General features: G+C 74.9%; 52 protein-coding genes (2 of these 52 cut by a window edge). 24 read left to right on the top strand and 28 right to left on the bottom strand.

The window, feature by feature from the left end:
* The 3 genes from NFX44_RS28745 to NFX44_RS28735 all read right to left on the bottom strand — a co-directional run.
* On the bottom strand, positions 1-136 hold the start of the coding sequence (locus tag NFX44_RS28745) for a LuxR family transcriptional regulator (RefSeq protein WP_262286737.1). It extends 2555 nt beyond the left edge of the window; only the first 136 of its 2691 coding nucleotides appear in the window; its start codon is at positions 134-136; the stop codon falls past the left edge of the window.
* Positions 137-176: 40 nt separating this feature from the next.
* Complete coding sequence (locus tag NFX44_RS28740; RefSeq protein WP_262286743.1) at positions 177-815, bottom strand: TetR/AcrR family transcriptional regulator; 639 nt, start codon at positions 813-815, stop codon at positions 177-179.
* 87 nt (positions 816-902) lie between these two features.
* Positions 903-1841 (bottom strand): alpha/beta hydrolase, encoded by a 939-nt coding sequence (locus tag NFX44_RS28735; RefSeq protein ID WP_262286736.1) that lies wholly within the window; start codon positions 1839-1841, stop codon positions 903-905.
* Positions 1842-2000: 159 nt separating this feature from the next.
* Here NFX44_RS28735 and NFX44_RS28730 point away from each other — a divergent pair, with 159 nt between their 5' ends.
* Positions 2001-2606, top strand: a complete 606-nt coding sequence (locus NFX44_RS28730; protein WP_262286735.1) for a hypothetical protein — start codon at positions 2001-2003, stop codon at positions 2604-2606.
* A gap of 12 nt (positions 2607-2618) precedes the next feature.
* On the opposite strand, the gene NFX44_RS28725 is transcribed toward NFX44_RS28730, so the two are convergent.
* The 5 genes from NFX44_RS28725 to NFX44_RS28705 form a co-directional block, all read right to left on the bottom strand.
* Positions 2619-3782 (bottom strand): glycoside hydrolase family 26 protein, encoded by a 1164-nt coding sequence (locus tag NFX44_RS28725; protein ID WP_262286734.1) that lies wholly within the window; start codon positions 3780-3782, stop codon positions 2619-2621.
* Between the two features lie 75 nt (positions 3783-3857).
* Positions 3858-4991 (bottom strand): glycoside hydrolase family 26 protein, encoded by a 1134-nt coding sequence (locus NFX44_RS28720; RefSeq protein WP_262286733.1) that lies wholly within the window; start codon positions 4989-4991, stop codon positions 3858-3860.
* A 2-nt stretch (positions 4992-4993) separates the two neighbouring features.
* The gene (locus tag NFX44_RS28715) at positions 4994-6100 is read right to left on the bottom strand and encodes a glycoside hydrolase family 26 protein (protein WP_262286732.1); all 1107 of its coding nucleotides are present in this window, start codon (positions 6098-6100) and stop codon (positions 4994-4996) included.
* Positions 6097-7929, bottom strand: coding sequence for a glycosyltransferase family 2 protein (locus NFX44_RS28710; protein WP_262286731.1), 1833 nt, complete (start codon positions 7927-7929; stop codon positions 6097-6099). The genes NFX44_RS28715 and NFX44_RS28710 overlap by 4 nt, the downstream gene beginning before the upstream one ends.
* A gap of 148 nt (positions 7930-8077) precedes the next feature.
* On the bottom strand, positions 8078-9550 hold the full coding sequence (locus NFX44_RS28705; protein ID WP_262286730.1) for a glycosyltransferase family 39 protein: 1473 nt from the start codon (positions 9548-9550) through the stop codon (positions 8078-8080).
* A 375-nt stretch (positions 9551-9925) separates the two neighbouring features.
* Here NFX44_RS28705 and NFX44_RS28700 point away from each other — a divergent pair, with 375 nt between their 5' ends.
* Positions 9926-11092, top strand: coding sequence for an alcohol dehydrogenase catalytic domain-containing protein (locus NFX44_RS28700; RefSeq protein WP_262286729.1), 1167 nt, complete (start codon positions 9926-9928; stop codon positions 11090-11092).
* A 52-nt stretch (positions 11093-11144) separates the two neighbouring features.
* On the opposite strand, the gene NFX44_RS28695 is transcribed toward NFX44_RS28700, so the two are convergent.
* Positions 11145-11516, bottom strand: coding sequence for a hypothetical protein (locus tag NFX44_RS28695; protein WP_262286728.1), 372 nt, complete (start codon positions 11514-11516; stop codon positions 11145-11147).
* 66 nt (positions 11517-11582) lie between these two features.
* On the opposite strand from NFX44_RS28695, the gene NFX44_RS28690 reads away from it, so the two are divergent.
* The 5 genes from NFX44_RS28690 to NFX44_RS28670 all read left to right on the top strand — a co-directional run bounded on the left by NFX44_RS28690 (position 11583) and on the right by NFX44_RS28670 (position 15923).
* Positions 11583-12239, top strand: coding sequence for a hypothetical protein (locus NFX44_RS28690; RefSeq protein WP_262286727.1), 657 nt, complete (start codon positions 11583-11585; stop codon positions 12237-12239).
* Positions 12236-12466, top strand: coding sequence for a hypothetical protein (locus tag NFX44_RS28685; RefSeq protein WP_262286726.1), 231 nt, complete (start codon positions 12236-12238; stop codon positions 12464-12466). Before NFX44_RS28690 ends, NFX44_RS28685 begins: the two co-directional genes overlap by 4 nt.
* A 111-nt stretch (positions 12467-12577) precedes the next feature.
* A complete protein-coding gene (locus NFX44_RS28680) occupies positions 12578-13225 on the top strand; it encodes a TetR family transcriptional regulator (protein ID WP_262286725.1) in 648 nt (215 codons plus the stop codon).
* Positions 13226-13233: 8 nt separating this feature from the next.
* The gene (locus tag NFX44_RS28675; RefSeq protein ID WP_262286724.1) at positions 13234-14820 is read left to right on the top strand and encodes an MDR family MFS transporter; all 1587 of its coding nucleotides are present in this window, start codon (positions 13234-13236) and stop codon (positions 14818-14820) included.
* 77 nt (positions 14821-14897) lie between these two features.
* Positions 14898-15923, top strand: coding sequence for a tetratricopeptide repeat protein (locus NFX44_RS28670; protein ID WP_262286723.1), 1026 nt, complete (start codon positions 14898-14900; stop codon positions 15921-15923).
* 4 nt (positions 15924-15927) lie between these two features.
* On the opposite strand, the gene NFX44_RS28665 is transcribed toward NFX44_RS28670, so the two are convergent.
* Together NFX44_RS28665 and NFX44_RS28660 are read right to left on the bottom strand one after the other, a co-directional pair.
* Positions 15928-16875, bottom strand: coding sequence for a hypothetical protein (locus NFX44_RS28665; RefSeq protein WP_262286722.1), 948 nt, complete (start codon positions 16873-16875; stop codon positions 15928-15930).
* Positions 16872-17252, bottom strand: coding sequence for a hypothetical protein (locus NFX44_RS28660; protein WP_262286721.1), 381 nt, complete (start codon positions 17250-17252; stop codon positions 16872-16874). Before NFX44_RS28660 ends, NFX44_RS28665 begins: the two co-directional genes overlap by 4 nt.
* 160 nt (positions 17253-17412) lie before the next feature.
* Here NFX44_RS28660 and NFX44_RS28655 point away from each other — a divergent pair, with 160 nt between their 5' ends.
* Positions 17413-21180 (top strand): CHAT domain-containing protein, encoded by a 3768-nt coding sequence (locus tag NFX44_RS28655; RefSeq protein ID WP_262286720.1) that lies wholly within the window; start codon positions 17413-17415, stop codon positions 21178-21180.
* Positions 21181-21201: 21 nt separating this feature from the next.
* Here the strand turns inward: NFX44_RS28655 and NFX44_RS28650 are convergent, their stop codons facing one another.
* From NFX44_RS28650 to abc-f, 3 genes are all read right to left on the bottom strand, one after another.
* Positions 21202-22743: a long-chain fatty acid--CoA ligase gene (locus NFX44_RS28650; RefSeq protein WP_262286719.1), complete on the bottom strand. Its 1542-nt coding sequence runs from the start codon at positions 22741-22743 to the stop codon at positions 21202-21204.
* Positions 22744-22851: 108 nt separating this feature from the next.
* Complete coding sequence (locus NFX44_RS28645) at positions 22852-24000, bottom strand: acyl-CoA dehydrogenase family protein (RefSeq protein ID WP_262286718.1); 1149 nt, start codon at positions 23998-24000, stop codon at positions 22852-22854.
* A gap of 43 nt (positions 24001-24043) precedes the next feature.
* Complete coding sequence (abc-f, locus tag NFX44_RS28640; RefSeq protein ID WP_262286717.1) at positions 24044-25681, bottom strand: ribosomal protection-like ABC-F family protein; 1638 nt, start codon at positions 25679-25681, stop codon at positions 24044-24046.
* A gap of 271 nt (positions 25682-25952) precedes the next feature.
* Here abc-f and NFX44_RS28635 point away from each other — a divergent pair, with 271 nt between their 5' ends.
* Positions 25953-27296 (top strand): glycoside hydrolase family 18 protein, encoded by a 1344-nt coding sequence (locus NFX44_RS28635; protein ID WP_262286716.1) that lies wholly within the window; start codon positions 25953-25955, stop codon positions 27294-27296.
* A gap of 178 nt (positions 27297-27474) precedes the next feature.
* On the top strand, positions 27475-28362 hold the full coding sequence (locus NFX44_RS28630; RefSeq protein WP_262286715.1) for an META domain-containing protein: 888 nt from the start codon (positions 27475-27477) through the stop codon (positions 28360-28362).
* Positions 28363-28390: 28 nt separating this feature from the next.
* On the opposite strand, the gene NFX44_RS28625 is transcribed toward NFX44_RS28630, so the two are convergent.
* Positions 28391-28942 (bottom strand): DUF5872 domain-containing protein, encoded by a 552-nt coding sequence (locus NFX44_RS28625; RefSeq protein ID WP_262286714.1) that lies wholly within the window; start codon positions 28940-28942, stop codon positions 28391-28393.
* Between the two features lie 84 nt (positions 28943-29026).
* Between NFX44_RS28625 and NFX44_RS28620 the strand changes: the two genes are divergently transcribed.
* Positions 29027-29821: a class I SAM-dependent methyltransferase gene (locus tag NFX44_RS28620; protein WP_262286713.1), complete on the top strand. Its 795-nt coding sequence runs from the start codon at positions 29027-29029 to the stop codon at positions 29819-29821.
* A 39-nt stretch (positions 29822-29860) separates the two neighbouring features.
* Here the strand turns inward: NFX44_RS28620 and NFX44_RS28615 are convergent, their stop codons facing one another.
* Positions 29861-30445 (bottom strand): ABATE domain-containing protein, encoded by a 585-nt coding sequence (locus NFX44_RS28615; protein WP_262286712.1) that lies wholly within the window; start codon positions 30443-30445, stop codon positions 29861-29863.
* Between the two features lie 128 nt (positions 30446-30573).
* Here NFX44_RS28615 and NFX44_RS28610 point away from each other — a divergent pair, with 128 nt between their 5' ends.
* From NFX44_RS28610 to NFX44_RS28585, 6 genes are all read left to right on the top strand, one after another.
* Complete coding sequence (locus tag NFX44_RS28610) at positions 30574-31584, top strand: LacI family DNA-binding transcriptional regulator (RefSeq protein WP_262286711.1); 1011 nt, start codon at positions 30574-30576, stop codon at positions 31582-31584.
* A gap of 135 nt (positions 31585-31719) precedes the next feature.
* Entirely contained in the window at positions 31720-32163 is a 444-nt protein-coding gene (locus tag NFX44_RS28605; RefSeq protein ID WP_262286710.1) for a YbaB/EbfC family nucleoid-associated protein, read from the top strand.
* Positions 32160-32486 (top strand): type VII secretion target, encoded by a 327-nt coding sequence (locus tag NFX44_RS28600; RefSeq protein ID WP_262286709.1) that lies wholly within the window; start codon positions 32160-32162, stop codon positions 32484-32486. The genes NFX44_RS28605 and NFX44_RS28600 overlap by 4 nt, the downstream gene beginning before the upstream one ends.
* Positions 32483-33184, top strand: coding sequence for a WXG100 family type VII secretion target (locus tag NFX44_RS28595; protein ID WP_262286708.1), 702 nt, complete (start codon positions 32483-32485; stop codon positions 33182-33184). The genes NFX44_RS28600 and NFX44_RS28595 overlap by 4 nt, the downstream gene beginning before the upstream one ends.
* A gap of 11 nt (positions 33185-33195) precedes the next feature.
* Complete coding sequence (locus tag NFX44_RS28590; protein ID WP_262286707.1) at positions 33196-34050, top strand: hypothetical protein; 855 nt, start codon at positions 33196-33198, stop codon at positions 34048-34050.
* Positions 34051-34083: 33 nt separating this feature from the next.
* Entirely contained in the window at positions 34084-34773 is a 690-nt protein-coding gene (locus NFX44_RS28585) for a hypothetical protein (RefSeq protein WP_262286706.1), read from the top strand.
* Here NFX44_RS28585 and NFX44_RS28580 read toward each other — a convergent pair.
* Positions 34763-35656 carry a hypothetical protein gene (locus tag NFX44_RS28580; protein WP_262286705.1) on the bottom strand — a complete coding sequence of 298 codons (894 nt, stop codon included), beginning with the start codon at positions 35654-35656 and terminating at the stop codon, positions 34763-34765. The genes NFX44_RS28585 and NFX44_RS28580 overlap by 11 nt on opposite strands.
* Positions 35657-35769: 113 nt before the next feature.
* Here NFX44_RS28580 and NFX44_RS28575 point away from each other — a divergent pair, with 113 nt between their 5' ends.
* Positions 35770-36219, top strand: coding sequence for a VOC family protein (locus NFX44_RS28575; protein WP_262286704.1), 450 nt, complete (start codon positions 35770-35772; stop codon positions 36217-36219).
* 39 nt (positions 36220-36258) lie between these two features.
* Here NFX44_RS28575 and NFX44_RS28570 read toward each other — a convergent pair whose 3' ends face one another.
* Together NFX44_RS28570 and NFX44_RS28565 are read right to left on the bottom strand one after the other, a co-directional pair.
* Positions 36259-37221 carry an N-acetylmuramoyl-L-alanine amidase gene (locus tag NFX44_RS28570; RefSeq protein ID WP_262286703.1) on the bottom strand — a complete coding sequence of 321 codons (963 nt, stop codon included), beginning with the start codon at positions 37219-37221 and terminating at the stop codon, positions 36259-36261.
* Positions 37221-37385 carry a hypothetical protein gene (locus tag NFX44_RS28565; RefSeq protein WP_262286702.1) on the bottom strand — a complete coding sequence of 55 codons (165 nt, stop codon included), beginning with the start codon at positions 37383-37385 and terminating at the stop codon, positions 37221-37223. Before NFX44_RS28565 ends, NFX44_RS28570 begins: the two co-directional genes overlap by 1 nt.
* 182 nt (positions 37386-37567) lie before the next feature.
* Here NFX44_RS28565 and NFX44_RS28560 point away from each other — a divergent pair, with 182 nt between their 5' ends.
* Positions 37568-39142, top strand: a complete 1575-nt coding sequence (locus NFX44_RS28560) for an FMN-binding glutamate synthase family protein (RefSeq protein WP_262286701.1) — start codon at positions 37568-37570, stop codon at positions 39140-39142.
* 10 nt (positions 39143-39152) lie between these two features.
* Here the strand turns inward: NFX44_RS28560 and NFX44_RS28555 are convergent, their stop codons facing one another.
* The gene (locus NFX44_RS28555) at positions 39153-39770 is read right to left on the bottom strand and encodes a VOC family protein (protein ID WP_262286700.1); all 618 of its coding nucleotides are present in this window, start codon (positions 39768-39770) and stop codon (positions 39153-39155) included.
* 212 nt (positions 39771-39982) lie between these two features.
* Between NFX44_RS28555 and NFX44_RS28550 the strand changes: the two genes are divergently transcribed.
* Positions 39983-42217 (top strand): hypothetical protein, encoded by a 2235-nt coding sequence (locus NFX44_RS28550; RefSeq protein WP_262286699.1) that lies wholly within the window; start codon positions 39983-39985, stop codon positions 42215-42217.
* Between the two features lie 40 nt (positions 42218-42257).
* On the opposite strand, the gene NFX44_RS28545 is transcribed toward NFX44_RS28550, so the two are convergent.
* On the bottom strand, positions 42258-43250 hold the full coding sequence (locus tag NFX44_RS28545) for a YafY family protein (RefSeq protein WP_262286698.1): 993 nt from the start codon (positions 43248-43250) through the stop codon (positions 42258-42260).
* Positions 43251-43350: 100 nt separating this feature from the next.
* On the opposite strand from NFX44_RS28545, the gene NFX44_RS28540 reads away from it, so the two are divergent.
* On the top strand, positions 43351-43812 hold the full coding sequence (locus tag NFX44_RS28540) for a VOC family protein (RefSeq protein WP_262286697.1): 462 nt from the start codon (positions 43351-43353) through the stop codon (positions 43810-43812).
* A gap of 22 nt (positions 43813-43834) precedes the next feature.
* Here NFX44_RS28540 and NFX44_RS28535 read toward each other — a convergent pair whose 3' ends face one another.
* The 6 genes from NFX44_RS28535 to NFX44_RS28510 form a co-directional block, all read right to left on the bottom strand.
* On the bottom strand, positions 43835-44446 hold the full coding sequence (locus tag NFX44_RS28535) for a dihydrofolate reductase family protein (protein WP_262286696.1): 612 nt from the start codon (positions 44444-44446) through the stop codon (positions 43835-43837).
* A 95-nt stretch (positions 44447-44541) separates the two neighbouring features.
* Positions 44542-45132, bottom strand: a complete 591-nt coding sequence (locus tag NFX44_RS28530; RefSeq protein WP_262286695.1) for an NADPH-dependent FMN reductase — start codon at positions 45130-45132, stop codon at positions 44542-44544.
* Between the two features lie 130 nt (positions 45133-45262).
* A complete protein-coding gene (locus NFX44_RS28525) occupies positions 45263-45706 on the bottom strand; it encodes an SRPBCC domain-containing protein (protein WP_262286694.1) in 444 nt (147 codons plus the stop codon).
* Positions 45707-45729: 23 nt separating this feature from the next.
* A complete protein-coding gene (locus NFX44_RS28520) occupies positions 45730-46080 on the bottom strand; it encodes a metalloregulator ArsR/SmtB family transcription factor (RefSeq protein WP_262286693.1) in 351 nt (116 codons plus the stop codon).
* Positions 46077-46538 (bottom strand): SRPBCC family protein, encoded by a 462-nt coding sequence (locus NFX44_RS28515; RefSeq protein WP_262286692.1) that lies wholly within the window; start codon positions 46536-46538, stop codon positions 46077-46079. The genes NFX44_RS28520 and NFX44_RS28515 overlap by 4 nt, the downstream gene beginning before the upstream one ends.
* Before the next feature lie 81 nt (positions 46539-46619).
* Positions 46620-49412, bottom strand: a complete 2793-nt coding sequence (locus NFX44_RS28510) for a LuxR C-terminal-related transcriptional regulator (protein ID WP_262286691.1) — start codon at positions 49410-49412, stop codon at positions 46620-46622.
* Positions 49413-49543: 131 nt separating this feature from the next.
* Between NFX44_RS28510 and NFX44_RS28505 the strand changes: the two genes are divergently transcribed.
* The 3 genes from NFX44_RS28505 to NFX44_RS28495 all read left to right on the top strand — a co-directional run bounded on the left by NFX44_RS28505 (position 49544) and on the right by NFX44_RS28495 (position 56351).
* Positions 49544-50833, top strand: coding sequence for an MFS transporter (locus NFX44_RS28505; RefSeq protein ID WP_262286690.1), 1290 nt, complete (start codon positions 49544-49546; stop codon positions 50831-50833).
* A complete protein-coding gene (locus tag NFX44_RS28500; protein WP_262286689.1) occupies positions 50830-53943 on the top strand; it encodes a hypothetical protein in 3114 nt (1037 codons plus the stop codon). Before NFX44_RS28505 ends, NFX44_RS28500 begins: the two co-directional genes overlap by 4 nt.
* 164 nt (positions 53944-54107) lie before the next feature.
* On the top strand, positions 54108-56351 hold the full coding sequence (locus NFX44_RS28495) for a hypothetical protein (protein ID WP_262286688.1): 2244 nt from the start codon (positions 54108-54110) through the stop codon (positions 56349-56351).
* Between the two features lie 13 nt (positions 56352-56364).
* On the opposite strand, the gene NFX44_RS28490 is transcribed toward NFX44_RS28495, so the two are convergent.
* On the bottom strand, positions 56365-56746 hold the 3' portion of the coding sequence (locus NFX44_RS28490) for an SDR family oxidoreductase (RefSeq protein WP_262286687.1). It continues 359 nt past the right edge of the window; 382 of the gene's 741 nt are visible here — the last part of the coding sequence; its start codon lies beyond the right edge, outside the window; the stop codon is at positions 56365-56367.

The raw sequence follows: 56746 nt of genomic DNA, 5'->3' as shown, positions 1-56746 counted from the left end.
CACCGGCGTTCCGCCGGGCGTACGCCAGCAGGGCGCTGCGGCCCGAGCCGGGCTCGCCGTGGAACAGCAGCGTGCCGCCGGCCGCCCGGTCGAGCAGGCCACGCACGGCCTGGCACTCGTCGTCGCGACCCCGCAAGGTTATTTGCACTCTGAATGCAGTAACCATGCATCCAGTTTCACCTATCGGTAACCAGTCGGAAAAGACTTTGTCCCTCGGGATCCGCCAGCAGCGCCGCCACGGTGCGGGCCATCACCGCCCGGGCCGGGCCCACACCGAGCCCCAGCCCGTCGCGCAGCATCGACCAGGTCGACCACATGCTGGCCGCCACCAGGGCGTGCACGAGCTGCTCCCGCCCCGGACCGGCCCGGTCCAGCTCGGCGGCGAACAGCTGCTCGACCTCGTCGCGGACCCGGTCGATGTGCTTGCGGCGGTTGCGGTGCAGCTGCGGGGAGAGCGGCTCGCGCAACTGCGCCGCCCGGGCGGACGGCGCGATGAGATGCAGCAACCGGGCCCGCTGCCGGCAGTAGGCCTCGACCCGCTTCGCCAGCGGCAGCGCCGGGGAGATCGGCCGCCAGGCGGCGTCCTGGCGGCGCAGCAGCTCCTCGCCGCTGGCTTCGAACAGCGTCTCCATGTCCTTGAAGTTGGTCCACAGCGTGCGCGGCGAGACACCGGCCCGCTCGGCGATCCGGTCGCCCGTCGGGCGCAGGTCACCTTCGGCGATGAGGGCGAGGTGGGCCTCGACGATGGCGGCCCGGGTGCGGGTGGCCCGCGCGGCCCGTCCGTCGACCCGGCCCGGGGAACCGGTGCCGCCCATCCCGCCCGCCTCCTCCACGCTGGCCGAGTCTAGGGCCGCCCCGCACGGCGGGGCGGCCGCCGTGGCGGCCGCCCCGGTTGGCGAGGCTCAGGAGCTGGGGCAGGTGTTCCGGTACTCCTCGATGGCCAGTCCGCTCGGGCCCGGGCAGAGGAACTGCTCGTAGCGGGTGTCGTTGTCCACGAAGCGCTTCAGCCAGGCCACCGTCTGCTTGGCCATCGGCGTGTTCACCGTCTGCGGGAAGAAGTGACTCGCCCCGTTCAACTCCAGGTACGCCTTCTCGGACGACGCCGGGATGCTGTTGTAGAAGGGCTCCGAGTGGGTGGCGACCGGCGCCACGGTGTCGCTCTCCCCACCGACGATGAGCGTCGGCACCGTCACCCCGGACCAGGTCTTGTCCAGGTTCCACGGGGCCAGCGGGACGGCGGCCTGCAGGGACGGCCGGGCGGCGGCGGCTTCCAGGGTGCCGCCCCCGCCCATCGAGTGCCCGGCCACGGCGAGCCGGCTGGCGTCGATCCGGCTCCGGACCGTGCTGCGCTGGACCAGGTAGTCCAGCGCGGCCAGGAGCTGGCGACCACGGCTGTCCGGCTGGTCGTAGAGGGTGTTGGTCTCGATGCCGATGACCACGAAGCCGTGCGAGGCGATCCGCGGTCCGAGCCAGCTGAGGCTCGACCAGGTGGCCGTGAAGCCGGGCGAGATGGCGATGGCGCCGAAGGTGCCCTCGCTGGTGCTGGTCGGGTAGTAGACGACCCCGCCGCCGAAGCCGGTGACGCTCAGCGAGGAGACGTTGTAGGACGAGGTGGCGAAGGGACCGCGGCTGGCCTCCAGGATGGCGCTGGTCGGCGCGGGGCCGCGCTCGTAGGGGTTGTCGGCGGCCTGCGCGCCGGCGGGGACGGCCAGGGCGCCGCCGAGGGCCAGGACGGCCGCCGCGGCGAGCCGGCCCAGGGCGTGGAGGCGGGTACGGGGACGGGGGGTGGTGGCTGATCGCACGTCGGTCGCTCCTAGTCGGGTAGGGAGATCCATCGACATGCGTCAGTATTGGAGCGCTCCCCCGGCCACCGCATCGGCGAAATCACCGGTCGTCGCGCGCCGAGCCACGGCCGCCCCGGGTGATCGCCGGCCGCGGCCAGGTGTGCCGCCCCCGTTTCCGGGAATGGCAGGCCGGCCGGCGAGGGCGACGGAGGTCAGGTGGGCAACGGGAGGCAGGAGCAGGGTGAGCCCGGGACGGGAGCCGCCGATCCGCGGCGCCCGGCCGGGGAGGGCGACGGCCTGCACCACAGCGGCCCGACCATGTCCGACCCGGACGTGGTCCTGCAGATCCCCCACCTGCTTGTGGACGACATCTGCGCCGAGGTCGACGACCTGGACGCCCACGTGTCCCTTCGCGCCCGGCTGGGCGGCCTGCTCCAGCTCGACGTCGGCGCGCAGGCCCGGCTGGGCACAGTCCGGATCGACATCCGGGGCGTGACCACCGAGGCGACGCTGGAGGTCCGGCTCGACGAGCTGAACGGCATCCTCGACCGCGCGTTGAGCACCATCGACCGCAACCCGCAGATCATCGAGGCCGTGGTCCGGACCGCCGACGCCACGGCCGCCGGGGTGGGCCCGCCCGTGCCGCCGCCGCCCGAACCGCCGCCCCGGCGGCCGGCCGACGCGCCGGGCGGGTCGGCCGGCTCTCCGGGGCGTACGCCGTGGCGGCGGATGAAGAAGCTCGCCAGGGACGGCCGGCCACTGCGGCGGGCCGCGGCGCGGTTGCTTCCCGGCACGGGACCGGAGCCGGGAAGCAACGGATGACCGGCCGGCGGCCTACCCGTCGAGGTCGGTACGTGGGACCAGTTCCGGCGACCAGCGGACGTCGTAGCGGGGCGCGGCGACCGACTGGGCGAAGGCCGCCGACGCGGCGCGGGAGCTGACGATCCGCCAGTCCATCTCCTTGTCCACCTCGAACCAGATGAGGCCGATCACGTCCCGGTGCTTCGGCAGCGCCCGGAAGGTCTCCCGGATCCAGTCGGCCTTTCGCCCCCCGGCGTCGGAGGCGCCGGTCTCGGTGACGACCAGCGGCCGCCGGCTGAAGGTGCGGATCTCGGCGATGGTGGGGCCGAAGATGGCGTCGAAGGACGAGTACCGCGACCAGGCCCCGGTGCCGTAGTAACCGGTGGCGCCCACCCAGTCGACGTAGTCGTCGCCGGGGTAGAGCTGGGCGAGGTTCCCGGTCGTCTTGTTCCACCGGGCGTTCGGGCTCCACACCCAGATCACGTTGGTGGCGCCGGCCCGCTCGAAGATGTCGTGCACGTGGCGCCAGGCCTCGACGTACTCGCCGGGCCGGTTGCCGTTGGCCTTCTCGCCCCACGGGTACCAGTCGCCGTTCATCTCGTGGGCGAACCGGATGGCGACCGGGTAGCCGAGCGACTTGACGCCCTCGGCCCAGGAGCGGAGGTAGCCGTCGAACTCGCCGCCCGCGATCCGCGACAGGCGGTAGCGCGGCTGGGTTGCGCGCACCCGGTCGATCTGGCGGGCGGTCAGCTTCCGCTGCTTGCGGGCCGCCTGGTCCACGCGGTAGTCCCAGGGTTCCCAGCCGAGCATGGGCAGCATGCCGCGGACCTTGATCCGGTCGAACAGCCCTCGGTCGAAGGTGCCGGACGCCCAGCCCACGCCGAAGAGCATCACCTGCGGCTGGCGCCGCGCGGCCGCGGCGAAGCGGTCCACCGCCGCGAAGTCGTACGGGCCCTTGTCGGTCATCACGCCGATGAAGGCCTTGCCGGCCGGCGGGAAGAGTTCCGGGGCCAGTTGGAGTGGTGGGCTGGCGGCACCGGCCGGCACCACCGCGCCCGATCCGGCGGGCGCCGGCGGGCGTGGCGCGGCGCCCTCCCCACCCCCGCTCACGGTGGTCGGCGCCAGGGCAAGGGCGTAGGCCAGCAGCAGCGCGGCGATCACCAGCACGAGGAGCCGGGGCCTGGTCAGCCGTGCCACGTCACCACCCTCTCCACCGCCACCCGCTCGAACGTCGAGCCAGTTTATGTCGCTTATTGCTTTATGTCCGGATAACTAGTCCTCCAGCTTGGTGCGCGGGACCATCCCGGGCGTCCAGCCGAACCGGTAGCGCGGGTCGGCGACCGCCGTGGCGAAGGCCTGCGCCACGGCCGGCGAGCTGACGATGCGCCAGTCCAACTCCTTGTCCACCTCGAACCAGATGAGACCGAGGATGTCCCGGTGACGCGGCAGGGACCGGAACGCGTCCGCGATCCACTCGGCCTTGCGCCCCGTGGCGTCCGAGGCGCCGGTCTCGGTGATGACGAACGGCTTCCTGCTGAACGCGCGGATCTCGGTCAGGGTCGGGCCGAAAATCGAATCGAAGGACCGGTAATCCGTGTAGGCCCCGATGCCGTAGTAGCCCGTGACACCCACCCAGTCGACGTAGTCGTCGCCCGGATACAACCCGGCGAGCTTCGGGAGCGAGTCGTCCCAGCTGGCGTTCGGGCTCCACACCCAGGTCACGTTGGTCACCCCCGCCGCGCGGAAGAGCTCGTGCACGTGCCGCCACGCCTGGACGTACTCGCCCGGGCGGTTGTCGTTGGTCGCCTCGGCCCACGGATACCAGTCACCGTTCATCTCGTGTGCCAACCGGATGGCCACCGGGTAGCCGAGGGACCTGATCCCTTCGGCCCAGGACCGCAGGTAGGGGTCGAAGTCCCCGGCCGTGATGCGGGACAACCGGTAGGCGGGTTGGTGGGACCGGATCTCGTCGATCTCCCGGGTCGGCAGCTTCTTCTCGCGGGCCGCCCGGTCCACCCGGTGGTCCCACGGCTCCCAGCCCAGCATCGGCAGCATGCCCCGGCTGCTGATCCGGTCGAAGAGCGCCCGGTCGAACGGGTCGACGTTCCACGACGCGCTGAAGAGCAGCACCTGCGGCCGGTGTTCCGCGGCCGCCGTGAACGAGTCCACCGCCGCGAAGTCGTGGGGTCCCTTGTCGGTCATGACGCCGACGAACGCCTTGCCGGCCGGCGGGAACGGGTCCGCCGCCGGCCGGGGCGGGGACTCCGGCTCGGCCTTCGCGGGCCGGTCCGACCGGCCGTCCTCCCGGCCCCCGGACAGGGCGGTCGGCGCCACGCCGACCGCGTAGGTCAGCAGCAGCGCACCGGCCAGTGCCAGCACGACGCGCGCCGCGGTCAGCCTCCGCACCGCTAGTCCTTCGTGCGCGGACGCATGTCGGGCGACCAGGTGACCTGGTAGCGAGGGGCAGCGACCGCGCCGGCGAAGGCCGTGGAGACGGCCGGGGAACTGACGATGCGCCAGTCGAGTTCCTTGTTCACCTCGAACCAGATCAGGCCGATGATGAACGGGTACCGGGGCAGGGTCCGGAAGGCCTCCGTGATCCATTCGGCCTTGCGCCCGATGTGGTCGGACGCGCCGGTCTCGGTAATGACCATCGGCTTGCTGCTGACGGCGCGGAGCTCGGTGATGGTCTTTCCGAAGACCCCGTCGAAGGAGAGGTACGGCGCGTAGTCGTACTTGCCGTAGTAGCCCGTGACGCCCACCCAGTCCACGTAGTCGTCGCCCGGGTAGTAGGTGGAGATCGCGGGGGTCAGGTCGGTGTACCGGACGTTCGCGCTCCACACCCAGGTGACGTTCGTGGCCCCGACGGCCCGGAACACGTCGTGCACGTGGCGCCAGGCCTTCACGTAGTCACCGGGCCGGTTGCCGTTGACCAGCTCGCACCACGGGTACCAGTAGCCGTTCATCTCGTGGGCGAAACGGAGGGCGACCGGGTAGCCGAGCGCCTTGATCCCCTCCGCCCAGGACCGCACGTAGCTGTCGAACTCTCCCCCGGCGATCCAGGACAACCGGTAGCTGGGCTGGTCGGACCGGACCCGGTCGATCTCCTGGGCGGTCAGCTTCTGCTGCCGGGCCCGTTCGTCCAGCCGGTAGTCCCACGGTTCCCAGCCCAGCATCGGCATCATGCCGCGGTCGCGGATCCGGTCGAACAGCGTCCGGTCGAAGGTGGCGGACGCCCAGCCCTCACTGAAGAGCATGACCTGCGGCCGTCGCCCGGCGGCCGCCGTGAACCGGTCCACCGGCGCGAAGTCGTGGGGGCCCTTGTCGGTCATGACGCCGATGAACGTCCGGCCCGCCGGCGGAAAGGGTTCCCGGGGTCGGGGCGCCTTGGCCTCGGCCGTCACCGCCCGGCCCCGGCCGTCCGAGCCGGTGGTGGGCGCGATGGCGAAGGCGTACGTCAGCAGCAGCGCGCCGGTCAGCACCAGGACGATCCGGGGGAAGGTGAATCTGATCATCGCAGGGCCCCCTCGGCCGCGACCCGGGACCGCGGCGGATGGACCTCCTCGGCCTCCGCGCGGCCGGGAGCGGGCACGACCACCTCGTCGTCCTGCTCGCCGGCGGCCCGCAGGTTCGACGCGAGCGCGATCAGTGGCGGGCCGAGACCGGTCAGCAGGGTCAGGACGGGCCACACCCGCAGCAGGGGCGAGCTGTTGCCCAGCACGAAGCTCGCACCGAGCAGACCGGCCGAGACGGCCGCCCAGCAGAGGTGCAGCCGGAACGTGCGGAACGACTCGATGGTGCGCAGCCGCCCCTTGGCCGTCACCACGAACCCGAGTTTGCGGCGCAGCAGCGCGGTGAACCCGGCGGCCACGTAGACCGGCCCGGCGAACAGCGCCAGCGCCATGCCGGCCATGCCGATCTCCTCCTGCTCGTGCGGGGCGATGTTGAACCGGCGCAGCCAGAGCCACAGCAGGAACCAGGTGCCGAACGTCGAGCCCCAGAGCACCGACCACACGGTGACGTCGAGCTGCGCCGAACCGACCCCGGTGAGCAGGTACAGCGCGGTGGCGAGGTTGCCGAGCAGCAGGCTGACCGCGACGCTCGGGTAGTAGAACTGGAGCAGGCGGTACTGCCAGCGGCGCCGTGACGGCAGCTCGCGCGGTGCGCGCAGTTCGCGCCGGACGAGGATCTCGCAGATGCCGGCCGCCCAGCGCTTCTGCTGGTTGAAGTAGTCCGCCCACGAGGTCGGGCCCTCGCCGATGGCCACCACGTCGGGCGTGTAGACGCCCTTCCACTTGTTGCCCGTCTCCGGATTGGTCGCGGCGTGGATGCGGATGCTGGTGAGGTGATCCTCGATGATGGAGTCCTGGTAACCGCCGATGGTCCGCCAGGCCGCCGGCCGGTAGAAGTGGCCCGTGCCGGTGAGCAGCGGCGCGTCCAGCCCGTTGCCGCCGCGGGCGATGAGGCCGTTGTAGAGGTACTGCTGGACGGAGGCGCCGTGCGCGACGAAGTTCTGGTGCATGTTGCCGTACACCTGCGGGGTCACCACGAAGGCGACGTCCGGGTCACGGAAGTAGCCGAGGGTGCGTTCGAGGAAGTTGGGCAGCGGCACGTGGTCGGGGTCGACGTTGGCCACCACGTCGTAGCGGCCCTCGTGTTCGGCCCGCCAGGAGTTGTGGTTGCCGGACTTGGTCCGGGCCCGGAACTCGCCGCCGGGCTGGTTGTACTCCGGCCGGCCCTTGCGGCTGAAGTGGTGGACGCCGAGCCGCACGGCCATCTCCTTGACCGCCGGGTCGTCCCCCTCGTCGAGGATCCACACGTCGACCTGTCCGCAGTAGACGATTTCCCGCAGGCGCCGCAGCGTCCGCTCCGCCACGTCGAGCGGCTCCTTGCTGGGCACGATCGTGGTGAGCAGGGCCACCCGGAGACCGACCGGAGGGTCGACCGGCACCGGGTCCCGGGCGTGGAACGCGAACACCCACACCACCACGTTCTGCGCCAGGCGGATCAACTCGACGCCGACGACCACGCAGAAGCCCAGCCGGGCCGCGATGGTCTGCCAGCCGCCGGACCCCACCATGCCGGCGCCGGGCACGTGCTGGGGCAGCAGCAGCCAGCCGACGAACAGCAGGCCGGCCGCGCTGTTGACCAGCACGAGCAGGGTCAGCACCAGCCGCGCCGCGGGCGAGGCGACGTGCCGGAACTCCACCGCCGCCCCCGCGTGTCGGGGCGCGACCAGCGGCCCGGCGGTGGCGCCGCACCGGGCGTACGCCAGGCGGGCCCGGATGTTCAGCAGCCGGCGGTCCGGTCCCTTCCGGGCCGGCGGTCCGGCCGGGGCGATCACGGGTGGACGGTTGCCGGAGGTGCCCGGCGTTCTGGCCCGGGACGGGCGTGTATCAGCGGCGATTGCCACGTTTCCCCCATGGTGATCTCGCCACGAACCCGACAGAGGCCGTTCCTGAGCGGGCAGTGGGATTGAAAGTGTTGATCGGTCAGAGGGCGGCGCGGTCGTCCACCAGGAGGGCCAGCGTGAACCCGGCCGAGTGCCAGACCTGCGCCACCTGGTATCCGCTGCGCAGCAACCGCTCGGTGGCGCCGCCGACGGGCGGCACGGGATCCGTGCGGTCGCCGGGGCGGATCACCCACAGTCGCCGGACGCCCCACAGGCAACCGGCACACTCGTGCGGCGGCGCCGCGGTGAACAGGTCCGTCGGCCGCCGCTCGGCGGGAAGGTAGCGGGCCACCAGGGTTCGCGCGTCCGCGTCCCCGTAGACCACGCCGTCACCGGGCAGCCGCCGGGCGCCGACGATCTCGGCGACGTCGCGGGTGGCCTGCCCGTGCCCGCCGGGCGCGCGGACGGCCGCCTGGGCCGGCGCGGCGATCAGGGCCAGCGCCGCCAGCGCCACCACCCACCAGCGGGCGCGCACCCGGGACAGGGCGGCCGCGGCCAGGATGGCCCAGGCCGGCAGCGTGAAGAGCAGGTTCGCCGGTGACCAGACCGGCGTCTCCCGCGCGAGGAGCAGCAGGCCGAGCGGCGGCAGCACCGCCCACGCGGTGCAGACCGCCGCGGCGCGCCGCAGCGGGAGACTGAACAGCGCCAGGCCGAGCATCACGGCACCCAGCGCGGCGACGCCGAACAGCTCCCGGGGTGTCGCGGCGAGGGCCGCCAGGTCGGGCCGGGCCGCCGGCGCGACCTGCCCGCCGGACCGTACCCCGGTCCAGAGCAGCGCGGCGGCGGGGAGCGCGCCGAGGACGGCGGCGGCCAGCCACCGGCCGGCCGTCCCGCGCCGGAACGCGAGCACGATCCAGCCGTGGCCCACGAGCAGCAGGAGCGCCATCGCGTGGCACAGGCCCAGCAGGGCCACCGCGGCGGCGTACGGGGCGAGGCGGCGCAGGCTCGGGCGGTCCAGGGCGGGCAGCAGGAACCAGGTGGCGAGCACCGCGGCGACCAGGGCCAGCGCGTACGGCTGGGCCTCCTGGGCGTACCGGGTGACGCTGGGCAGCAGCGCGAAGATCACCCCGGCCAGGACCCCGGTGCGCGGCGCGAACATCCGCGCGGCCAGTGCACCGACGAGCGCGGCGGCCGCCGCCGCGGCGAGCACGGACGGTACGCGCAGCGCGAGGTCGGTGGTGCCGAAGGCCGCCGCCCAGGCGCGCATCAGCAGGTGGTACGGCACGAGCGTGACGTCGCCGCCGGGCAGCCCGTCCGGCCAGGGAGAGGTGGCGGCCCGCCAGGTCGCCAGCTCGGCCAGGCGCAGGCCGGAAGCGCCGGCCCCCAGGACGCCGAGCGCGCCGGCCAGCAGCGCGGGCAGCAGCCAGGCGGCGAACCGCCACCGGGAGGTGTCGGCCGGTGGACGGTGCCCGCCGGCCCGGGAACCGACCGCACGGTCCTCGCCCCACGGGTCCTCGATTCGGATCTCCCCCGACCCGAGCCGGGGCAGGACCATGGTGTCCGCGTCCATCATCGTGACTCACGCATCCCTGTGGGTGCCGGCGACCTGGTTCCAGCCGTGCCCGGGCGACGCCGGATCGGCGTGCTCGCGACGGTGCCGCCGCGTGGCGCGGCCGGCACCGGGAGTCCCGGGTCGAGGACTGGATGACACCGAGGAGCTTAATGACCCAGTCCGACATAACGCTCATATACGACGAACCGGACCACCCGATACCCCGGACGGGGGAGGCCCCCGGCGTGGCGTCCGCCGTGCCCCGGTACAGGGAGGCGGGAGCTGCTTCGAACCGCCGCCCGACCGAGGTTTTCATGCGAGCATCGGTCCGGATGGACCACGGCGACGACCCGGCCGCTCCCGCCGGCCACGCGCCCGGGACGCCCGGGGGGCGACGTGAAGGCACTGGTCTGGCGGGGCGTCAACCAGCTGGCCGTGACCCAGGTCCCCGACCCGGAGCTGCGCAACGAGCAGGACGCGATCGTCCGGGTCCGCAGGAGCGCCACCTGCGGCGCCGACCTGCACCTGCTCGGCGGTCACCTCCCGCTGCTGCGCCGCGGCGACGTGCTGGGGCACGAGTTCCTCGGCGAGGTGGTCGAGGTCGGGCCGCGGGTGCGCCGGCACCGGGTGGGCGACCGGGTGGTGGTCTGCTCCGTCGTCTCCTGCGGCCGGTGCGGGCCGTGCCGGCGGCGGCAGTTCTCCCTGTGCGACAACGGCGGCACCGGTCCGGCCCTCGGCGGGCAGGCGGGGGGCCCGTCCCCCGGCGGCTGCTACGGCTCCTCGCCCGCCCTCGGCGGGTTCGCCGGCAGCCACGCCGAGTACGTCCGGGTCCCGTACGCCGACCGGGGCGCCTTCACCGTGCCGGACGGGGTCACCGACGAGCGGGCGCTGTTCGCCTCCGACGCCGCCCCCAGCGGCTGGATGGCCGCCCACCTGGCCGGCGTCCGGCCCGGGGACGTGGTCGCGGTGTGGGGCGCCGGCGCGGCCGGTCAGCTGGCGGCGCGGGCCGCCGCGCTGCTGGGCGCGGAGCGGGTCGTCGTGATCGACCGCCTGGCCGACCGGCTCCGGATGGCCGAGCGGCACGTCGGCGTCGAAACCCTCGACCACGGGACCCAGGACGTCGGCGGGGAGCTGCGGGAGCTCAGCGGCGGGCGGGGCCCGGACGTGTGCATCGACGCGGCCGGCGCGGCGGCGCCCGGTGGCGGGTGGCGCGGCCGGCTCGGACAGCGGTTCCGGCCGGCGCCGGACCGGGCCGTCGCGGCCCGCGAGGCCGTCCACCACTGCCGCAAGGGCGGCAGCGTCTTCCTGCTCGGGACGTATCCCGGCGCCGTCGACCGGTTCCCGCTCGACACCGTGCTGGCCAAGGGCCTGAACCTGCGCGGCGCGCGGCAGCACGGCCACCGGTACATCCCCATGCTGCTGGACCGGATGGCACGTGGCGAGCTGGTCACCGAACACCTCGCCACCCACACGATGCCGCTCGACCGGGCGCCGCTCGGCTACGACACGTTCCGCAACCGGCTCGACGGCTGCGTCCGCGCCGTCTTCGCGCCCGAACCGTGATCTACCGGCCGGCGCCGGAGTCGATTCCGGGGGCCGGAACCCGGCGGCGCGGTCAGGTGAGCGGTGACGGGGACTCGGCGCCGGGCACCAGCAGCCGGGGCCGCCCGGTCCCGTCGGCGGGCACCGCCCACACGTCGGGGCGGCCGTCGTCCCCGCGCAGCGTGTAGGCCAGCGTCGCGTCGTCCAGCCACGCCGCCTGGTCGTCCACACTGGCCGGCTCGGTGGTGGCGCGCACCCGCAGGGTGGCCAGATCCAGCACCGACAGCCGCCAGCCCCGGGCCGGGTCGGCGTCGATCGCCCGCTTGAACGCGATCCGCCGGCCGTCCGGGGACAGCGACGGGCACTCGACGTTCTCGGCGAGCGTCGTGACGGTACGGGCGGCCAGGTCACCCCGGACGAGGTACCGCTTCCCACCGGTGGACATGGTCGCGTAGAAGGTCCGGTCGTCGGCGGCGAAGGTGACGCCCCAGTAGTTGACGTCCGCGCTGCGGTGGGGCCGGCCGTCGCGGATGCCACGCTCGGCTCGATCGGCGCGGTGGGCAGCGACGGCTGGTACGAGGTCGACGTGACCTCCCGCGTCACCGGCAACGGCACGTACAGCTTCGGCGCGACCTCGACCAGCAGCGACGGCGCGTACTACGACTCGCGGGAGAGCGGCGCCGACGCGCCGCAACTGGTGATCACGACCGGGACCACGACGCCGCCGGCCTCCGGCGACCCGGTCCTGGTCGGCGTGGGCGACACCGCCAACTCCGGCTCCGGCGACAGCGCGACCGCCGCCCTGCTGGACGGCATCTCCGGCACGGTCTTCACCACCGGCGACAACGTCTACGACAACGGCACGGCCGCGGAGTTCACCAGCTGGTACGAGCCCACCTGGGGCCGGCACAGGGCGCGTACCCGCCCGTCGCCGGGCAACCACGACTACAACACCTCGGGCGCCGCGCCGTACTACAGCTACTTCGGCGCGCAGGCCGGCCCGAGCGGTCGTGGCTACTACTCCTACGACCTGGGCAACTGGCACATCGTGTCGTTGAACTCGAACATCGCGATGTCCGCCGGGTCGGCGCAGGAGCAGTGGCTGCGGGCGGACCCGACGGCCAGCACGGGGGCCACAACCACGTCTACGAGCGGTTCGGGCCGATGAACCCGAACGGTGGCGCCGACTCCGCCCGGGGTCTGCGCAGCTTCGTCGCCGGAATGGGCGAGGCCAGCCACTACAGCTTCGGCACCATCCAGCCCAACAGTGAGGCGCGCAACGCCTCGGCGTACGGCCTGCTGAAGTTCACCCTGCACTCCGGCGGTTACGACTGGCAGTTCGTGCCGGTCGCCGGGCAGACGTACCGCGACAGCGGCAGCGGTGCCTGCCACTGACACCCGCTCGACCGGGCCGGCCGTGGCAGTCGCCACGGCCGGCCTGTCGTTCGGCTCACTTCAGTCTCAGAAAGTTTGCAGAGCGTGCAAGATCGCCGGTAGGGTCGCGCGGTGACCCCGGACAGCCCTCCCGCCGACGGCGGCCTCCGCGACCGCAAGAAGCGGCGGACCCGCACCGCGCTGGCCACCGCGGCGCTGCGCCTGGTCGCCGAGCACGGTCTCGACCAGGTGACCGTCGAGGAGATCAGCGCGGCGGCGGACGTCTCCTCCCGGACCTTCTTCAACTACTTCCCGAGCAAGGACGACGCGCTCGTCGGCGACCAGGCGGCGCTCAACGCCCGGTTCGTGGCGCGGATCGCCGAGGTGCCGCCGGAGGTGCCCGCCCTCGCCGCGATCCGAACGGCGCTCGGCGAGGTGATCGAGGAGTTGCAGGAGGACCGCGAGCTGTGGTTGCTCCGGATGGACGTGGTCATGCGGAACCCCGCCCTGCTCCCCCGCCTGGTCGCGGCGGGCGCCGAGGCGGAGCTGTCGATGACCGAGGTCGTCGCCGCCCGGGTGGGCGTACCCGCCGACCACGGGTTCCCGGCCCTGCTCACCTCCGTCACCGGCGCCGCGTTCCGCACCGCCGCGCTCCGCTGGGCCGCCACCGCCGGCGCCCGGTCCCTCGCCGACCTGGTCGACGAGGCGTTCGACACCCTCGCCGCCGGCCTGCCGGATCCCGGCACGCCGGAGCCCCACCCGTACCGCACTCCGAGCTGAGGAACCGCATGTCCGCACCCACCGCGCCCGCCGACGCCGCCGAGGTCGGCCCGGCCCGCATGTCCCGCCGTGACGTACTCCAGGCCCTTTCCGGCCTCATGGTGGGCATGTTCGTGTCGATCCTGGCGTCCACGGTCGTGGCGAACGCGCTGCCGCGCATCATCGCCGACCTGCACGGCAGCCAGACCGTCTACACCTGGATCGTCACCACCGAACTGCTGGCCATGACGGCGACCGTGCCGATCTGGGGCAAGCTGGCCGATCTCTACAGCAAGAAGCTGCTCATCCAGTCGTCCCTGGGCCTCTTCGTGATCGGCTCGCTGATCGCCGGTCTCACCCCGAACGTCGAGGTGCTGCTGCTCAGCCGGATCGTGCAGGGCGTCGGCGCCGGCGGCATGACGGCGCTGGCCACCATCGTGATGGCCGCCATGATCCCGCCGCGCGAACTCGGCCGGTACGCGGGCATCTTCGGCGCCGTCTTCGGCGTCGGCACCATCGCCGGACCGCTCATCGGCGGCGTCCTGGTCGACACCTCCTGGCTCGGCTGGCGCTGGTGCTTCCTGATCGGCGTTCCGTTCACCCTTCTGTCGATCTTCCTGCTCCAGCGGACGCTGCACCTGCCGGTCGTCCGCCGCAAGGTGCGGATCGACTGGCTGGGCGCGGCCCTCATCACGACGGGCGTCTCGCTGCTGCTGGTCTGGTCGTCGCTGGCCGGGCACAAGTTCGCCTGGGCCTCGGGCTGGACGGCCCTCATGGTCGCCGGCGGCGTCGCGGTGCTGGCCGTGGCCGTGTTCGTCGAGTCGCGTGCCGCCGAGCCGATCGTGCCGCTGGACATCTTCCGCAACCGGACGGTCTCGCTGGCCACCGTGGCCAGCGTCCTGGTCGGCGTGGCGATGTTCGGCGGCACCGTCTTCCTGTCGCAGTACTTCCAGATCTCCCTGGGCAAGTCGCCGACCGTGGCCGGCCTCATGAGCCTGCCGATGATCTTCGGCCTGCTGGTGTCCTCGACGGTCGCCGGACAGCTCATCACCCGGTACGGGCGCTGGAAGATCTTCCTGGTCGCCGGCGCCGCCGTCATGACGGCCGGCATGCTGCTGCTCGGCACCATCGGCGCGGGCACCGGCGTCGTCGTGGTCTCGATCTACATGGCGGTGCTCGGCATCGGCGTCGGCATGCTGATGCAGAACCTGGTGCTCGCCGCCCAGAACGACGTGCCCGCCAACGAACTGGGCGCGGCAACCTCCGTGCTGACCTTCTTCCGCAGCATGGGTGGCGCCATCGGGGTCAGCGCCCTCGGCGCCGTCCTGGCCAACCGGGTGACCACCCTGATGACCGAGCGCCTGGGCCCGGCCGCGGCCGGCGGCGGCTCCTCCGCCGCCGTGCCGGACCTCTCCACGCTGCCCGAGCCGCTGCTGCGGATCGTGCAGGACGTCTACGGCACGGCCACCGCCGAGCTGTTCCTGGTCGGCGCGCCGCTGGCCCTGCTCGCGATGGTCGTGGTGCTCTTCATCAGGGAGAAGCCGCTGCACACGTTGAGCGGCGACGAGCGGCGGGCACAGGAGGAGGCGGCGCAGGCCGCGGCCCTCACCCACTGACGGGCGGTCCGACCGCGTCCGCGCAGCCACCGGTTCCCGGGGCTGCGCGGACCGGCGCCGGATGGAAGGATGACCGCGTGTCATCGCTCGCGATACCCCACGTGACCTTCCTCGGTGGACATCCGCGACACACGGGCGAGACGAGCGGGCTGACCGCCGTCCTCGACCGCTCCGGCATCGACCTGCGGCGGCCGATCCGGCGGTTCCTCCGCCTGCCCTGGCCCACCCTCCGCGGCCTGGACATCCACACCCCGAGCCTGCTCGCCATGGCGCTCGACGGTCACGGCCTGCGGTCCGGCGGCGTCCACCTGGACCTGCACCTGGACCAGGGGGTGTGCCGGTTGCACGTCGAGGGCACGCCGGCGGCGGAGCTGCGGGACCGGCTCGCGGCGTGGGCGGCGGAGGAGGCGGGGCCGCCCGAGCCGCTGCCCGCCACTACCCCACCGCCGCCGCGCCAGGTGCGCGGTCCGGCCGACGTGGCCCGGGTGTCGCTCGACATCTGGCGGGCCGCCGGCGTCGGCCGGGAGTCCGTCCCCGACCGGAACACCCTGGCCTACCGGCTCAGCGTGGCCGAGGACCACCGCCTCTGCGGCCGGTTCACCGAGGCCCTCGCCCTGCTCGAACCCCTGGCCGCCGGGGCGGCGACGGCGTTCGGGCCGCTCGACACCGACGCCCTGACCGTCCGCAACGCGCTCGGTCAGGCCTACCTGGCCGCCGGAGAGGTCGACGACGGCCTGGACGTGCTGCGGGAGGCGGTGACGGCCGCCGAGCACGGGCAGGGCGCCGACGCCGAGCTCACCCTCGTCATCCGCAACAACCTGGCGGTCGGCTACCAGCAGGCCGGCCAGTACGCGCAGGCCATCGAGCTGCACGAACAGAACATCCGGCACAGCGAGCGCAAGCACGGGCAGCGCGGCCGCCAGACGGTGGGCCGGCGCAACAACCTGGCCGCCACCCTGGCGCTGGCCGGCTACCGGCGGCGGGCGATCGGGCTCTACTGGGAGATCCTCGACGCGCTGCCGGCCGACGCCCGCGACGACACCCTGGCGGTCACCGCCCGGCAGAACCTCGCCATCCTGCACAACCCGTCCTGGCGACCGTGACCGCTCAGGGCAGGGGCGACGACACCTCGGCCGAGCCGGCCCGGCGGGCGCGTGGCACCACGTCGTCCTTGCGGACGATGGCGGTGACCTGCTCACCGATCTCGCGGGTGAGCCGATCCGGGCACGGCAGTCCGAGCTGGATCGCCAGGTCCCGCCCGTACAGGTCGACGGCGGCCTCGGCCAGCTCGGCGTAGACCGCCACGGCCAGGCGGGCCCGGTAGCGCGCGGTGGGCAGGGCCACCAGACCCACCACCAGGGCCGGCCACCAGAACGCCCCGAGGGCGGCGTACAGCAGGCCCCAGCCGACCAGCCGGGCCGCCGCGCCGCACCGGTCCCGCGCGGCCGCCAGCTCGCCCCGCGCCTCGTCCGGCAGCACCAGCCACAGGCGCGGCCAGCCGCTGGCCAGGTCGATGCCGTAGCCGCGGTGCACCCGGAGGTCGGTCGCGTGCAGCCGGTCGCCGATCCAGGTGGGCCGCGCCGGCTCCACGAGGCAGATCGCCGACCGGCGGGCGATGGCCCGGCGGGTGCGGTCGCGCAGCGCGGTGTCGCCGGGATCGGTGAGCAGCGCGCGTTCCGCGGCCAGCACGGCGGCGTCCGCCCGCTCCCAGCGGCGGTGGCGCCGGGCGGCCAGCCGGCCCAGCACCGGCCCGGAGCCGGTCCGGCTCCACGTCCAGGAGACGAGCGCGCCCACCGCCTGCGCGACGAGCCCGGCCGCCGCCGCGCCGAGCAGGAACGCGACCGCCCCGATCAGCAGACCCGCTCCCGATCCACCGGCCGGCCCGGCGGCCAGCCCGTCCCACCAGGCCGCCAGGGCCGGCCGGTCCAGCGCGTGCCGCTGGCCCAGCACCCCGGCCAGGACGACCGCGGCGGCGAACAGCGCGCCGGGCAGCAGCAGCGCCGCCGTCCACCGCGTCACCAGCTGCTTGCCCAGCTCGGCCAGGAGGGCGTTCACAACACGATCCGGCGCTGCCCGAACGGCGCGCCGGTCAGCCCGCACACCGGCCGGTCGCCGTCACCCTCGGGGACCGCGCGGGGACACGGCAGCGGGCTCGGGCAGCCCCAGGCGACGACTGTGGGATGCCCGCCCCCGCCGAGCCACGCCTCGAACCCGCGTACGCCGGTGGTCAGCCCGTCGATGCCGTGCCGGGCGAAGGCGTCGTCGAGGCGGTCGAGGTCCTCCTCCAGGTGGTGGTCCAGGCGGCCCTGGGCGACGGCCTCGGCGATCCGGTCCAGCACGCCGGCGGCGCCGTACCGCTCGGCATGCCGGCGCAACTGCTCACCGACGGCCTGGCGGCACAGTCGGGCCACGCGCTCCGCGACGAGTTCCAAGGCTGCTCCCCGGGCACCGGTTGGCTTCCGCCGCCACCCTATCGACCCGGGGACGCCGCCACCGTCCCCACAGGTGTGTCGCGGACGCACTTTCGCCGTCCGCCCGGGGCGGGCAGGATGGGCACCGGAGATCGCAGGCCGACGCGGGGATCGAGTGGCGATGTCGAGACGGACCACCAGTGCCGCCGTACAGCGGGTGGCGGCGGTGCTCGCCGAATACGAGCGCACGGGTGACCCGTCCGTCCTCACCGGACCGGACCTGTGGGCCGACGCGCAGCTCCTCGCCGCCGCGGCCGGTGACCGCGGCGCCGGTCGGGCGGCGGCGCGGGAGCTGGCCCGCCTCCACTGGTACCGCTACCTCGACCAGCCCGGGCTGGACGGCGTGCGGGAGCGCCGGGCGGCCGTCGTGCTGTTCCGGCAGGGGTGCCGCGACGACCCGGACGGCGTGCCGGAGCCGATCCGGGACGAGCAGCCGGAGGCCGGCCGGCCCGATGCGCCGCGCCTGTCCGACGTCCTGCTCAGCCCGCAGCAGGCCGACCGGGTCGCGGGGCTGCGGCAGCGGCACCGGGAGGGTTCCGGCAAGGCCCTGCGGATGCTCGTCACGCTCTACCGGGAATGGTTGCCGCAGCTGGCCCGCGACCGCGACGCGTCCGCCGGCCTGCTCCGTGCCGCGCTGCTGACCGACCTCGCCGAGGCGCTGGCGACGCTGGCCGAGGACGGCGGGGACGCCCGGACCTACGACGAGGCGCTGGACGCCCTGACGCGGGCCCTGGAGGCCACCTCGGCGCGGGACCCGCACCGGCTGCACCGGCTGCTCCGCCGCGGCCACCTGTTCACGCTCTACTTCGACCGGGGCGCCGGCCCGCGGGCCCTGGAGCTGGCCGTGGGCGACTACCGCCGGGCCGCGCAGCTCGCGTGGGGGCGCCAGCCCACCGACCCGCGGGTGGTGTCGTGGCTCGGCGCGGCGCTGTGCCGGCTGAACGACGTTCCGGAGCACGCGTCGGTGGAACTCCTGCTGGAGGCGACCGCCGCCTGGCGCGACGCCGTGCTCACCACGCCGCCGGACCAGCCGGGGGCGGCGCCGGCGCTGGAGCGGCTGAACACCGTCGTCAACCTGCTGGTCCGCGAGATCGACGCCGACCTGGCCAGCACGATCGTCACCGCGGCGGACCAGCCGGAGGTGCTCGACCGGCTGCTGTGGCGGGCCGAGGAGACGGCCGATCGGGTCGCGGCGGACGCCGCACCGGCGGCCCTGGCCGAGCGGTACGAGGCGGCCGTCGTGCTGGCCGCCGCGGTGCCCGGCTTCCATCCGGGGCGGCCGCGGGCCCTGTTCCTGCTCGGCGAGGCGGAGCTGGCCCGCTGGGAACACGGCGGCGAGCTGGAGAGCGCGGGGCGGGCGGCGTCCTGGGCGCAGCTCGCCCTGGACGCCGCCGGGCCGGCGCACCCGTTGCGCCGGGAGGCCCTCAACCTGCTGGCGGCCGCGACGTCCCGGGCGGGGGTGCACGGGCAGGTCGAGCACCTGGTCGAGGTCGCCGTCTCCGCCGCGCGCGCGGCACTGGACCTGGCCGACGGGCAGCCGGACGCACGCCCGCAGCAGCTCGCGGTCCTCGCCGGCACCCTGTCCGACGCCGGCTGGCTCGCCAAGGATCCGGAGCTGCTGGACGAGGCGCTGCGCCACCAGCGGGAGGCGCTGGAGCAGACGCCCGCGCAGCACGAGGCGTACCCGCTGCGGCTGATGCGGCTCGCCGACATCCTGTCCCGCCGGGCGGCGCTGGTACCCGACGACACCCTCCTCGCCGAGGCCGTCGACGTCAGCCGGCGGGCGGCCGAGGCGCTGCCCGCTGACGACCCCCGACGGGTCGGCTTCCTGTACAACCACGCGAGCAGCCTGGCCCAGCTCTCGGCGCGCCGGGCCGACGAGGCCGGCCTGCTGGCGGCCGAACGCACGTTCCGCGACGCGCTCGCCCTGCTGCCGCCGGAGCACCCGGACCAGCCCCGCATCGGCAGCTCGATAGCGGACACCCGGTACCAGCGGTACCTGGTGACCGGTGACCGCGACGTGCTGGCCGACGCCGTGCGGCTGGCCCGGCAGGCGGTGGCGCAGACCGCGACCGGGCACCACTGGTGGGCGCTGCGGGCCGGGCTCCTGGCCCGGTCCGCGGCCGCGCTGGCCCGGACGGGCGGCCCGGACGCCGACGAGGCGAGGACCGAGGCCATCGCCACGTACGCCGCCATCGCCGCGTCGTCCGTGGTGGACGCGGAGACCGCGATCGACGCGGAACGCCAGCAGGCCGAGCTGGCCCGGGAGGCCGGTGACCCGGCGGCCCGGCTGGCCGCCCTGGAGCGGGCGGTGCGGCAGCTGCCCGCCTCGGTCGACCGGTCGGCGTCCGGGCACCGCCGGCTCGGCACGGTCGCGGCGCTCGGCGGGGTGGCCACCGAGGCCGCCGTCGCGGCGATCGCGGCCGGCGACGCCGACGGCGCCGTCGAACTCCTGGAACGCGGCCGGGGCCTGCTGTTCCACGAGGCCCTGGGGATTCGCGGCGGCCGCGTGGAACTGCGCGCGGTCGACGCCCGGCTCGCCACGGAACTCGACCGGATCGACCGGAAGCTGGCCGAGGCGGACGCCTACACGCAGATCCGGAAGTTCACCATCGAGGTGCAGCGCCGGACCGCGTCCGGCGAGGTGCTGGCCAGCTCCACCACGGACTGGGACCCCCGACCGGTCTGGCTCGCCCAGACCCGGCAGCTCGCCGCCGAACGGGACCGGGTGGTCGAGCGGATCCGGCGGCTGCCGGGGTTCGCCGACTTCCTCCGGCCGCCGTCGATGCCGCTGCTGCGCCAGCGGCTGGCCGGGATGCCGGTCGCCGTCGTCACCACCCACGGCGACCGGGGCGACGCCCTGCTCGTCCCGGCGGACCCGGAGCGGCCCGTGCGGCCGGTGCGCCTGCCCGACCTGCGCGCGGCCACGGTCCGGCGGCACGTCGCGAGCTGGTACGCGGCGGTGGCCGACGCGACCGACCCGGCCGTGCCGTTCGACCGGCGCGCCGCCGCCCAGGAGGAGCTGCACGGCATCCTGGCCTGGTTGTGGGACACCGTCGCCGGGCCGGTGCTCGACCTCCTGGCCCCGGCCGACGGGCCGCCGCCGCGGCTCTGGTGGTGCCCGGTCGGCCCGCTGGCCCGGCTCCCGCTGCACGCGGCCGGTCACCACCGCGAGCCGGGCGGCCGGCGTACCGTCCTCGACCGTGCGGTGTCGTCCTGGACGCCGACGCTGACGGCCCTGGCCCACGCCGGGGCGGACCGGCCGCCACGGCCGACGGGCGCCACGGCCGCGGTCGTCGGCGTGCCGACCGCGCGGGACCTGCCGGCGCTGTCCCAGGTACGCGCGGAGGTCGAGCAGGTCGCCCGGCTGCTGCCCGGCTCCACGGTGCTGGCCGGGACCGAGGTGGCGCCCGACGCGGTCGAGGACGCGCTGCGGGAGCACCCGATCGCGCACTTCGCCTGCCACGCCGAGGCCGACACGCGGGTCGTGTCGATGCTGACCGGCGGGCTGCGCCTCGGCGGCGGGCGTTCGCTCAGCCCGCACATGGTGGGCGCCTACCACCTGGAGCGGGCCGAGCTGGCCTTCCTGTCGGCGTGCGGCTCCGCCGCGACGCACCCCCGGTCGACCGACGAACCGCTGCACCTGGCGGCGGCCTTCCAGCTCGCCGGCTTCCGGGGGGTGATCGGCACGACCTGGCGGACCCCGGACAGCGCGCGGGTCGCCGCGGCGTTCTACTCCGGCCTGACCGAGGGCGGCACCCGCCCGCCGGACACCGCGGCGGCGGCCCGGGTGCTCGCCGAGACGGTACGGGCCGTCCGCGACGAGTTCCCGGCGACGCCGACCCGGTGGGCCGGCCATCTCCACGTCGGACTGAACCGGCCGCTGTGAGCACCCCGACGCCGGTGGCGGTCAGTCCACCGGCGGCGCGACCGTGCGGCGCAGCTCCCGCTTGAGCACCTTGTGGCTCGGCCCGATCGGCAGCGCGTCGACGTAGCGGACCTGGCGCGGGTACTTGTGACGGCCCAGGTGCGCGCGGGACCAGTCGATCAGCTCCTGCTCGGTCGGCAGGCCGGGTCCGGCCGGGTCGGCCACCACCACCGCGCAGACCTCCTCGCCGTGCCGTGGGTCGGGCACGCCGATCACGGCCACCTGGCCGACGGCGGGGTGGCGGGCCAGGACCTCCTCGACCTCGCGCGGGTAGACGTTGAAGCCGCCCCGGATGATCAGGTCCTTCTTGCGGTCCACGATGGTGATGAAGCCGTCGGCGTCCTTGCGCCCCAGGTCGCCGCTGCGGAACCAGCCGTCGACCACCGCCTCCGCGGTCGCCTCGGGCCGCCCGAGGTAGCCGGCGAAGACGTTGTGCCCGCGGATGACGATCTCGCCGAGCTCGCCGGTCGGCAGCAGCTCGATCCGGTCGTCGAGGTCGGCGCGGGCGATCTCCACCTCGACGCCCCAGACCGGGTGCCCGATGGTGCCGGGGCGGGTGCCGAAGTGCGGTTGGTTGGTGGTCGCCGTCGGCGAGGTCTCGGAGAGCCCGTACCCCTCGAAGATCGTGGTGTGGAAGGCGGCGTGGAACCGTTCCAGCACGGCCACCGGCAGCGACGCCCCGCCGGAGACGCACAGCCGCAGCCGGGGCAGGGTGGCCCGGTCCCGGGCGGCGTCGAGCAGCGCCACGTACATGGTGGGCACGCCGTGGAAGACGTTCACCTTCTCGGCCAGCATGAGGTCGATGGCCGCCGGCCCGCTGAACCGGCTCAGCAGCACCAGGGTCCCGCCGACGCGGAAGGTGCCGTTCATCGCCACGGTCTGGCCGAAGCTGTGGAACAGCGGCAGGCAGCCGAGCACCACGTCGGTGTGGCGCGCGTCGTTGGCGTCGAAGACGTTGACGGTCGCGTTCATGACCAGGTTGAGGTGGGTGAGCAGCGCGCCCTTGGGCACGCCGGTGGTGCCGCTGGTGTAGAGCACCACGGCGGTGTCCTCCGCCTGGCGGGTGAGGTACGACGGCAGCGCCGGCAGCGGCTCGCTCACCTCCTCCAACCGGGACACGCCCGTGCCGCCCGGCCCGACGGTCACCAGCGGGACGCCCGCCGCCGCGGCGGCCGCGGCGCCCAGGGCCAGCTGCGAGCCGTGGCAGACCAGCAGCTTCGCGCCGCTGTCGCGGAGCACGTGCACCGCCTCGTCCACGGTCAGCAGCAGGTGCACCGGCACGAGCACCGCGCCGGCGGCCAGGGCGCCGAAGTAGACCCGGGGGAAATCGACCACGTTCGGGGCCAGCAGGGCCACCGGGTCGCCCGGGGCGACGCCCAGCTCCCGCAGGCCGGCGGCGTACCCGCGGGCCTGCCGCCACAGCTCGGCGTAGCTGACCCGGGTGTCGCCGTCGACCACGGCCACGGTGTCCGGGTGCCGCCGGGCCGCCTCGGCCAGCACCATGGCCAGCGACAGCGCGGTCACCGGGCCGCGCTCCGGAGCGGGCGGCCGCTCGCCGCGGCCGGCTTCTCGATGCGGGCGTTGCTCCTCATGCCGGATGCCCTCCCGGGGATCGTCGGGTTCGTCCTGTGGTCAGAAGGCGTTGACGCCGGTGAGCGCGCGCCCGATGAGCAGTTGCTGGATCTGGCTGGTGCCCTCGTAGAGGGTCATGACACGGGCGTCCCGCAGGTACTTGCCGGCCGGGAACTCGTCGATGTAGCCGTACCCGCCGAAGACCTGCACGGCGTTGTTGGCGGCCCGCACGGCGGCCTCGCTGGCGAACAGCTTGGCCATCGACGCCTCGGTGGCGAACGGCTCGCCGCGGTCGACGAGGTCGGCCACCCGCCACACGAGCAGCCGGGCGGCGGCGGTGTCGACGGCTATGCCGGCGATGAGCTGCTGCACGAGCTGGTGCCCGGCGATGGGCTTGCCGAACTGGCTGCGCTGCCCGGCGTAGCCGACCGCGGCGTCCAGGCAGCCCTGCGCGATGCCGACGCAGCCGGCGGCCACCGACATCCGGCCCTTGGCCAGGGTGGACAGGGCGAGCCGGAAGCCGCCGCCCTCCGGGCCGAGGCGCGCCGAGTCGGGCACCCGGACGGCGTCGAACCCGAGTTCACCGGTGGCCTGCCCGCGCAGGCCGAGCTTGCCGTGGATCGGCCGGCGGGTGAGCCCCGGGGCCCCGGTGGGCACCAGGAACGCGCTGATGCCCCGGTGCCCCGGGCCGCCGGTCCGGGCGAAGACCAGTGCCACGTCGGCCGTGGTGCCGTTGGTGATGAACGTCTTCGTGCCGCTGATCAGCCAGTCGCCGCCGTCGCGGACCGCGCGGGTGCGCAGCGCGGCCGCGTCCGAGCCGCTGTCCGGTTCGGTGAGCGCGAAGCAGCCCAGTGCCGCGCCGGAGCAGAGCCGGGGCAGCCACTCCTCCTTCTGGTCGGCCGACCCGTGCGCGGCGACGGACTTGGCCACCAGTCCGAGCGACACCGAGACGATGCCCCGGACGGCGGAGTCGCCCCGGCCGAGCTCCTCCAGCACCAGGCAGTAGGTGAGGTAGTCGCCGCCGGACCCGCCGTCCTCCTCGGGGACGGTGAGCCCCAGGAAGCCGAGTCGCCCCAGCTTCCCCACGATGTCGGCGTCCACCTCCTCCCGCCGGTCCCAGGCCGCCGCGTGCGGCGCCACCTCCCGGTCGACGAACTCGGCGGCGAGCCGGCGAGCCGCCACCTGCTCGGCGGAGAGCTGAAGGTCCATCGGCTTAAACTAGCGGCGCAAGTTTAAGTCCGTCCAGACCCGCTCAGGTCGGATCCGGTGCCGGCACCTCCCGGAGCCCGCCGGCGTCGAGCCGGAGCCACCGCCGCACGCCGATCTCGGCGAGGAACCGCTCGTCGTGGCTCACCACCACGAACGCTCCCCGGTACGCGCCCAGGGCGTTCTCCAACTGGCCCGCGCTCACCAGGTCGAGGTTGTTCGTCGGCTCGTCCAGCAGCAGCAGGTGAGGTGCCGGCTGTGCGTACAGGACACAGGCGAGGGTCGCCCGCAGGCGTTCGCCGCCGGAGAGCACGCCGGCCGGCAGGTGGGCCCGCGCGCCGCGGAAGAGGAACCGGGCGAGCAGGTTCATCCGCTCGGCCGTGGGCCGGTCCGGGGCGTACGCGGCGAAGTTCTCCGCCACGGTGCGGTCCGGGTCGAGCAGGTCCAGCCGCTGCGACAGGTACGCGACCCGGCCCTCGCCCCGGCGCACCTGCCCGCCCTCCGGGTCGAGATCCCCCTGGAGCAGTCGCAGCAGGGTGGACTTGCCGGCGCCGTTGGGCCCGGTCAGGGCGATCCGCTCGGGCCCCCGGATGGTGAGGTCCACCCCGTCCCCGGTGAAGACGGCCCGCCCGTCGTGGTGGACCTGCATCCGCTCCCCCGCCACGAGGGTCCGGCCGGCCGGGACGGTGGTCTCCGGCAGGTCCAGGGTCAGTGTCTGGTCCTCCCGCAGCGCCGCACTGGCCTCGTCGAGCCGGGACTGGGCCTCGCTCACCCGGTTGGCGTGCGTCTGGCGGGACCGGCCGGCCGACTCCTGGGCGCTGCGCTTGAGCCCACCGGCGACGATCCGGGCCAGGCCGGCGTTGTCGAGGTTGCGGGCGGCGTTGCCGGCGCGCCGTTCGGCCCGCTCCCGCGCCTGCTGCATCTCCCGCTTCTCCCGCTTCACCTCCTGCTCGGCGCCGCGCACGGTGCGCTCGGCCGCCTCCCGGGCCGCCCGGGCGGCCTCCTCGTACGCGGTGAAGTTCCCGCCGAACAGGCGCACCTCCCCGCGGTCCAGTTCGGCGATGCGGTCCATCCGGTCCAGCAGGGCCCGGTCGTGGCTGACCAGCAGCAGGCAGCCGGACCACTCCTGGAGCACCGCGTACAGGCGGTGCCGCGCGTCGAGGTCGAGGTTGTTCGTCGGCTCGTCGAGCAGCAGCACGTCGGGGCGGCGGAGCAGTTGCGCGGCCAGGCCGAGGGAGACGACCTGCCCGCCGCTGAGGGTGGCCAGCCGCCGGTCGAGCGCGACGTCCCCGAGACCCAGCCGGTCGAGTTCGGCCCTGCTGCGCTCCTCCACGTCCCAGTCGTCGCCGACGGTGGTGAAGTGCTCCTCGGCGGCGTCACCGGACTCGATGGCGTGCAGCGCCCGGAGCACCGCGTCGACCCCGAGCACCTGGGCCACGGTCAGGTCGCCGGCCAGGGGCAGGTTCTGCGGCAGGTAGCCAAGCACGCCGTCCACCGTCACGGCGCCGCCGGTGGGGGTGAGGTCGCCGGCGATCAGCCGCAGCAGGGTGGTCTTGCCGGCGCCGTTCGGCGCGACGAGGCCGGTGCGGCCGGGCGGCACGGTGAAGGACAGGTCCTGGAAGACCGGGGTGTCGTCCGGCCAGGAAAAGGAAAGGTTGGTGCACACGACACAGGTGTCGGACATTGAGAAGACCCTCGGGGTTTTGAGCCGGGCAGGGCACGGCCGCCCGGATGACGAGACGGGGATGCGACGAGGTGGGCCGGGATCACCCGGAGATGTCGTCGTCGCCCGTCATGTCTGTCTCCTTCGAGTCGGCGCGCGGTCTCTCGGTGCACGCACCCACCAGCCTAGCAACTCCGCGCGGCGCTCTTGACCTCGAATGGCGACCGGCTTAGCTTCATCGATCAGAAAGGTCTCTTAACTAATCCCGCTCCGTCCCCCCGTGGGAGTGCCGATGCGACCGTTCCGTCACCGCCGCCTCACCGCCCTCGTCGCCCTGTCGACCCTGCTGGTCACCGCCGCACCACCGAGCGCCGCGAGCGCGGCCGACGCCGCGACCCGCCGGACCGGATACCACCGGGTCGGCTACTTCACCCAGTGGGGCATCTACGGCCGGGCCTTCCCGGTCAAGAAGCTCGACACCTCCGGGGCGGCCAGCCGCCTCACCCACGTCAACTACGCGTTCGGCAACATCAGCGCCGACGGGCGTTGCTACGTGGACGGCGGGCCGGGCGAGGGGGACGCCTGGGCCGACTACCAGCGCACCGTCCCGGCGGAGGAGAGCGTCGACGGCGTCGCCGACGCCTGGGGCGAACCGCTCAACGGCAACTTCGGCCAGCTGGCCAAGCTCAAGGCCCGGCACCCCGGCCTGAAGGTGCTGATCTCGCTGGGCGGCTGGAGCTGGTCGACGTACCTCTCCGACGCCGCCCGCACCGACGCCTCCCGCCGGGCGTTCGTCGCCTCCTGCATCGACCTCTACCTCAAGGGGAACCTGCCGGTCCTGGACGGCGGCAGCGGCGGCCCGGGCGCGGCCGCCGGCGTCTTCGACGGCGTCGACCTGGACTGGGAGTGGCCGAACTGGCCCGGCGAACCGGGCAACGTGGTCCGCCCCGAGGACCGGGAGAACTTCACGAGGCTGCTCGCCGAGTTCCGCCGGCAGCTCGACGCGTACGGGCGGCAGGCCCACAAGCACTACGCGCTGACCGCGTTCCTGCCGGCCAACCCGGCCACCATGGACGCCGGGTACGAGGGCCGGAAGATCTTCCGGTACCTCGACTTCGCCACCGTGCAGGGCTACGACTTCCACGGTTCCTGGGACGCGGTGACCAACCAGCAGTCGGCGCTGCGCGTGCCGGCGGGCGCGCCGGACGACCCGGACTTCTCCGCCGAGGTGGCGATCGACGGTTGGCTGGCGCGCGGCGCGCCGCGCGGGAAGCTCGTCCTGGGCATCCCCTACTACGGCCGCGGCTGGACCGGTGTGACCGGGGGCGGGGACGGGCTGTTCCAGCCCGCGGCCGGGCCGGCACCGGCCACCTTCGAGGCCGGCTCGGAGGACTACCGGCAGCTCAAGACCCTGCCCGGCAAGGGCTACTCCGTCCACCGCGACCTGCGCGCGGGGCACGCCTGGTTGTTCGACGGCACGACCCTCTGGACGTACGACGATCCGGTGGTGGTGCTCCAGAAGACGCTCTACATCCGCCGGGCCGGGCTGGGCGGGGCGATGGTCTGGTCGCTTGACGGCGACGACGACAACGCGACGCTGACCAGGACGATCAGCCTGGGGCTGACCACCCCGTAGCGCAGCTTGCCGCCTCCGCCGCGACGCCGGTCCTCCCGGCCGGCGGCGGAGGCGGTGGGCCCGGGGACGGTCCCGCCGCGACTCGCCGCCGTACCGCCGTGGTGGAACCGGTGGTCCCGCTGCCTCGTCCAAGCACCGGACGTCCGAGAACGATCGGGCCGGCGGAGGGAGCGGGACGATGCGGCGCAGCAGGCACCTCGTGGTGGCCGTCGCGGTGGGCACCCTGCTGGCGGGCTGCGCCGCCGGCTCGGGGGCGACCACCGGCCCGCCGGACCCGAGCGCGGCTCCCCCGGGCGCCGGACCGTCGCCCGACCCGGTCGCGCTGATCGGCAACTGGACGGTGACCGCCGCCGACGGGGGCGCCGGCGTGCTGCGCCTCGCTCCCTCCGACCAGGGCGACCTGCTGTGGTTCGACAGCTGCGGGGTGTCGACGGGGACGTGGCGGGCGGGTGCCGGCGGCCTGTTCGTGGCCGAGCTTTCCGGACTCTCGCCGTCCGGCCGCCCGGGTTGCCCCACCGATCCGCGGGACGGACCGGCCTGGCTGCCGCGGGCCACCGGGTTCCGGGTGACCGGGAAGACCCCGGTCCTCCTCGACGACCAGGGCCGGCAGGTCGCCCGGCTGACGCCCGGCGCGAAGCCCGACCCCGGTCCCCACCTGCTGCCGGCGCTGGCCGAGCCGCCCGTGGTCACCCCCGAGGTCCGGCGCGCCCTCGCGCCGGCCGCCGCGCTGCCGGCGGGCCTGACGCCGGCCGGCCGGGCCGCCCTGCTCGGCCGCTGGGTGCCCGCCGGTCCACCGCGGGGCGGGCCGGCACCGGCGTACGTGGAGTTGCGCGACGACGGCGGGTGGCGCGGTTCCGACGGCTGCAACGGCCAGGGTGGGCGGTGGGTCGCCGGAGCGGAGGGCGCCGTGCTCGCCACCGCCGGACCCAGCACGATGGTCGGCTGCGCGAGCGTCCCGGTGGCGCTGTGGCTGTCCGGGGCGTCCCGGGCGGGGCTGGACGGCGACGTGCTGGTGCTCGTGGACGCGTGGGGCGGCGAGACGGGCCGGTTGCGGCGCGACGGCTGACGGCGCGGGTCCGCGCCGGCGGGCGTCGTCAGCGCCGGGCCAGCTCCGACTCCATCCGCTGGACGAGCGTCTTGCGGTCCTTGCGGGCGCGCTCGCGCCGCAGCGCGGCCCGGAGCTGGCGGGTGTCGAGGCCATGGACCAGCTTGACCGCCTCGGTGACCGGCAGGTCCGACAACTGCCCGGCCGAGGTGGCCTCCCGGCGGGCGCGCTTCGCCGGTCCGGTGTTGGCGACGAACTGGCGCCCGGACCGCGACGCCTGGCGCTTCTTCGTGTCGGTGTCGCGCCGCTGCTCGTCCGAAAGCTGTTCCCACGCCCGTTTGGGCAGGTAACGCTCGGTCTCACCGTCGTGGCGCGCACGGGTGGAGCCCGACCGGGTCTGCCACTCCTCGGCACCCCACCGCTGCAGGGACCGCTGCCGCTGGTCCCTGGGCCCCTCGAAGCCCCCGCCGCGCTTCTTGTACTCGTTGGTGAGCAGTTGCGACTTGCGCGCCGACCACTGCCCCGGCCGGCCGCCCTTGTCGGACGCCTGGATCTCCTCCTTGAGCTGCGCCCGGAGTTCGGGCTTCGTGTACCTGGCCATGCGGGGGGCGTTCCCACCGACGGCGGGTCGTATGCGTCCGGCCGGCCGAATCGGGGCCGGCGCCGGCGGCCGTATCCTGCCCGCATGGCGGATCCGGTCTGGGCCGACGGCGAGGCGTACGAGGCGTACGTGGGCCGGTGGAGCCGGCTGGTGGCACGCGACTTCCTGCGCCTGCTGGCGCTCCCGCCCGGCCTGCGCTGGCTCGACGTCGGCTGCGGCACCGGCGCGCTGACCGCGACCGTGCTGGCCGAGGCGGATCCGGCGCGGGTCACCGGCGTGGACCCGGCGGTGGGGTTCCTGGCCCACGCCCGCGAGCGGGTCGACGACCCGCGGGCCACCTTCGAGGTCGGCGACGCCCGCGCGCTGCCGGTGGCCGACGCGAGCGTCGACGTCGTGGTGAGCGGGCTGGCGCTCAACTTCGTGCCCGAGCCGGCGCGGGCGGTGGCCGAGTTCGCCCGGGTCCTGCGACCCGGCGGCGTCGCGGCCGCGTACGTCTGGGACTACGCCGAGGGGATGGCCATGATGCGCCACTTCTGGGCGGCCGCCGAGGTGCTCGATCCGGCGGTGGCGGAGCGGTCCGAGGGGCGCCGGTTCCCGCTGTGCTGGCCCGGGGCGCTGCGCGCGCTGTGGACGGACGCCGGGTTCGCGGCGGTGGCCGTCCGGCCGGTGGTCGTGCCGACGGTGTTCGCCGACGTGGCCGCGTACTGGACGCCGTTCCTCGCCGGCCAGGGCGCGGCACCGGCGTACGTGGCGTCCCTGGCCGGGCCGGACCGGGCGGCGCTGCGCGACCTGCTGGTGAGCCGACTGCCGGTCGAGGCGGACGGGTCCGTCCGGCTGACGGCGCGGGCGTGGGCGGTGCACGGCACCGCGCCGTCGTGACCGCGCCCGCCGTGCCCAGGAGCGCGGCCGGCCGCCGGGTCAGCCGTCCCGGCCCGTGCCCGGTGTCCGGGACCGGCGGTCGCGGCGGACGGCGTAGGCCCGGCGCATCTTGACGTAGTTGCCGCAGCCGGCCATGGAGCACCAGCGGCGCGCCTGGTTGCGGGAGGCGTCGTAGTAGGCCCACCGGCAGGTGTCCCGGTCGCACACCTTGAGCCGGGTCCACACCTGGTCCTGCGCGCACTGCCGGATCGCGTCGACCAGGGCGGCCAACGCCACGTCGAGCGGGCCGGTCGCGGCGGGAACGAGCCGGGGGGCGCCGTCCGCGAGCGTCATCCGCACGGGCGCGGCGGCCAGTGCCTGGTCGAGGCGGCACAGCGCGCCGGGGTCGGCGGGGTGGCCGGCGTGGCCGAGCAGCACCGCCCGCAGGCCCTCGCGGACCGTGCGGGCCACGGCGAGGTCGGCCGGGCCCAGCCGCGCGCCGGCGGGGATCAGCGCCCGCTCGGCGAGCCAGTCCCGCAGCGCGTCCGGCGTGGTCAGCGACTCCTCGTCGACCTGCGGCTCGAAGGTGTTGACGAAGTCGCGCACCAGCCGCACGGCGGCCGGCACCGATCGCTCGTCACGCACCGCCGCGCTCCTCTCGTCCACACCAGCGTAACGCCTTGACCGGTGTAGCCCGCTCTGGGATCGTCCGGTGTGTACACCAGCGAAGGCTGTTGGCTGGTGTCAGGAGCCCCGAGGCGGGAGGACGGATCGTGGCCACCACGCTCAGGGACGTGGCACGGCACGCCCGCGTGTCGGTGAAGACGGTCTCGAACGTCATCAACGACCACCCGCACGTCAGCGACGACGTCCGCCGCCGCGTGCGGGAGGCCGTGGGTGCGCTGGGCTACCGGCCGAATCTCGCGGCCCGCACCCTGCGCACCGGCCGCACCGGGCTGCTCGCGCTCGTCGTTCCCGACGTCGAGGCGCCCGGCCTGCACGGGTTGGCGCGTGAGGTCGTCCGCGCGGCGAGCGGCCAGGGCTTCCGGGTCGTCGTCGAGCACCTCGCACCGGAGACCGACCGCCCCGCGCTCCCGGCGCACTCCGGGGCGCCGCCGGGCGTCGACGCCGTCCTGCTCGGCGCGGACACGGTGCCGCCGGGCCTCATCGACGCCCACCTCGGCACCGGCACTCCCCTCGTCCTGCTCGGTGAGAGCCGCGATCCCCGCTGCGACCAGGTCGCCCTCGACGGCGCCCGCGCCGCCGCGGACGCCACCGACCACCTGCTGCGCACGGGGCGACGGCGGATCGCCGCCATCGGCGCCCGGCCGGACGAGGCCACCGGGCCGGCGCAACCCCGCACCCTCGGCTACCAGCGGGCGGTCCGCCGGGCCGGACTCGACCCACCCGCCGGCTACCTGCGGGCCACCGCCCAGCACCGGTACGAGGACGGCTACCGGGCCGCCCGGTGGCTGTTCACACACGAGCACCTCCCGGACGGCGTCCTCTGCTACTCCGACCGGCTCGCCATCGGCGCCCTGCGGGCCGCCGCCGACGCCGGGCTGCGGGTGCCCGCCGACGTGGCGGTGATCGGGTTCGGTGACAGCGAGGAGGGCCGCTACTCCCGACCGTCGCTGACCTCCGTCTCGGTCGACCCGGCGTTCCTCGCCCGGAAGGCGATCGCCCTGGCCACCGCCCGGCTGGACCGCCCGGACGCCCCACCCGCCCGGATCACCGCGCCGCACACGGTCCTGCCCCGGGAGAGCACCCGTCCGGCCCGGTGACCACCCGCGCCGGTCCACTGTGGTCTTTCCGTGCCACCCGGAGGTGACGGGGTGTTCTACAATCGACGCCGCCCTGCGAGGCGCTGGGGATCAGCAGTCCTCACGGGATCCGGGCCTACTCGGGGGAGGCACATGGTGAGCGGGGCTCTGAGCGGCGGCGTACTGGACCCGGACGGCGCCATGGACCAGATGCGGGCCTGGAAGGGCCGCATCGACAAGCTCGCGGCGGACACGAAGGCGATGAGCGACCGCCTCCAGGAGCTGCGGGTCGGGGCCGAGGACGACAACGGCCTGGCCGAGGTCACCGTCGACTCCAGCGGCGCGCTGCTGGACCTGCGCCTGGGCCGGCAGATCCAGCGGGTCTCCCCCGAGGTGGTCGCCCAGGCGGTCCTGGACGCGATCCGGCGGGCGAAGGGACAGCTCGCCGAGCGGTCGCAGGAGATCATCGCGGAAACCGTCGGCACCGAGTCGGCGGCCGCCCGGGCCATCGCCGAGCGGGTGGGCCGGCAGCTGCGCCCTGACCCGGAACCCGGCTGGGGCGAGCCCGGCTCCTACGACGGCCACGGCTGGCAGCGGTGAGCGGCCCGGCCGGCTGGACGGCCGACCCCGAGCAGATCCGCGCGCACGCCGCGTACGTCGAGGGGTTGCGCGCCCGGTTCGACGCGGTCCGCGGCGCGAGCGCGCACATCGCGCGGGACGACCAGGCGTACGGGCTGCTCTGCGGGTGGATCTCCGCGATCCTGGAAGACCGGCACACCCGCCAGGACGAGCTGGTCGCGTACGTCGACGAGAACCTCAGGCTTGTCGCCGACGGCCTGCGCCGCACCGCCGACAGCTACGACGGTGTGGACGGTGACGCGGCGAGCTCGATGGAGGCGATCAGCCGGCGGTTGCGGGCATGACCGACAACTCGCTGGTCGCGGACGTCCGGTCCACCCGGGAGGTGTGGACGGGTTCGTCGCTGGCCGACGGCGTCGAGGGCCTGGTGGACGCCATCCGCAGCGAGGGCTGGGTGGACGACCTGCTCGCCGGGGCGGCCTTCGGGCTGGACGTCGCCGCGACGGTGCTGGACCCGTTCAGCGCCCTGCTGGCCAACGGCATCGGCTGGGCGATGGAATACTTCGAGCCGCTGCGCGAGATGCTCGACTGGCTCACCGGCATGCCCGACGTCGTCGCGTCGCACGCGGCCACCTGGGACAACATGGCCGGCCACCTCCAGCGGATGGCGGCGGACCTGCAGGCGCACCTGGCCGGCGACCTGCCCGACTGGCGGGGGCACGCCGCCGAGGCGTACCAGTCGCTGATGAAGAACAACGTCGACGCGATCGCCGGTCTCGGTGGCGCGTCGGCGGCGATGGCGGCCGCCACGCAGGCCGCCGGGAACCTCGTCTCGTTCACCCGCGACATCGTCCGTGACCTCATCGCGGACCTCGTCGCGCGCGTCGTCGTGTGGGCGGTCGAGGCGATCTTCGTGGTGACCATCCCGGTGATCGCCGCGCAGATCACCGCCGCCGTGCTCAAGTGGGCGGGCCGGATCCTGAGCTACACCACGGCGCTCGTCACCAGCCTCACCAACCTGTCCAAGCTCGTCAACGGCTGACCGGGGGGATCGTGGCGAAGCCCAGGGGACCGCACGGCGGCACCGTCGGCGACGGCGGGGGCGGGGGCGTCGGCGACGGCGGGGGCGGGGGCGTCGGCGACGGCGGGGATGTCGGCGACGGCGGTGTGCCGCGGCAACGGGGCGGCGGGTCGCACGGCCGGCCCACCACCGTCGCCGAGACGCACCGGGCCGTCACCGAGGCGGCGGAGAGCGGCCGGCCCGGCGGTCCGAGGTCGACCGACGGCAGGTCCACCGAGGGGGACGCCGACGCGCAGCGCCCGCAGAACGACCCGGAGCTGGACAAGCACGACGAGAGGAGCCTGGAGGAGATCGGCAGGGCGCGCCGGCAGATCGCCGACCAGCTGCAGGAGATGGTCGACGACGCCTGGGACCACGTCGACCAGAACCGGGACTCGATCCTCCAGCGGGAGGGCTACCAGCGGCAGCGGGACAAGCTCCTGGAGCGGGGCTACCCCGAGGACGTGGCGGACCTCATCGTGGAGCGCACCGCCCTGGGCACCGAGTCCCACCGGCACCTCGCCAACGCGATCGACAGCGAGGCGACCACCATGCTCGACCCGGAGACGGGCTTCCGGCTGCGCACCGAGGTCGGTTACGACGCCCAGGGCGTCGAGACGCCGAAGGTGACCGACCAGGACTTCCGGCCGGACGTCATCCTGGAGCGGCAGTACCGGGACTCGGCGACCGACGAGCTGGACTGGGAGGTCGCGCACGCCTACGACCTCAAGACCGGCCTGAAGACCGGCATCGAGCCGAGCTGGGCCAACAAGGTCAAGCGGGTGCTGGACCTGCCCGAGCCCCCGGAGGAGCTACGGCCGACGCAGCGACCGCTGAGCGTAGACTGACCGGGCCCGGCCACCGACCTGCGAAAGGTGCGTATGTCCTCTGTTGACACGGCGCGGCGGTGGCGGCAGGTCCTCTCCGAGCTGCGCCCCGACCTGCCCGGAGAGTGGTCGCTGCGGGGCGGCGGCCTCGACACGGTGCTGGCACGCGAGCCGGTGGGCTGGTCGCTGGCGTGGATCGGCTGGTCCGGTTCGCCCACCCGGCCCGTGGGCTGGGTGACCGCCGGGGTGCAGCCGCTCGTGGCGCCCTTCACCAGCTGGATCATGACGTACGGCGTCCGGATGGACGAGGTCCGCTCCGGGCCGCCGACGGTCGACCTGTCCTCCGCCGAGGTGATGAACCAGGCGCGGCGGTTCGTGCTGGACGCCGGCCTGGAGAAGATCGACAAGTGGCCGGCCGAGCGGCTCGCCGACGTGGCCGAGCGGGACTACGCCCAGGTCCCGCGCCGGCGCCGCACGCACTGGCACCAGCTGCCCGGCTGGCGGGTGGTCAACGGCACGGCGTCCCCCGTCGAGCCGGCCGCCGAGCTCGCCGAGCTGTGCCGCGACCGGGCCGGCGGGTCCTCCGGCACGGGCGCCCGGCAGCTCGCCGAGCAGGCCGCGTTCTACGAGGGGCTCGTGCGGGCCTGGCACGACGGGGAGCGGGACGCCGCGCTCGGCTTCCTGACCGCGCAGCGGGATCAGGCGCTGGCCGCCCGGAAGCTCGACACGGCGCTCACCCCGTAGGCCCGTCCAGCCGCGCCACGACGGACGCCAGCGCCTCGGGCAGCCGCACCGGCACGACCCCTCCGGCCTCCGCCGGCAGAACGCGGACCGGGTGGAACTCCCCGGCGTACCACCAGAAGACCTGGTCGGAACAGGGGTCGGCGGCGGCCGCGAACAGGGAGCCGGTCAGGCGGTGCACCGCCACGGCGGCCTCCCGCACCCGGCCGTCCACCGGGTGCAGCAGCACCGCGCCGTACTGTGGCGCCGCGACCAGCGCGCCGTGGTCGGCGCCCTCGGGCAGGAACCGCTTGACCGACATGAGGGCGGTCGTCACGAAGGGGTTGCCGTCGGCGGCGAGCAGGCGCACCGAGCCACCGGTGGGCAGCTCGTGGTCCCGCACGTCGAGAGTGGTCAGTTCGCGCTCCACGGTCTGCCGCACGGCGATGCGCACCAGTTCCGCGGGCTCGCGGTCCAGCCGCGCGGCCTGGGCGAGGGTCAGCAGGTCCAGCCGCTCGGGCCGGTTCACCACCACGACGGCGGTGAAGTGGTCGCCGAACGGCATGGCCAGATAGCTGTCGGCCTCCGTGGTCGCGGCCGCCGGGGTGAGGCGGAGCCGGAGCTGCTCGACGTCGACCGGCCCGAGGTCGGCGGAGACGCTGTCCGGCAGCTCCCGGCGCACCGCCGTGACCCAGTCGGCCACCAGCTCCGGCCACGCCTGCCGGGGCTGGTCGAGGCAGCTGCGCAGCAGCGGGACCAGGGACACCCGGGCGCGGCCGCCGGGGACGGCGACGACGATCTCGTCGCGGTCCGCCGCGACGCGGGCACCCGGCAGTCGAGCCGGCAGCGCGTCCTCGACCAGGGTGCGGACGTTGCCCATCAGGTCCATGTTCTGCGCCGACGCCACGCTGCATTCATACCATCGGCCCGCGAACCGCGGCGAACCCCGGAACGGTGCCGCTCCGGCGGGGTGTGGCCCGCGAGCACCCGGGTAACCGGCGGGCCGAGAAAGGGGGCGTCGTGACGGATGAGGCACCGGACTACTTCCAGCCCGAACACGGCCTGGTCGTCACCCACCTGCTGATCGTGCGGGACGTGGACCGCTCGCGGGAGTTCTACCGCCATGTCCTGGGCGCCACGGTGGTGCGCGACCGGCGGCCGGCGGTGCTCCGTTTGCACAACAGCTATCTCGTGTTGAACGACGAGGGTGGCCCGACCGACGACAAGCCGACCGTGACGGCGCGGGCGCCGACCGAGCCGGACACGCTCAGCGGTGCGCTCAACATCCGGGTCACCGACGTCCGGGCCGTCTACGAACTGTGGCGTTCCCGGGGCGGGGAGTTCCTGACCGAACCGAAGGACCACGGGGTGGAGATCCGGTGCTACCTGCGCGATCCCGACGGGTACCTCATCGAGCTCGGCCAGGGCACCGGGATCCTGGCCGAGATGGGCCGGCCCGTTCCGGGCTGACCCCGACCGGGCGGCTGCCGGCCGGGGCCCGGTGGGCGCTCAGACCCGGGTGAGCCGGACGGCGTCGGCGATGACGAGGCCGCTGGCCGTGGTCCACCGGCTCACCGCCACCCGGTTGGCGTCCCCCGCCGGCAGGGCGAAGGTGCCGAGGGTACGCCACTGGCCGCCGGTCGCCCGCTGGTCGACGGAGACGGTCCGGTTGCCGGTCGTGGTGGCGACGATGTACGGCGTCGCGCTGTTGTAGCCGGCGTTGGCCGGCCACCAGGCGTCCACGCGGTAGTTGCCGGCGGCCGGGACGTTGAACCGGTACCAGGCCGGGTCGCTGGCGGCGACCGGGTCCGCGTAGCGGTAGTCCGCGCCGTAGCGCTGCCCGGAGTAGGACGAGACGCCCCAGCTCGCGCCCGCGGTGAAGCGCCCGGCAGTGGCGTTGTCCACGATCGAGGACCAGGCCGGGGTGCCGCCCATCTTCGCGGCGACGTCGGCGCGCATCACGTTCAGGTCGATGAAGGACGGGTCGATCTTGCCGGTGGTGCTGGTCTCCCGGTGCCCGCGCGCGTAGCTGGCGTCCCGGCCGAGCCGGGTGAGGACGGCCGCCGTGGCGGCGACGGAGGCGTCGTACTGGGCGGCCGTCATCTCCTGGTCGACCCCGTTGTAGTCGATCTCCCAGCCGATCAGCATGGTGTTGCCGTCGCCGGCCGGGATCGGTCCGCTGCCGCCGCTGGTGCCGGCGTGGTTGCAGCGCCCGGCCGAGATCACGTGGAACACGCCGTGGTAGTCGACGAGCGCCTGGCAGAGCGGGCCGGCCAGGTCGGGCCGGCCGTTGATGCAGATGTTGAGCGCCGGGTGCGGGTTGGTGGCGCTGGAGGTGGACGCCGTGTGGTGCCACAGCACCCCGATCGGGTCGAAGGAGCCGGGGCGCATCCGGTTGAGCCAGTCGCCCTCGACGACGACCTGCACCCCGGCGCCCCGCAGCACGTCCACCAGCCAGGGGATGGTGGCCATCAGGACTCCCCGAGCAGGTCGGCCAGGCACTCCGGCCGGGGCGCGGTGGCCGGGGCGGCGGCCGCCGCGCCGGGGCGGCTGACGACGGCCAGCGCGGCGGTCACCAGGGCGGGGATGCCGAGCAGTCCTCGGCGGCGCAGGCGGACGGTTCGTGGCGTGGGCATGGCACTCCTTCAGCGACCGGTCGGGAACGTTGGCGCGGACGCTATACCGTCACGAACGTCTATGTCGATACCCTTCAATCGCGCCGCCGCGACTGAAGGAATTTGGCAACGGACGGCCGTCCGGCGCCCGGGGTGGGCACGCTCCCCGTTTGGCCGGCGGCGATCCCGGAAAGAGTGGCGGCATGAGCTGGGCCCGTAGAGCCGTACCCGCCGCCGTGGCCGCCGTCGCGGCCCTCGCCGCACGCGACCTGCTGCAACGCGACCACGCGCTGCTGCGCAACTTCCCCGTCCTCGGCCGCGCCCGGTACCTGCTGGAGTCGATCGGGCCCGAGCTGCGCCAGTACATCGTGGCCGGCAACAACGAGGAGCGGCCGTTCACCCGCGACCAGCGGCGCTGGGTGTACGCGTCGGCGAAGCAGGAGAACAACTACTTCGGGTTCGGCACGGACAACGACATCGAGTACACCCCCGGCTACCCGATCATCAAGCACCGCACCTTCGGGCGGGCCGTGCCGCCGTCCTCCCCCGGGGCCGCGCACGACGTGACCCTCCCCTGCGCGAAGGTGCTCGGCGCCGCCCGGGGTCGGGCGCGCGCGTTCCGCCCGGAGTCGGTGGTCAACATCTCCGGCATGAGCTTCGGCTCGCTCTCCGGCAACGCCGTCGAGGCGCTCAACCGGGGCGCCGCCCTGGCCGGCTGCCTTCAGAACACCGGCGAGGGCGGGCTGTCGCCGTACCACCGCAACGGCGGCGACCTGGTCTTCCAGATCGGCACCGCGTACTTCGGCTGCCGCGACGAGCGCGGCCGGTTCGACCTCGCCCGACTGAAGGAGCTGGTGGCGGGCGCGCCGGTCCGGGCGCTGGAGATCAAGCTCAGCCAGGGCGCGAAGCCGAGCCTCGGCGGCCTGCTGCCGGCCGCGAAGGTCTCCGCCGAGATCGCCGCCACCCGCGGCATCCCGATGGGTCGCGACTGCGTCAGCCCGTCGCGGCACGCCGAGTTCTCCGACTGCGACAGCCTGCTGGACTGGGTGGAGCTGCTCGCCGCCGAGACCGGCCTGCCGGTCGGCATCAAGTCCGCCGTCGGCGACCTCGGCTTCTGGGAGGAGCTGACCACGCTGATGCGCGACACCGGCCGCGGCGTGGACTTCGTGACCGTCGACGGCGGCGAGGGCGGCACGGGGGCCGCGCCACTGATCTTCACCGACTCGGTGTCACTGCCGTTCCAGCAGGGCTTCTCGCGGGTGTACCGGGTCTTCGCGGAACGGGACCTGCACGAGCGGGTGGTCTTCGTCGGCGGCGGCAAGCTCGGGTTGCCGGACAACGCCGTGGTGGCCTTCGCGCTGGGCGCCGACATGGTGAACGTCGGCCGGGAGGCCATGCTGGCGATCGGCTGCGTCCAGGCGCAGAAGTGCCACACCGACACCTGCCCCACCGGCGTGGCGACCCAGAACCCGTGGCTGGCCCGGGGCCTCGACCCGGCCCGCAAGTCGGTGCGGGCGGCGAACTACGTCCGGACGCTGCGGCGCGATCTGGTCAAGGTCGCTGAGGCGTGCGGCGTCGAGCATCCCGGACTGATCGACACCGGCGCCGTCGAGATCCTCGACGGCCGCACCGCCTCCACCCCGCTGGACCAGGTGTACGGGTACCGACCCGGTTGGGGGCTGCCGTCCGCCGCCGACCGGGCCGAGATCATCCGGTTGATGACCGCCGAGGCGCCGCAGGGCGGCAGCGCGCCGCCCTCCCCGACCGCCGTGGGCTGATCAGGAACGGTCAGGTGGGCAGTTCCTCGCCCGCCTGCTCGCGCACCAGGTAGGCCGCGTACCAGTCGGGCCAGTTCTCGTCCGTCGCGCCGATGCGCTTCTCGTGCTCGCCGTGCGCGGCGGCGGCGCGGCGGAGCGCACCGGCCAGGTCGGTGGCCGAGGTGTACGAGGTCACGTCCGCCGCCATCCGCCCGGGCAACCGGGTGGTGATCTCCTGGAGCAGCCACTCGTTGCCGTCGGGATCGGTGAACGAGGCGCGGGAGACGTAGCTGCGGCGCTCCGGGTCCCGGCCGCCGACCGGGCCGGCCGGACCCACGTGGAAGACCCCGCTCACGTCGACGCCGGCGGCGGTCAGCTCGCCGCGGGCGGCCTCGATGTCGGAGACCACGAGGTACCCCTTCGCCGAGCCCGGGGCGGCGGCCGTGAGGGTCGGGCCGAACTGGATCGAGCACCCCGAGCCCGGCGGCGTGAACTGGACGATGCCCGGCGGCGTCCGGTCGAGCCGCCACCCGAGGCGCCCGTAGAACTCCTTCGCGCGGTCGACGTCCGCCACCGGGAGGACGACCACCTCGAGCTTCACATCGGTGCTCCGGCTCGCGTCGTCGCTCCGGGCGTCCGTCGCGCTCATCACGGTCTCCCTGGACTCGGTCGGGCGGCAGGGCTTCCGCCTGCCACGTTACTGCTCCGGCACCCGCCGGCCGCCCGGTTTCCCGGCATCCCGCCACCCCGTCCGCGGCCCCCTTTGAACCGCTGCGGAACGGGTAGACCGCAGCCCCCGGCACGGGCGCGTCACCGCCCGGCGCCGGCCACTGCCACGGGAGATCGATGTCGGACACGCCGATGGACTCGGACGAACGGCCGGTCGAGGTCGTGGAGTTGCGGGTGCACGGCGTCTCGGGCGCCGCCGCGGAGCAGGTGCTGGACCGGCCGAACGTGCACCAGGTGGCCGGTGACCGCAGCGGCGGCTTCTATCGGCCGCGGGCCGGCTACCCGGACACGACCGGGCCGGGCGGCGTGCTGATGGAGGCGTACCTGTGGCGGGACCTTCCCTCCGGCAAGGCCGTCCGCACGCTGTCCCTGGTGTTCCTGCTGCCGTTCATGCTCGGCAACATGGCGATCTGGATGCACCCGCCCGGCGACGGGCTGCCCGCCGCCACCGTGAAGGCGCTCTGCCGGCTGCTCGCCCTGACGCTGACCGCGGTGTACGTGATCGCGGTGGCCGGGGTGACGCTGGACCTGATCGCCTGGAAGTGCATGGGCTCGCCGCGGTGCCTCACCGGCCGGAGCTGGCTGTCCTGGCTCGGTGAACGGCCGGCCGGGCTGCGGCTGGCGGTGCTCGCCCTGGTACCGGTCGCGGCGGTGGCGCTGGTCTGGCGGCTGAGCAGCCGGCCCGGATGGACGTACTCGACGTTCCGCGGCCCGGCCACGGTGTCCGACGAGCACCAGCTCACGGCGGTCAGCCAGTGGGACGCCGCGCCGCTGGTGTCCCGGCTGCGGGCGATCCACGTCGCGGCGGCCTTCGCCACGCTGGACGCCGTCCTGCTCGCCGCGCGCTCCGCCGGGGGGCGGGCGTCCGTCGTGACCACCGCGTTGCTGGCGCTGACCGCGGCGGTGCTGGCCACGTGCGCGGTGCTGGTCTGCGCCCACCCGCTGCTCGACCGCACCACGCCGGCCCCGGCCACCGAGCGGAACCTGCGCCGCCTGCGGACCGCCGCCTGCCTGCTCACCGTCGCCACCGTGGTCGTCGTGGCCGCCGAGCCCGCCCCCTGGGCCGCCCAGGCGGGACTCCCCCGGTACGGGGAGATCGTCACCCTTCTCTTCGCGACGCAGACCGGCCTCCTGGTCGTCCTCGGGGCGGCCGTGCTGTGGGCGCGCGCCCGACTGCCGGGCGGGTCGCGCCTGCGTGCGCTCGGCGCCCCGGTCATCGACGCCGTCGCCGTCGGGCTCGGGGTGGCGTACTCCGCCGAGCTGGTCTACCGGGTGGCGGACCTGCTGGACCGGAACGCGCCCACCGCCGAACGGCTGGCCACCAGCCCGCCGCTGGCGTACAAGTGGGCGATCTTCGGGTTCTTCCTGGCGGTGACGGTCGCCTCGGTGACCGGCGTGGTCACGGCGCTGGCCTCGCGGCCCGCCCGCCGACGCGCCGCCGCGGGCATCGTGGCCCGCGACCACCCGGACGCGCCGGCCGAGGCCGCCGAGCGGATCTGTGAGGTCGAGGGGGTGATCGCGCGGGCCCGCTTCACCGAGCGGGTGACCCCGCTGGTCCTCACCTACGCCGCTCTCGCCGGGCTCGGACTGGCCACCAGCACCCTCGGGCTGGCCCGGTGGTACCCCGGGGACGTGATCGACAGGTGGACGCCGATCCCCGCCGACCTGGTGAACTTCGGGCTCGGCCTGGGCAGCTACGTGATCGCCGCCGCGATCCTGGGACTGGTCCTGGGCGGCCTGTTCGCCTACCGCACCCCCGAGTTCCGCCGCTACGTCGGCGTGCTGTGGGACCTGGGCACCTTCTGGCCCCGGGCCGCGCACCCGTTCGCGCCGCCCTGTTACGCCGAGCGGGCGGTGCCCGAACTCAGCCGCCGGATCAGCTACCTGGCCGGGGAGGGGCGGACCGTGCTGCTCGCCGGGCACAGTCACGGCTCGGTCCTGCTCGCCGCTACGGTGCTGCAACTGCCGCCGGAGGTCTGCGCGCGGGTGGCGCTGCTGACGTCCGGGACGCCGCTGTCCCGGCTGTACGCCCGCTGGTTCCCCGCCTACGTCCACCCCGAGGTGCTGCAGGAGATCGGCCGGCGGGTCGGCTGGCGGTGGATCAACCTGTGGCGGGACACCGACTCCATCGGCGGGTGGGTGTTCTCCCCCCACCGGCCCGGGGACCCGCCGGCGGTCGGCGGGCCGGCGGGGACGGTGGACCGGCGGCTGCGGGACCCCGTGGACGTGGTCGCGGCGCCCAGTGACACCGTCCCGCCGCCGATCGTCCGGCACCTGCCCGGCGCGTCGGATCCGCGGCACAACGCGGCCGTCCGCGAACTGGCCGACCGGCTGCGGGACACCGCCCCCGGCCCGTCGACCGGTTGACCACGCGCCGGCACGTGACGCCCCGGGTCGGCGTACCGGCTCAGGGCTGCGCCGGACCGGGCGCCGGGGCCGCACCGGCCGCCAGCAGCTGCTCCGCCAGCACGCGGCAGCGCCTCCGCAGCTCGGGCGGGTCGAGCACCTCGAAGTCGTGGCCCAGCAGCAGCACGTGCATGAGCACGAAGTCCAGGCTGCCCGCGCCGCTGACCACCTCGCAGCGCTCCCCGTCGCGCCGCCGCACCACGGCCGCCGACGGCGGGATCTGCGCGCGGACCGTGTCGGGCGGCGCGTGCACCAGGAAGCGCGCCCGGTGCGGGTAGACCCGGCTCGCCACCCCCTCCTGCACGTGTGTCGCCGCATCGGGCGCGTTACGCGGGCGGAAGCGCCAGGTCCGTGCGGCCACGTCGGTCATCCGGTCGACCCGGAAGCTGCGCCAGTCGTCGCGGTCGAGGTCGTAGGCGAGGAGGTACCAGCGCCGGTCGGAGGCGACCAGGCGGTAGGGCTCCACCCGCCGCCGTCGCACCTCGCTGCGGGACGGGTAGTCGAAGCCGGCCTCGACCTCGTCCCGGCAGGCCCGGGCCAGCGTCATGAGCGCCTCGGGGTCGACCGGTGGTCGGCCTCCGCCGAAGGACTCCACCGAACCGGCGAGCGCGCGCACGTCGTGCCGCAGGCGGGTGGGCAGCACCCGGTCGAGCTTGGCCAGCGCCCGGAGCGCGGCGTCGGCCGCCCCGGCGACCGCGCCGCCCGCGCCGGCGAGCAGCGAGACCGCGGTGGCGATCGCCTCCTCGTCGTCGAGGAGCAGCGGCGGCAGGGCCCGCCCCGGGCCGAGCCGGTAGCCGCCGCCCACGCCCTGGCCGGCGTGCACCGGGTAGCCGAGCGCGCGCAGCCGCTCGACGTCACGCCGGATCGTGCGCGGCGTGACCCCGAGCCGGTCGGCGAGCTCCGGGCCGGTCCAGACCTGGCGCTGCTGGAGCAGCCCGAGCAGGGTGAGCACCCGCTCCGTCGTGCCCCGCTCGTCGCCGCCCGCCCCGCCCATGCCGCCCACCCTGCCCGAGATAGCGGACCGATCCTGTCCGCCAGGGATGTCAGAGTAGGCGACATCCGCACCGGCACACCGCGACGAACGGAGCAACCCGATGAGCCGCCACTTCCAGGTCACCTTCGACGCCCACGACCCGCGGGCGCTGTCGTCCTTCTGGCGGGACGCGCTGGGCTACGTCCACCCCGGCCCGCCCGGAGTCGACCTGCCCGAGGGCGCCGACCCTCTCGCCGCGTGGGACGACTTCCTGGCGCGGATCGGCGTACCGGAGGAGCAGCGCAACACGCGGTCGGCCATCGAGGACCCGGACGGGCACGGCCCCCGGGTGTTCTTCCAGCAGGTGCCGGAGGACAAGGTCGCCAAGAACCGCGTCCACCTCGACGTCCGCGCCGCTCCCGGGCTGCAGGGAGAGGAGCGGATGGCGGCGTTGGAGGCCGAGTGCGACCGGCTCGTGGCGCTGGGCGCGAAGCGGGTGCGCCGCTACGAGCCCGAGCCCCCGCTGGGCGCCGGCCACATCGTGCTGACCGACCCCGAGGGCAACGAGTTCTGCCTGGACTGACCGCCGCCCTCGGCGCGGCGCCCTAGGCGGCGAGGTTGCCGTAGGTCGGCCGTCCCGCGGCCTCGTACGTCAGTTGCAGCGTGCCGTTGGGGTGGCCGACCGACTCGGTGAGCCGGAACGCCGCCGGCATCGTGCCGTCCGCGAACAGCCGCTTGCCGGCGCCCAGCGTCAACGGGTAGAGCCAGAGGTGCAGCCGGTCCACGACGCGCAGGCGCAGCAACGACTGCACCAGGTCGAGGCTGCCGATCACGTGGAGCGCGTCGTGCCGGTCCGTCAGCTCGGCGACGGCGTCGGCGAGGTCGCCGCCGAGCAGCGTCGAGTTCGCCCAGTCGAGGGGCTCGTTCAGCGTGCGGCTCGCCACGTACTTCGGCACCCGGTTGAGCAGCCCGGTGAACGGGATCTCCGCGGGCGCCGTCGGCCAGTAGCCGGCGAAGATCTCGTAGGTCCGGCGGCCCAGCAGCAGCGCGTCCATGCTGCTGGCCTGCGCGAACATGGCCTCGCCGGTCTCGTGGTCCACCAGCGGCGCCTGCCACCCGCCGTGGGTGAAGCCGCCGGCGCGGTCCTCGTCGGGCTCCCCCGGCGCCTGCGCCACCCCGTCCAGCGTCACGAACTCCGTCACGACCAGCCTGCCCATGGGCCGCGTCCCCTCTCACTCCGTGATCCGTCCCTCGGCAGACCGCGGCGCCGGCCGGAACTCATCGGTCGGGGCCCGGGGATCCGGCCCGGCCGCTACGCCTGGGACTGCGGGGTGGCCATCGTCGTGCCGGAGCGCAGGGTCGCCAGGGCGCCGCTCCAGGCCACCAGCTGGTCGAGCATCGTGTTCACCGCGCCGACCTGGTGCTCGCTGGGCTTGAAGACGCTGAAGTTCTCGAAGTCGGTGAAGAGGGAGAGCGCGACCTGTGCCCGCACGTCCGCCATCTGCAGCTCGGCGACCACCAGGCGGAGGTGCTCGACCGCCCGGGTGCCGCCGACGCTGCCGTAACTGACGAACCCGGCCGCCTTGTTGTTCCACTCCGCGTAGAGGAAGTCGATCGCGTTCTTCAGCGCCCCGGAGGTGGAGTGGTTGTACTCCGGCGTGACGAAGACGTAGCCGTCGAACGAGGCGATCTTCTCGGCCCACCGCAGGGTGTGCGGCTGGGTGTACTGGCCGAGCGACGGGGGTGCCATCTCGTCGAGGTGGGGCAGGTTGAACTCCTTGATGTCGACGAGTTCGTACTGGGCGTCGTCGCGCTGGGCGGCGATCTCGTGGACCCACCGGGCCACGGTCTCCCCGTTACGCCCGGGACGCGTGCTGCCGATGATGATGCCGATCCTGGTCATCGCGGTTCCTTCCGTCCGTCCGCCCGGTGACAGCGGGCGCGGCCGGCGTGTACCCGGTCGGCACGGTTTCGAACGGTGGCACCGACGGCACGTCGTCCCTGGTCGGTCACGGGGAGTCCGTGACCCGGCCTCAGTGCCAGTCGCTGATCTGCACGTCCCGCGGCGACGGCGCGCCCTGGCCGGTCTCCACCAGCGACTTGAGGCTCATCAGGTACGAGCCCCACTTGGTGCTGCAGTGGTGCATGAACTCCACCGGCTCCCGCCAGCCCCGGTGCGTGAAGAGCACGATCGTGTAGTCGCCGTCCTGGCGGAGGTCCCAGTCGACCGTGGTCCCCACCCACTCCGCGGGGCCGTCGACCACCCGCCAGGCCACCCGCTCGGCGGGCCGGAGCTCGACGACCTCCATGTCGAAGCCACCGGGCGGGAACCGGAACTCGAGGACGCCGCCGACCTCGCCACTGCCCTTCGTGTCGTCGGTCCACCAGCCGGCGAGGCCCTCGACGGTCGTCAGCGCGTCGTACACCTTGTCCGGCGTCGGGGTCTTGACCCCGACGCGATGCAGAATGTCCACCATCTCGACTCCCCCTGATCCTCTTGTCAGTCCGTCTGGCTGCGCTGGATCGCCTCGGCGATCCGCTTGATCCGCCGCAGCCGGGCGTCCCACGCCGACCCGACCGACGACAGCTGGGCCACCGCGCGGGCGAGTTGCGCGTCGTCCACCCGGTAGCGCTTCTCGCGGCCGGCCGGCGTCGCCCGGACCAGGCCGACCCGGTCGAGGACGCCGAGGTGCTTGGCCACCGCCTGCCGGGTGACCGGCATCTGCTGGCTGAGCGTGGTCGCGGTGCCGTCGCCCTCGACGAGCAGCAGGTCGAGCATCCGGCGCCGGGTCGGGTCCCCGATCGCGGACCAGAGGTCGTCGTCGACCTCCTCCATGACCCCGGTGCTCATGCCCGCACCGGCAGCGTCGCGGCGTACGGCGCCAGCCGCGGCAGGAAGAAGTCCCAGCCGGTGACGTGCTCCTGGTACTGCTGCTCCAGCACGGCGGTCTCCCAGCCCATCTCCCGGAAGCCGCTCTCGGTCATCCTGAGCAGCGTCCCGGCGCCCGACGGGGTGAGGTCGAAGGTGACCAGCAGCGAGTTGCCCTCCGCCGCGACCTCGCCGGCCGGGTGCGTCCACCGGAACGAGAACGTCCGCGGCGGTCGCGCGTCGACGACGGTGAACGGCACGGCCGTCCCGCCGGCGTCGCGGTCGCCGAAGACGATCTCTCCCGTCGACCCGGGCGTCGGGTCGTACCGGGCGTCGTCCGGCCACCACTGCCGCAGGTGGTCGGGACTGCTCACCACCTCGAAGACGATTTCGGGCGACGCCTCGACGTAGATCTCGCGCTCGATGGTGCCGAACTCCATGACAGACCTCCCGCAACGTTTGGTTGCGCATGACGCTACCCCGAGGTCCGGCCTGACGCAACCACTGGTTGCGCTTTGACGTCAGCGGGGCGCCATGGGGGCGAGGCCGAGGCCGGCGAGCGCCGCGGACCCGCGAACGGCGTGGTCGCCGCCGGCGAGCACCAGGGTCCGGGCCGCCTGGTAGCGGCAACCGCTCGCGTCGAACGCGGCAGCCGTGGCGAGCAGCCGCCGCCGGTCGTCGTCGAACAACGCGGCGGCCCGCTCCACGATGGCGGCGGCGACCGGGTTGCCGGCCACGACGGCCCGCGCCTCGGCCAGGCGATCCGCGGCGTCGGGGTTCCCGGCGAGCACGCTCGCCTCGGCGCGCAGCGCCACGTACCAGTGGAGCCAGATCCAGGTGACCCACTTCCACACGTCGGCGGGCTCGGGCGCCAGACGCTCCCACGCCTCCCCGGCCCGCCCGTGGTGCAGCATGAGCATGGCGTCGAAGACCGCGCCGTAGCCGTGGACATGCTCCGGCGGGGTCCCCAGCCGGCGCAGGACGGCGTCCCACTCGCGCCGGGCGTTGTGGTCGTCGCGCAGGCCGTGGATCATCGCCACACCCGCCACGGCCGGGCCGAGGACCGACCGGGCGGGGCTGCCGGCCCGCTGCCACGCCTCCAGGAACCGGGCGCCGCCGGTGAGGACCTCGTCGACGTTGCCCGCGAACGCGTCGGCCACCAGCAGCCAGCTCGTGGCGCGGTGGCCGACCTCGGCGAGCAACGGATGGTCCGCGAGCTGCCGGGCCCACCGGCGGGCGCCGGGCAGGTCCCCGGCGCCGAGGCCGGCCTCGGTGGCCATGCCGAGCGCGTCGATCAGCTCGTGGGTGCCGGCCGGAGTGTCCGGCGCGGCCGAGAGCAGCGTGATCCGGCGCCGCGCCGTGGCCGCGGCGGCGAACGCGTCACCGGCCCAGCTCCGGGCGCCGGTGAGCGCGTCGAGCGCGGCGGACTCGGCGAGCGGGTCCCCCGTGCGGTGGGCCAGCTCCACCGCCCGTTCGGCGCGGGCGACCGTCTCCGGCACGCTGTTCTCGGCCGGCCCCTGGGCGGCGCCGAACGCGTCGGTGAGCACCCCCGCCTCGGCCAGCGCCAGCGCGGCCCGGGCGGCCGGGTCGTCGCCGGCCAGCTCCCGCGCCTCGGCGATGAGCGCGACCGCCTCGGCCTCCGGCGTGAGGCGGGCGAACTTGCTCCAGAACCGGTAGGCGTTGGTGGCGGCGGTCGCCAGGTCGGTGGCGGCGCCGGCGGTGTCCCCCGCCCGGCGGGCGGCGTCCGCGGCGGCGCGCTGGAAGCGGTACATGTCGTCGCCGCGCATCCGGCAGCCGGCCACGGCCGCGGCCTGCCGGAGCATCGACGCGGTGTCGGCCGGGTCGTCCGCGAGCGCGGCCGCCTGCGCGAAACGCAGCTGCGACTCGCCGACCAGGTTGCGGGTGAAGGTCAGCTCCGCCAGGCGCCGGGCGAGGCGGTACGCGTCCGCGCGCTGCCCGGGCCGGTCGGCCGCCCACGCCAGGGCGGACCGGAGATCGTCCGCCACCGCGTCGAAGCGCACCCGCCAGTCCGCGCCGACCACCGCCAGGCCGGCGGCCTCGGCCAGGCACCAGCGCAGGTGCCGGGCGCGCGCGTCGTCCAGCTCGCCGGCCTCGGTGAGCCGCTCCGTCCCGTACTGGCGGATGGTCTCCAGCGCCCGGTACTCGGTGCCGCCGAGGGAGGCCGTCACCACCAGCAGGCTCTGCTCGGCGAGCCGGGCCAGCCCGTCGGCGACCACGCCCGCGTCGGACCCGGCGACCTCCGCCGCCGCCGCGACGGTGAACGGCGCCACGAACACCGACACCCGGCGCAGCAGCGCCCGGTCGGCCGGCTCCAGCAGGGCGTGGCTCCAGTCCAGCGCCGCCCGCACCGAGCGGTGCCGGTCGTCGGCGCGGGACCCGCCGGCGAGCATCCGGAGCTGGTCGGACAGGCCGGCCGTGAGGCCGTCGAGCCCGAGCGTGGACCAGCGGGCGGCGGCCAGCTCGATGGCCAGCGCCACCCCGTCGAGCCGCGCGCAGACCGCGGCGACGTGGTCGCGCAGGGCGGGATCGGGCGGCCGGCCCACCGCCGCCGCCCGCTCCAGGAACAGTGCGACGGCGTCGGACTCCCCGTCGCCGGCCAGGGACAGCGGCGGGACCGGGTACACCCGCTCGAACGGCACCAGGAGCCGGGCCCGGCTGGTCGCCAGCACCGCCACCCGGGGGCAGGCCGCGAGCAGCCGCTCGACGAACGGCGCCACCCCGTCCCGCACCTGCTCGCAGTTGTCCAGCACCAGCAGGGCGTGCCGGTCGGCCAGCGCGGCGACCACCGACTCGTCGATGGCGGCGCCGGGCTGCTCGCCGAGGCCGAGCGCGGCGGCGACCGCGGCCGCGACCACGGTGGCGCTCGGTTCGGTGACCGGGACCAGGTCGACGAACCACACCCCGTCGGCGTACTCGCCGGCCGACTCGGCAGCCAGCGTCAACGCGAGCCGGGTCTTGCCCACGCCGCCGGGGCCGACAGCGGTCACCTGCCGGTGGGTCTTGACGATCTCGGCCAGTTCGGCCCGCTCCCGGGCCCGGCCGACGAACGAGGTCAGCGGCGTCGGCAGGGCCGGTGCCGGGTGGGACCGGTCGGCGCGACCCAGCTCGGACGCGCGCTGGGCGAGCGCCCGCCGGTCCGGCAGCGCCAGCTTGCGCAGCAGCGAGGAGACGTGACTCTCCACGGTGCGCACCGAGATGAAGAGCCGTGCTCCGATCTCGGCGTTGCTGAGGTGCTCCCCCACCAGCGCCAACACCTCGGCCTCGCGGGCCGAGACCTCCCCCGTCGCCGTCACGGGTCCATTCTCGCCCACCCCCGTGCCGTCGATCCGTGGTGGTTTCCGTGGTCGGCACCGATGCCGGTACCGCCTCCCGCGGGCGAGGCTCAGGCGCAGGCAGATCGGTGACGGCGAACGGAGCGGCGGAGATGAACCCAGCGTCTGGTGTGCGGTCGTGGGCCGGCTCGGTCGGGCGGCTGCTGAGACAGCCGGTGCTTCGCCGGACCCTGCCCGGAATGCTGGTCTCCTCCCTCGGCGACGGCATGAGCATGGTCGCCGTGGCGTGGCTCGCGGTCCAGATCGCGCCGGCCGGCCAGGCCGGCGTCTGGACCGGGCTGGCCGTGGCCGCGTACGCGCTGCCGGCCCCGCTCGGCGCGGCCGTGCTCGCCCGGCTGGTGCGGAGGATGCGCGCCGCGCACCTCGTGGCGGCCGACGCCTCGGTACGGGCGACGGCCCTCGGCGCGGTCGCGATCCTGGCGGTGTCGGGGCTGCTGGACCCGGTGGCGTACGTGGCGTTGCTGGCGGTGTCCTCCCTGCTGCACGCGTGGGGGAACGCCGGGGCGTACACGCTCGTGGCGGAGGTGCTGCCGGCGGAGGAGGACCGGCTCACCGGCAACGCGCTGCTGTCCACGTTCGCGCAGGCCGCCTTCGTGGTCGGCCCGGCCCTGGCCGGCGGGCTGACCGCGCTGGTCGGCCCGGGCTGGGTGATCGCGGTCGACGCGGCGAGCTTCGCGGTGCTGGCCGTGGCCGGCTGGACGGTCCCGGCCCGGCGGGCCACCACTTTCGGCGTGCCGGCGGCCGAGCCGTCGGCGGGTGGCTGGCGCACCATCGCGGACCGGCCACGCCTGCTCGGGCTGATCGCGGTCACCTGCGCGTTCTTCTTCCTCTACGGCCCGGTCGAGGTGGCCCTGCCCGTCCACGTGGCCCAGGGACTGCACGGCTCACCGGGCCTGCTGGGTCTCTACTGGACGGTGTTCGGCGTCGGGGCGACGGCGGGCGCGCTCGGGGCTCCGCTGCTGCGGCGCCGCCCGCCCTGGCCGGTCGTGGTGGGCATCATCGTGGGCTGGGGCGCCGCCCTGCTCCCCCTCGGGCTCACCGACGCCGTCGCGCCCGGGCTGGTCGGGCTGGCCCTCGGCGGCCTGGTCTACGGCCCGTTCACCGCCATCTCCACGGCCCTGTTCCAGCGGGACACCCCACCGCGGGCCCTGAGCCGGGTGCTCGCCGCCCGCACCGCGCTGACCACTCCGGCCACCGCGCTGGGCACCCTGCTGGGCGGTCCGGTCGTCGCGGTGGTCGGCGGCCGGCACACCCTGCTGATCTCCGCCGTGCTCACGATCGCGCTGGGCGCCGGTGTCGCCGCCGCCCTGCGACCCACCCGGTTCGACCGGCAGCCCGCGCACCTGGGCAACGGCGGGAGCACCTCTACGATGCGAGCGTGATTCACGTCACTCCGGCCCGGAGGCCGTACCCGCTGCTCGCCGCCGCGCTCGTCCTGCTGGTGCTCGGCGCGGGTGTGGCCTGGGGAGTCGACGACGCGCTCGGGCTGAGCCACGCCCCCGCGGCCGTGCCGCACGAGGACGCCGCCGCCGCGCCCCGGCGGGTCGCCGCGCCGGCGCCGCCGCTGTCGTCCGTGGTCGTGCCCGACGAACCGCGCACCCGCAAGGCCGCGGCCGCGGTCGCCGACGCCCTGGCCGCGCGGGGCCTGCCCCGCCCGGCCGTCACCCCTGCCGCGCCGGCGCCGGCGGAGAGCACGACCCCGGCGAGCGCGACCGCACCGGACCCGTCGGCGGTGACCGTGCTGCGGGCGGCCGTGCGCCCCGCGCCGGGCGCGGCGCCGGAGTCCTACCGGCTCGGCGTCCGCGGGACCGAACTGGCCGTCGACGGGACCGACGTGGCGGGCGCCGCGGCCGGGCTGTACCGGCTCGCCGACCGGATCCGCTCCGGCGCCGAGGTGCTGCCCACCGCCGACGCGGGCCGGCTGGTCACGCCCCGGCTCGGCCTGCGGCTCACCGATGCCGGCTCGGTGGGCCGCGAGCCGGACCCGGCCGCCTTCGCCGCGGGCGACGACTACCGCCTGAACACCGACGTGGTCGGGCCGGCGCTCCTGCCGCGGGCGCCGTGGGTGGACGCCGGCGCGGTGGCCCGCGTCGGCGCGCAGTTCCGGCAGTTCGTCGACCACTCGGTGGCCCAGGGCTACAACGCCGTCGTGGTGCCGGGCTTCCTGGAGTACGTCACCTTCGCAAAGGTCGGCGACGGGCACGCGGTGTACCCGCCGGGCGACACCCACGTCGACCGTGCGCGGGCCATGGTCGCGGCGTTCGGCCCGGTCTTCGGGTACGCCGAGCAGATGGGCGTGAAGGTCTTCCTGCTCACCGACATGCTCGCCGTGTCGCCGCCGCTGGAGGCGTACCTGACGCGGACCGTCGGCGGGCTCGACGTGGCCGATCCCCGGCTCTGGGCCGTCTACCAGGCGGGGCTGGCCGAGCTGTTCGAGAGCATGCCGTTCGTCGACGGGCTGATGGTCCGCGTCGGCGAGGGCGGCGAGGTGTACGCCCAGGACGGCTGGGACTACTCCTCGAAGCTGGCCGTCACCACGGAGGCGTCCGTGCAGGCGATGCTGCGCGCGCTGCTGGACACCGCGGGAAGGGCCGGCCGGGAGGTCATCTTCCGGACCTGGACGGTCGGCGTGGGCGCGGTCGGCGACCTGCACACCAACCCGGAGTCGTACGCGCGGGTGCTCGGCGGTATCGACGACCCGCACCTGATCGTGTCCACCAAGTACACCCTCGGCGACTTCTACAGCCACCTGCCGCTGAACACCACCCTGCTGGCCGGTGCGCACCGCCGCATCGTGGAGTTCCAGGCCCGCCGCGAGTTCGAGGGGTTCGGCTCGCTGCCCAACGACCTCGGCCCGCTGCACCGCCAGGCGCTGCGGGCGTTCCTCGCCGCCAACCCGAGGGTCGAGGGCGTCTGGAACTGGACGCAGGACGGCGGCCCGCTGCGCGCCGGACCGATGTCGCTCTACCGGCAGGCCGGGTTCTGGCAGCTCTACGATCTCAACACGTACGCCGTGGCGCGGCTGGCCTGGGATCCGGACACCGACCCGGCGCAGGTCACGGCGGACTGGGCGTACCGCACGTTCTCCGCCGACCCGGACACCGTCGCGGCGATCGGGCAGGCCATGGCGCTGTCCCGGCCGGCGGTCACCCGCGGGCTCTACATCGGCCCGTACGCCGACCGGTCGGTGCGGGCGCTCGGGCTGGAGCCGCCGCCGATGATGTGGATCTTCGAGTGGGACATCCCGACCGGCGACTCGGCGGCCCTGGACAGCATCTACGCGGTCACCGGCGGCCGCGTCGAGGAGGCGATCGACGAGGGTGGACAGGCCGTCGCGCTGGCCCGGCGCATGCGGGACCTGGTGGCCGCCACCGATCCGGCGACCTGGCGGGACGCGGCGCTCCGCGAGCACTTCACCGGCACCCTGGACTACGAGGTGAACCTGTTCGAGGCGCTGGCCGCCTACCGGACCATGGTGCTGCGGCACGCGCAGTGGCTGGACACCGGCGCCCCTGCCGCCCACGACGGCTGGCGGGCCGCCGCGACCGCGTACCAGCAGGCGCGGGACGCGCACCGGCAGCGCTACGGCGCCGACCCGGACCTGCCCGCGTACAACTTCACGGCCGCCGACCTCGGGGCGGCACGCGCGGACCGGGACCCCGCCATGGCCTGGGCGGCCCGGGCGCTGCTCGCGCTGATCCTGGTGGTGGTGCTGCTCGGCCTGCGCGGGCGGGGGTTCGGCGCCGCCGCCGCGCGCGGGCTGCTGCTGGGCGCGGTCCGGCCGTGGCGGGTGGCCGCGCTGCCGGTGCCCCGGTCCGGGGCGGACCGGGTCCTCGTGTGGCTGGTCCCGGCCCTGGTCCTGGTGGCCAGCCGGCTCGTGTTCACGTGGTTCGCCGCCCCCGCGCACCTGCTGGTCAGCCTCGGCGGATGGGCGCTGTTCGCCCTCGTCGTCCGCGTCGCCGTCGGCCGGCGGGATCCGTTCCACCTGTGGGCCGTGGTGGGCGGCGTCGCGCTGCTGCGCAGCGTGCTGCTCCTGGCGGCGCTCGCCGGCCGCGGGCCGGGCGGCTACTGGTTCGCCTTCTGGACCGCCCCGGCCCTGCGCGCCGCCTACCTCACGGCCGCGTTCGCCGCGTTCGGCTGGCTGTTCGTGGCCACCGCCGTCGTCCTCCGCGACCGGTACGCCGTGCGGCGACGCCGGGTCGTCGGGCTGACCCTGACCGCCGCGGGCGTCCCGCTCGGCGTGCTGGCCGGTCTGGTCGCCGTGGTCGGCCTGGAACGCGCGTTGACGGTGTGGAACGACCAGCTGGCGCTGCTGCCCTGGGGCCTGTCCCGCATCCTCGGCATCACGGTCTACCTGGGCATTCCCGCCGACCTCGCGGGACGCGCCGCCGCCGTCGGAGCGGTCCTGGCCGGCGCCGGCCTGCTGCTGGCCGCCGGCCGGGGACGGCGGACGGCCGGACCGGCTCCGGCTTACGACCCGCCGGCACGGTGACCGGGACCGCACCGGCGGGCCCGGAGGGCCCGCGGCGGGCCGGCCCGGAGGTGACGCCGGGACGCGGTTGGGCCCGGCCGGGCGGGGTAGACCGCCCCGAGCGGCGGGGCCCTCCTCGGCCGGGTTCACCCGGTCTGGCCCCCAGAAGACGACTCGGGGGGCCCATGTCGGATGCGGCAGCGCGGGGCGGGCCGGCGGCGTCCGGCGACGTGGTCGAACTGCGGGTGCACGGGGCCTCCCGGGCGAGCGCCGGCCAGGTCCTGGACCTGCCGCAGGTCCAGCAGGTCGCGGGCGACCGCAGCGGCGGCTTCTACCGGCCCGCCCGCCGCAGGCCGGGCGCCGGCGGAGCCGAGCGGGTGACGCTGGAGGCGTACCGCTGGGCTGACCTGCCCGCCGGGACCGTGGCCCGGACCCTTTCGCTGGTGTTCCTGCTGCCGTTCATGCTGGTCAACGTGGCGATCTGGATGCGTCCGCCGGGCCGCGGCTCCGACGTGACGGTCCGGTCGCTGTGCCGGTTGCTGGCGCTCACGCTCACCGCGCTGTACGTCCTCGCGTGCGCCGGCGTGGCCCTGGACCTGATCGCGTGGAAGTGCACGGCGTCACCGCACTGCCTGGCCGGGCGCAGTTGGCTGTCCTGGCTGGGTGGGCGGCCGGTCGGGCTGCGGCTGGCGGTGCTGGCGCTGGTGCCGGCCGCCGCCGTCGGCCTGCTCTGGCGCGCCAGTACCCGCCCGGGGCGGGTGTTCGAGGCGTTCCGTGCTCCTGAGGCCGACGTGTCCGCCCATCAGCTCGGCACCGTCGGCCGGTGGGACTCCGAGCCGCTGGTGGGCCGGCTGCGCTCCATCCACGTCGCGGCGGCGTTCGCGACGCTCGACGTCACGCTGCTCGCCGCCCGGGCCGGACCCGGCGCCTCGGCCGGCACCCTGGCGCTGGCGGTCGTCACCGGGGCCGTCCTGGTCACCTGCGTCGTCCTGCTCTGCACGCCGCCGCTGATCGACCGGGCCGCCACGGACCGGCGACTCGACCGGGTCACCAGCACGCTGCGGACGGTCGCCCTGATCCTCACCGTCGTCGTCACGGCTCACGTCCTGGCCGGCCCGGCGCCGTGGCGCGAGGGTGGCGGCCTGCCCGGCTACGACGCGATCCTCACCTGGCTGTTCGTCACCCAGACGACGCTGCTGGCCGCCCTGGGCGCCGTGCTGCTGTGCCGCCGGGACCGCGGGCCGGACGGCACCCCGCTGCTCGGGCTGGGAGCGCTGGCGGTGGCGGCCGCGGCGATCAGCCTGGCGGTGGCGTACTCCGCCGAACTGGTCTACCGGGTGGCCGACTTCCTGGACCGCGACGCGCCGACGGCGGTGGCCATCACCGCCGGACCGCCGCGGGCGTACACCTGGGCGATCTTCGGCTTCTTCCGGGCCGTGCTGATCACGCTGGTCGTGGCGGGCCTGGTGACCCTGTTCTCCCGACCGCGCCGGCTTCGTGCCGCGGCGGCGATCGTCGCCCGCGACTATCCCGACCCGCCGCCGGAGGCCGGGCCGCGGCTGGGGCAGGTCCGGCAGGCGGTGGCGCGGGCGCGGTTCACCGAGATCCTCATACCGCTGGCCGTGGTCTACGCCTGCCTCGCCGGGATCGGCACGGCCACCACCACCCTCGGCCGGATGGAGGTGTGGCCGGGTGACGTCATCGAACGGTACGCGGGGGTGCCGGCCGACCTGGTCACCTTCCTCATCGCGTTCGGCAGCTGGGTGATCGCGGCGATCATCCTCGGCCTGGTGCTCGGCGCGATCTTCGCCTACCGGACCGCCGAGTTCAGGCGTCACGTCGGCATCCTGTGGGACCTCGGCACGTTCTGGCCCCGGGCCGCCCACCCGTTCGCGCCGCCCTGCTACGCCGAGCGCTCCGTGCCGGAGCTGGCCCGGCGCATCACCTTCCTGGTCGAGTCCGGCAACGCCGTGCTGCTCACCGGCCACAGCCACGGCTCGGTCCTGGCCGCCGCGACGATGCTCCAGTTGCCGCCCCGGGTCAGCAGCCGGGTCGCACTGCTCACCTACGGGTCGCCGCTGCGCCGTCTCTACGCCCGGCTCTACCCCGCCTACGTCGACGACGACGCCCTGCGCGAGATCGGCGCGCGGGTCGGCTGGCGGTGGTTGAACCTGTGGCGCGCGACCGACCCTGTCGGAGGCCGGATCTTTGCCGCCCACCCGCCGGCGGCGCGGGCCGGGGACCCGGCCGCGGCGGTGGACCGCCGGCTGCGGGACCCGGCCGCCGTGGTGGCGCCACCGGGCGACAGCGTCCCACCGCCGATCCAGGGGCACCGGCCCGGCGAGTCCGACCAGCCGTTCATCGAGGCGGCGCGCGAGCTGGTCGCGCGCCTCCGCGAACCGCCGGACCCGCCGGACGCCGTCGGCTGAGGCCCCACCCGGGTCAGTGGGCGGACCGCATCCAGTCCCGGTAGTGCGTGGGCGCCAGGTGTGCGTCCGGGCCCGCGATCAGCACGTCGCCGTCGACCACCGCGAACATGCCGGCCGCGTCGTCGATGACGACGTTCCGGTCGTCCCCCTGGGCGGCCAGGGTGACCCGGCCCAGCTCGTCGAGGGCGAAGACGTCCGGGCCGGCGACGTTGCGGATGCCGTTCAGGGGCGCGCCGGTGGCGACGTCGACGACCGCGTCGACCACGTCCGCGGCGGCCATCGGCTGAATGCGGGTGGCGGGCAGGCGAACCGTGGTGTCGTCGGAGGTCCAGGACAGGACCGCGTTCATGAACTCGAAGAACTGGGTGGCCCGCACGATCGAGTACGGCGTGGGC

The organism is Micromonospora sp. MA102, assembly GCF_025460765.1.
Classification (GTDB): Bacteria; Actinomycetota; Actinomycetes; order Mycobacteriales; family Micromonosporaceae; genus Micromonospora; species Micromonospora halotolerans.
The sequence above is the reverse complement of the archived record's forward strand: the minus strand, read 5'-3'. Positions and strand labels throughout refer to the sequence as shown.

Coding starts and splice junctions, on each gene's coding strand:
- NFX44_RS28630 (WP_262286715.1), top strand. CDS start 27,475: ATGCGGCGCAGCAGGCACCTCGTGGTGGCCGTCGCGGTGGGCACCCTG.
- NFX44_RS28655 (WP_262286720.1), top strand. CDS start 17,413: ATGTCGAGACGGACCACCAGTGCCGCCGTACAGCGGGTGGCGGCGGTG.
- NFX44_RS28515 (WP_262286692.1), bottom strand. CDS start 46,538: ATGGAGTTCGGCACCATCGAGCGCGAGATCTACGTCGAGGCGTCGCCC.
- NFX44_RS28555 (WP_262286700.1), bottom strand. CDS start 39,770: ATGAGCGCGACGGACGCCCGGAGCGACGACGCGAGCCGGAGCACCGAT.
- NFX44_RS28545 (WP_262286698.1), bottom strand. CDS start 43,250: ATGGGCGGGGCGGGCGGCGACGAGCGGGGCACGACGGAGCGGGTGCTC.
- NFX44_RS28550 (WP_262286699.1), top strand. CDS start 39,983: ATGGACTCGGACGAACGGCCGGTCGAGGTCGTGGAGTTGCGGGTGCAC.
- NFX44_RS28520 (WP_262286693.1), bottom strand. CDS start 46,080: ATGAGCACCGGGGTCATGGAGGAGGTCGACGACGACCTCTGGTCCGCG.
- NFX44_RS28595 (WP_262286708.1), top strand. CDS start 32,483: ATGACCGACAACTCGCTGGTCGCGGACGTCCGGTCCACCCGGGAGGTG.
- NFX44_RS28570 (WP_262286703.1), bottom strand. CDS start 37,221: ATGGCCACCATCCCCTGGCTGGTGGACGTGCTGCGGGGCGCCGGGGTG.
- NFX44_RS28505 (WP_262286690.1), top strand. CDS start 49,544: ATGAACCCAGCGTCTGGTGTGCGGTCGTGGGCCGGCTCGGTCGGGCGG.
- NFX44_RS28735 (WP_262286736.1), bottom strand. CDS start 1,841: ATGTCGATGGATCTCCCTACCCGACTAGGAGCGACCGACGTGCGATCA.
- NFX44_RS28695 (WP_262286728.1), bottom strand. CDS start 11,516: ATGTCCACCGGTGGGAAGCGGTACCTCGTCCGGGGTGACCTGGCCGCC.
- NFX44_RS28705 (WP_262286730.1), bottom strand. CDS start 9,550: ATGATGGACGCGGACACCATGGTCCTGCCCCGGCTCGGGTCGGGGGAG.
- NFX44_RS28495 (WP_262286688.1), top strand. CDS start 54,108: ATGTCGGATGCGGCAGCGCGGGGCGGGCCGGCGGCGTCCGGCGACGTG.
- NFX44_RS28715 (WP_262286732.1), bottom strand. CDS start 6,100: ATGATCAGATTCACCTTCCCCCGGATCGTCCTGGTGCTGACCGGCGCG.
- NFX44_RS28540 (WP_262286697.1), top strand. CDS start 43,351: ATGAGCCGCCACTTCCAGGTCACCTTCGACGCCCACGACCCGCGGGCG.
- NFX44_RS28535 (WP_262286696.1), bottom strand. CDS start 44,446: ATGGGCAGGCTGGTCGTGACGGAGTTCGTGACGCTGGACGGGGTGGCG.
- NFX44_RS28525 (WP_262286694.1), bottom strand. CDS start 45,706: ATGGTGGACATTCTGCATCGCGTCGGGGTCAAGACCCCGACGCCGGAC.
- NFX44_RS28675 (WP_262286724.1), top strand. CDS start 13,234: ATGTCCGCACCCACCGCGCCCGCCGACGCCGCCGAGGTCGGCCCGGCC.
- NFX44_RS28685 (WP_262286726.1), top strand. CDS start 12,236: ATGAACCCGAACGGTGGCGCCGACTCCGCCCGGGGTCTGCGCAGCTTC.
- NFX44_RS28560 (WP_262286701.1), top strand. CDS start 37,568: ATGAGCTGGGCCCGTAGAGCCGTACCCGCCGCCGTGGCCGCCGTCGCG.
- NFX44_RS28585 (WP_262286706.1), top strand. CDS start 34,084: ATGTCCTCTGTTGACACGGCGCGGCGGTGGCGGCAGGTCCTCTCCGAG.
- NFX44_RS28565 (WP_262286702.1), bottom strand. CDS start 37,385: ATGCCCACGCCACGAACCGTCCGCCTGCGCCGCCGAGGACTGCTCGGC.
- NFX44_RS28530 (WP_262286695.1), bottom strand. CDS start 45,132: ATGACCAGGATCGGCATCATCATCGGCAGCACGCGTCCCGGGCGTAAC.
- NFX44_RS28620 (WP_262286713.1), top strand. CDS start 29,027: ATGGCGGATCCGGTCTGGGCCGACGGCGAGGCGTACGAGGCGTACGTG.
- NFX44_RS28635 (WP_262286716.1), top strand. CDS start 25,953: ATGCGACCGTTCCGTCACCGCCGCCTCACCGCCCTCGTCGCCCTGTCG.
- NFX44_RS28625 (WP_262286714.1), bottom strand. CDS start 28,942: ATGGCCAGGTACACGAAGCCCGAACTCCGGGCGCAGCTCAAGGAGGAG.
- NFX44_RS28645 (WP_262286718.1), bottom strand. CDS start 24,000: ATGGACCTTCAGCTCTCCGCCGAGCAGGTGGCGGCTCGCCGGCTCGCC.
- NFX44_RS28740 (WP_262286743.1), bottom strand. CDS start 815: ATGGGCGGCACCGGTTCCCCGGGCCGGGTCGACGGACGGGCCGCGCGG.
- abc-f (WP_262286717.1), bottom strand. CDS start 25,681: ATGTCCGACACCTGTGTCGTGTGCACCAACCTTTCCTTTTCCTGGCCG.